At 35.4% G+C, this 57,671-nt stretch carries 51 protein-coding genes and 2 pseudogenes (1 of these 53 running past the window's edge); 28 read left to right on the top strand and 25 right to left on the bottom strand.

Annotated features, from left to right (window positions below):
* Positions 1-362: the start of a glycoside hydrolase family 18 protein gene (locus tag FA727_RS07010; RefSeq protein ID WP_136830194.1), read on the bottom strand. The gene continues 763 nt to the left of window position 1, outside the view; 362 of the gene's 1,125 nt are visible here — the first part of the coding sequence; its start codon is at positions 360-362; the stop codon falls past the left edge of the window.
* A gap of 198 nt (positions 363-560) precedes the next feature.
* Here FA727_RS07010 and FA727_RS24905 point away from each other — a divergent pair, with 198 nt between their 5' ends.
* The 6 genes from FA727_RS24905 to FA727_RS24900 all read left to right on the top strand — a co-directional run bounded on the left by FA727_RS24905 (position 561) and on the right by FA727_RS24900 (position 5,716).
* Positions 561-2,687, top strand: a complete 2,127-nt coding sequence (locus tag FA727_RS24905; protein ID WP_194138524.1) for a glycosyl hydrolase family 18 protein — start codon at positions 561-563, stop codon at positions 2,685-2,687.
* Positions 2,688-2,702: 15 nt separating this feature from the next.
* The gene (locus FA727_RS07000) at positions 2,703-3,158 is read left to right on the top strand and encodes a hypothetical protein (RefSeq protein ID WP_136830192.1); all 456 of its coding nucleotides are present in this window, start codon (positions 2,703-2,705) and stop codon (positions 3,156-3,158) included.
* A gap of 92 nt (positions 3,159-3,250) precedes the next feature.
* Positions 3,251-4,252: a glycosyltransferase gene (locus FA727_RS06995; protein ID WP_136830191.1), complete on the top strand. Its 1,002-nt coding sequence runs from the start codon at positions 3,251-3,253 to the stop codon at positions 4,250-4,252.
* 108 nt (positions 4,253-4,360) lie between these two features.
* Positions 4,361-5,263: a type II toxin-antitoxin system SpoIISA family toxin gene (locus FA727_RS06990; RefSeq protein WP_158318812.1), complete on the top strand. Its 903-nt coding sequence runs from the start codon at positions 4,361-4,363 to the stop codon at positions 5,261-5,263.
* 47 nt (positions 5,264-5,310) lie between these two features.
* Positions 5,311-5,484 carry a hypothetical protein gene (locus FA727_RS24005; RefSeq protein ID WP_158318811.1) on the top strand — a complete coding sequence of 58 codons (174 nt, stop codon included), beginning with the start codon at positions 5,311-5,313 and terminating at the stop codon, positions 5,482-5,484.
* 103 nt (positions 5,485-5,587) lie between these two features.
* A complete protein-coding gene (locus FA727_RS24900) occupies positions 5,588-5,716 on the top strand; it encodes a hypothetical protein (protein WP_281280859.1) in 129 nt (42 codons plus the stop codon).
* A gap of 358 nt (positions 5,717-6,074) precedes the next feature.
* Here the strand turns inward: FA727_RS24900 and mraY are convergent, their stop codons facing one another.
* The gene (gene mraY, locus FA727_RS06985) at positions 6,075-7,031 is read right to left on the bottom strand and encodes a phospho-N-acetylmuramoyl-pentapeptide-transferase (protein WP_136830189.1); all 957 of its coding nucleotides are present in this window, start codon (positions 7,029-7,031) and stop codon (positions 6,075-6,077) included.
* A 647-nt stretch (positions 7,032-7,678) separates the two neighbouring features.
* Here mraY and FA727_RS06980 point away from each other — a divergent pair.
* The 5 genes from FA727_RS06980 to FA727_RS06960 all read left to right on the top strand — a co-directional run bounded on the left by FA727_RS06980 (position 7,679) and on the right by FA727_RS06960 (position 11,233).
* Complete coding sequence (locus FA727_RS06980; protein ID WP_158318810.1) at positions 7,679-7,864, top strand: DnaA N-terminal domain-containing protein; 186 nt, start codon at positions 7,679-7,681, stop codon at positions 7,862-7,864.
* 293 nt (positions 7,865-8,157) lie between these two features.
* Positions 8,158-8,874 (top strand): class I SAM-dependent methyltransferase, encoded by a 717-nt coding sequence (locus FA727_RS06975; RefSeq protein WP_136830187.1) that lies wholly within the window; start codon positions 8,158-8,160, stop codon positions 8,872-8,874.
* Positions 8,875-9,104: 230 nt separating this feature from the next.
* Entirely contained in the window at positions 9,105-9,977 is an 873-nt protein-coding gene (locus FA727_RS06970) for a hypothetical protein (RefSeq protein WP_136830186.1), read from the top strand.
* A gap of 49 nt (positions 9,978-10,026) precedes the next feature.
* On the top strand, positions 10,027-10,494 hold the full coding sequence (locus tag FA727_RS06965; RefSeq protein WP_136830185.1) for a UPF0158 family protein: 468 nt from the start codon (positions 10,027-10,029) through the stop codon (positions 10,492-10,494).
* A gap of 256 nt (positions 10,495-10,750) precedes the next feature.
* Positions 10,751-11,233 carry an NUDIX hydrolase gene (locus FA727_RS06960; RefSeq protein ID WP_136830184.1) on the top strand — a complete coding sequence of 161 codons (483 nt, stop codon included), beginning with the start codon at positions 10,751-10,753 and terminating at the stop codon, positions 11,231-11,233.
* Between the two features lie 203 nt (positions 11,234-11,436).
* Here the strand turns inward: FA727_RS06960 and FA727_RS06955 are convergent, their stop codons facing one another.
* On the bottom strand, positions 11,437-12,561 hold the full coding sequence (locus tag FA727_RS06955) for an NADH:flavin oxidoreductase (protein WP_281280858.1): 1,125 nt from the start codon (positions 12,559-12,561) through the stop codon (positions 11,437-11,439).
* A gap of 259 nt (positions 12,562-12,820) precedes the next feature.
* Here FA727_RS06955 and FA727_RS06950 point away from each other — a divergent pair, with 259 nt between their 5' ends.
* From FA727_RS06950 to FA727_RS06940, 3 genes are all read left to right on the top strand, one after another.
* Complete coding sequence (locus FA727_RS06950) at positions 12,821-13,936, top strand: LAGLIDADG family homing endonuclease (RefSeq protein ID WP_136830182.1); 1,116 nt, start codon at positions 12,821-12,823, stop codon at positions 13,934-13,936.
* 416 nt (positions 13,937-14,352) lie between these two features.
* A complete protein-coding gene (locus FA727_RS06945; protein ID WP_136830181.1) occupies positions 14,353-16,389 on the top strand; it encodes an ATP-dependent nuclease in 2,037 nt (678 codons plus the stop codon).
* A gap of 1 nt (position 16,390) precedes the next feature.
* The gene (locus tag FA727_RS06940) at positions 16,391-18,469 is read left to right on the top strand and encodes a UvrD-helicase domain-containing protein (RefSeq protein ID WP_136830180.1); all 2,079 of its coding nucleotides are present in this window, start codon (positions 16,391-16,393) and stop codon (positions 18,467-18,469) included.
* Positions 18,470-18,602: 133 nt separating this feature from the next.
* Here the strand turns inward: FA727_RS06940 and FA727_RS06935 are convergent, their stop codons facing one another.
* Positions 18,603-18,866 (bottom strand): hypothetical protein, encoded by a 264-nt coding sequence (locus FA727_RS06935; RefSeq protein WP_136830179.1) that lies wholly within the window; start codon positions 18,864-18,866, stop codon positions 18,603-18,605.
* A gap of 467 nt (positions 18,867-19,333) precedes the next feature.
* Between FA727_RS06935 and FA727_RS06930 the strand changes: the two genes are divergently transcribed.
* The 3 genes from FA727_RS06930 to FA727_RS06920 all read left to right on the top strand — a co-directional run bounded on the left by FA727_RS06930 (position 19,334) and on the right by FA727_RS06920 (position 21,155).
* Positions 19,334-19,729 (top strand): hypothetical protein, encoded by a 396-nt coding sequence (locus tag FA727_RS06930; protein ID WP_136830178.1) that lies wholly within the window; start codon positions 19,334-19,336, stop codon positions 19,727-19,729.
* 236 nt (positions 19,730-19,965) lie between these two features.
* Entirely contained in the window at positions 19,966-20,412 is a 447-nt protein-coding gene (locus FA727_RS06925) for a helix-turn-helix domain-containing protein (RefSeq protein WP_136830177.1), read from the top strand.
* Between the two features lie 110 nt (positions 20,413-20,522).
* Positions 20,523-21,155: a TnsB C-terminal domain-containing protein gene (locus FA727_RS06920; RefSeq protein ID WP_136830176.1), complete on the top strand. Its 633-nt coding sequence runs from the start codon at positions 20,523-20,525 to the stop codon at positions 21,153-21,155.
* Positions 21,156-21,510: 355 nt separating this feature from the next.
* On the opposite strand, the pseudogene FA727_RS06915 reads toward FA727_RS06920, so the two are convergent.
* A pseudogene (locus FA727_RS06915) lies at positions 21,511-22,630 on the bottom strand (IS3 family transposase).
* 362 nt (positions 22,631-22,992) lie between these two features.
* On the opposite strand from FA727_RS06915, the gene FA727_RS06910 reads away from it, so the two are divergent.
* From FA727_RS06910 to FA727_RS06885, 6 genes are all read left to right on the top strand, one after another.
* Positions 22,993-24,498: a TIGR02677 family protein gene (locus FA727_RS06910; RefSeq protein WP_158318809.1), complete on the top strand. Its 1,506-nt coding sequence runs from the start codon at positions 22,993-22,995 to the stop codon at positions 24,496-24,498.
* Position 24,499: 1 nt separating this feature from the next.
* Entirely contained in the window at positions 24,500-25,681 is a 1,182-nt protein-coding gene (locus tag FA727_RS06905) for a TIGR02678 family protein (RefSeq protein ID WP_158318808.1), read from the top strand.
* 18 nt (positions 25,682-25,699) lie between these two features.
* Complete coding sequence (locus FA727_RS06900) at positions 25,700-29,863, top strand: TIGR02680 family protein (protein ID WP_136830173.1); 4,164 nt, start codon at positions 25,700-25,702, stop codon at positions 29,861-29,863.
* Positions 29,817-31,169: a TIGR02679 domain-containing protein gene (locus FA727_RS06895; RefSeq protein ID WP_158318807.1), complete on the top strand. Its 1,353-nt coding sequence runs from the start codon at positions 29,817-29,819 to the stop codon at positions 31,167-31,169. Before FA727_RS06900 ends, FA727_RS06895 begins: the two co-directional genes overlap by 47 nt.
* Before the next feature lie 1,132 nt (positions 31,170-32,301).
* Entirely contained in the window at positions 32,302-33,858 is a 1,557-nt protein-coding gene (locus FA727_RS06890) for a S8 family peptidase (protein WP_136830171.1), read from the top strand.
* Between the two features lie 130 nt (positions 33,859-33,988).
* Positions 33,989-34,789: an HAD family hydrolase gene (locus FA727_RS06885; RefSeq protein ID WP_136830170.1), complete on the top strand. Its 801-nt coding sequence runs from the start codon at positions 33,989-33,991 to the stop codon at positions 34,787-34,789.
* Between the two features lie 60 nt (positions 34,790-34,849).
* Here the strand turns inward: FA727_RS06885 and FA727_RS24000 are convergent, their stop codons facing one another.
* On the bottom strand, positions 34,850-35,011 hold the full coding sequence (locus tag FA727_RS24000; protein WP_158318806.1) for a hypothetical protein: 162 nt from the start codon (positions 35,009-35,011) through the stop codon (positions 34,850-34,852).
* Positions 35,012-35,152: 141 nt separating this feature from the next.
* Here FA727_RS24000 and FA727_RS24895 point away from each other — a divergent pair, with 141 nt between their 5' ends.
* The gene (locus FA727_RS24895) at positions 35,153-35,278 is read left to right on the top strand and encodes a hypothetical protein (RefSeq protein ID WP_281280857.1); all 126 of its coding nucleotides are present in this window, start codon (positions 35,153-35,155) and stop codon (positions 35,276-35,278) included.
* A 138-nt stretch (positions 35,279-35,416) separates the two neighbouring features.
* Here FA727_RS24895 and FA727_RS06880 read toward each other — a convergent pair whose 3' ends face one another.
* The 6 genes from FA727_RS06880 to FA727_RS06855 all read right to left on the bottom strand — a co-directional run bounded on the left by FA727_RS06880 (position 35,417) and on the right by FA727_RS06855 (position 43,946).
* Positions 35,417-35,896: a staygreen family protein gene (locus FA727_RS06880; protein WP_136830169.1), complete on the bottom strand. Its 480-nt coding sequence runs from the start codon at positions 35,894-35,896 to the stop codon at positions 35,417-35,419.
* 79 nt (positions 35,897-35,975) lie between these two features.
* Positions 35,976-36,752 carry a YybI family spore inner coat protein gene (locus FA727_RS06875; protein WP_136830168.1) on the bottom strand — a complete coding sequence of 259 codons (777 nt, stop codon included), beginning with the start codon at positions 36,750-36,752 and terminating at the stop codon, positions 35,976-35,978.
* A gap of 101 nt (positions 36,753-36,853) precedes the next feature.
* Entirely contained in the window at positions 36,854-39,295 is a 2,442-nt protein-coding gene (parC, locus tag FA727_RS06870) for a DNA topoisomerase IV subunit A (RefSeq protein WP_136830167.1), read from the bottom strand.
* Complete coding sequence (gene parE / locus FA727_RS06865; protein ID WP_136830166.1) at positions 39,292-41,271, bottom strand: DNA topoisomerase IV subunit B; 1,980 nt, start codon at positions 41,269-41,271, stop codon at positions 39,292-39,294. Before parE ends, parC begins: the two co-directional genes overlap by 4 nt.
* A 454-nt stretch (positions 41,272-41,725) precedes the next feature.
* Positions 41,726-42,139, bottom strand: a complete 414-nt coding sequence (locus FA727_RS06860; protein ID WP_136830165.1) for a CoA-binding protein — start codon at positions 42,137-42,139, stop codon at positions 41,726-41,728.
* A gap of 85 nt (positions 42,140-42,224) precedes the next feature.
* Entirely contained in the window at positions 42,225-43,946 is a 1,722-nt protein-coding gene (locus tag FA727_RS06855) for a glycosyl hydrolase family 18 protein (RefSeq protein ID WP_136830164.1), read from the bottom strand.
* A 277-nt stretch (positions 43,947-44,223) separates the two neighbouring features.
* Between FA727_RS06855 and plsY the strand changes: the two genes are divergently transcribed.
* Both plsY and FA727_RS06845 read left to right on the top strand, forming a co-directional pair.
* Positions 44,224-44,814 carry a glycerol-3-phosphate 1-O-acyltransferase PlsY gene (plsY, locus tag FA727_RS06850; RefSeq protein ID WP_136830163.1) on the top strand — a complete coding sequence of 197 codons (591 nt, stop codon included), beginning with the start codon at positions 44,224-44,226 and terminating at the stop codon, positions 44,812-44,814.
* Between the two features lie 191 nt (positions 44,815-45,005).
* The gene (locus FA727_RS06845; protein WP_136830162.1) at positions 45,006-45,758 is read left to right on the top strand and encodes a two-component system sensor histidine kinase NtrB; all 753 of its coding nucleotides are present in this window, start codon (positions 45,006-45,008) and stop codon (positions 45,756-45,758) included.
* Positions 45,759-45,797: 39 nt separating this feature from the next.
* On the opposite strand, the gene FA727_RS23995 is transcribed toward FA727_RS06845, so the two are convergent.
* The 9 genes from FA727_RS23995 to acnA form a co-directional block, all read right to left on the bottom strand.
* Positions 45,798-45,959 carry a hypothetical protein gene (locus FA727_RS23995; protein ID WP_158318805.1) on the bottom strand — a complete coding sequence of 54 codons (162 nt, stop codon included), beginning with the start codon at positions 45,957-45,959 and terminating at the stop codon, positions 45,798-45,800.
* 137 nt (positions 45,960-46,096) lie between these two features.
* The gene (locus tag FA727_RS06840; RefSeq protein ID WP_136830161.1) at positions 46,097-46,393 is read right to left on the bottom strand and encodes a hypothetical protein; all 297 of its coding nucleotides are present in this window, start codon (positions 46,391-46,393) and stop codon (positions 46,097-46,099) included.
* Positions 46,394-46,416: 23 nt separating this feature from the next.
* Positions 46,417-46,848 carry an acyl-CoA thioesterase gene (locus FA727_RS06835; protein WP_136830160.1) on the bottom strand — a complete coding sequence of 144 codons (432 nt, stop codon included), beginning with the start codon at positions 46,846-46,848 and terminating at the stop codon, positions 46,417-46,419.
* Positions 46,848-49,181, bottom strand: a complete 2,334-nt coding sequence (locus FA727_RS06830) for an AAA family ATPase (RefSeq protein ID WP_136830159.1) — start codon at positions 49,179-49,181, stop codon at positions 46,848-46,850. The genes FA727_RS06835 and FA727_RS06830 overlap by 1 nt, the downstream gene beginning before the upstream one ends.
* A 127-nt stretch (positions 49,182-49,308) precedes the next feature.
* Complete coding sequence (gene tlp, locus FA727_RS06825; RefSeq protein WP_126407474.1) at positions 49,309-49,536, bottom strand: small acid-soluble spore protein Tlp; 228 nt, start codon at positions 49,534-49,536, stop codon at positions 49,309-49,311.
* Between the two features lie 153 nt (positions 49,537-49,689).
* A complete protein-coding gene (locus FA727_RS06820) occupies positions 49,690-49,842 on the bottom strand; it encodes an acid-soluble spore protein N (RefSeq protein ID WP_136830158.1) in 153 nt (50 codons plus the stop codon).
* 71 nt (positions 49,843-49,913) lie between these two features.
* Complete coding sequence (locus FA727_RS06815; protein WP_126407478.1) at positions 49,914-50,045, bottom strand: FbpB family small basic protein; 132 nt, start codon at positions 50,043-50,045, stop codon at positions 49,914-49,916.
* Positions 50,046-50,181: 136 nt separating this feature from the next.
* On the bottom strand, positions 50,182-50,712 hold the full coding sequence (locus FA727_RS06810; protein WP_136830157.1) for a peroxiredoxin family protein: 531 nt from the start codon (positions 50,710-50,712) through the stop codon (positions 50,182-50,184).
* Positions 50,713-50,858: 146 nt separating this feature from the next.
* Positions 50,859-53,567: an aconitate hydratase AcnA gene (acnA, locus tag FA727_RS06805; RefSeq protein WP_136831035.1), complete on the bottom strand. Its 2,709-nt coding sequence runs from the start codon at positions 53,565-53,567 to the stop codon at positions 50,859-50,861.
* Between the two features lie 329 nt (positions 53,568-53,896).
* Here acnA and sspO point away from each other — a divergent pair, with 329 nt between their 5' ends.
* Entirely contained in the window at positions 53,897-54,046 is a 150-nt protein-coding gene (sspO, locus tag FA727_RS06800) for a small acid-soluble spore protein SspO (protein WP_136830156.1), read from the top strand.
* Between the two features lie 202 nt (positions 54,047-54,248).
* On the opposite strand, the gene FA727_RS06795 is transcribed toward sspO, so the two are convergent.
* Complete coding sequence (locus FA727_RS06795) at positions 54,249-55,037, bottom strand: GNAT family N-acetyltransferase (RefSeq protein ID WP_136830155.1); 789 nt, start codon at positions 55,035-55,037, stop codon at positions 54,249-54,251.
* Between the two features lie 175 nt (positions 55,038-55,212).
* The gene (locus FA727_RS06790; protein WP_136830154.1) at positions 55,213-55,473 is read right to left on the bottom strand and encodes a hypothetical protein; all 261 of its coding nucleotides are present in this window, start codon (positions 55,471-55,473) and stop codon (positions 55,213-55,215) included.
* A gap of 114 nt (positions 55,474-55,587) precedes the next feature.
* Here FA727_RS06790 and FA727_RS06785 point away from each other — a divergent pair, with 114 nt between their 5' ends.
* Positions 55,588-55,731 carry a small acid-soluble spore protein P gene (locus FA727_RS06785; protein WP_136830153.1) on the top strand — a complete coding sequence of 48 codons (144 nt, stop codon included), beginning with the start codon at positions 55,588-55,590 and terminating at the stop codon, positions 55,729-55,731.
* Between the two features lie 40 nt (positions 55,732-55,771).
* Here the strand turns inward: FA727_RS06785 and selA are convergent, their stop codons facing one another.
* Complete coding sequence (gene selA, locus FA727_RS06780; RefSeq protein ID WP_136830152.1) at positions 55,772-57,178, bottom strand: L-seryl-tRNA(Sec) selenium transferase; 1,407 nt, start codon at positions 57,176-57,178, stop codon at positions 55,772-55,774.
* A gap of 87 nt (positions 57,179-57,265) precedes the next feature.
* A pseudogene (locus tag FA727_RS06775) lies at positions 57,266-57,448 on the bottom strand (Rdx family protein); the annotation flags it as partial.
* Positions 57,449-57,671 lie beyond the last annotated feature (223 nt).

Genomic DNA, 57,671 nt, shown 5'->3' with positions numbered 1-57,671 from the left:
AGCATTACTTTTGTATTAGCAGCATGAGCTTTTGCAGTAATCGTTCGTAAATTGCTAATAGGTTGATCTCCATTGAATAAAAGCTGACCATCCTTGGTTGGATGAGCGAATGAAAAAATGACATGGGTTAATTGATCATACGGAATTTTATTTGGATCGCGATAATCCTGCACATAACCGATAAGAACTTTTTCTTCGGTGACTTTTGGGACTACTTTTTGTTTTGTTTCTTTATTTGATTGGGGTAGTTTCCCGATTTTTACTTTTTCTGATTCATGGGTAGGAAATATAGTTCCCGCAAAAAAACCTCCGATGAAGGTAATGATGATTACCAAGGAAAGGAGGAGTATTCGTTTTTTCATAGCTATTCCTCCAACATAGTTTTTCGACCTTCAAAATTGTAACAGAGATTTGAGCCGAAAAGAGGAGGTAATATTTGTATTCATAATAACCAAGGCAAATTTACTAAAATACTTTCTTTGGATTATATCCATTTCGTATAAATAACCGTAATGCAGTTAAGCAATAATAAAGCCATGAGGTGATGGATATTGAATTCGATGGATTTCGATCGATTTGAATTATTAGAAATCAATGGAGAAACGAAAATTGTCCTCTATATCGAGCAACCAAGTGGAACGTATGACACAGAATTTGCATCAGAAATAGGCTTTTTTAAAAAAGATGGCAGTCAAAAAATGCGAGAGAACGCTATTTCATTTGTTAAAAAGCATATGCCGAAATTAAGAGTGGCGACAATTGTTGTGGTGGCAGGTGCAACGCTTCTTGCTAGCTTTCCAATGAAACAAGCATCTGCGCATGAAGTAGATTTTAATATGTCATATCTCTATTTTGGCAATACCCAATCTTATATCTCCCAAGTGGATAAAACTCAAGGAAACTTGAGTCTCGTTTCCCCAAGTTACTTTGATATAAATGCTGATGGTTCTCTAAAGGTAACTTCACAATTCGATCCGAATTTTGTTACAGAAATGCATAAGAGAGGAATAAAGGTAGTTCCATTTTTAAGTAACCATTGGGACCGTACAATTGGACGTTCAGCACTTGCCAATCGCGAACAATTAGCGACCCAAATTGCTGAGTTTATTATCAAGAATAATCTGGATGGTGTTCAAGTAGATATTGAAAACGTGACGGAAGTAGATCGGGAAAATTACACCGATTTAGTTCGATTACTTAGAGAAAAAATCCCTGAGGGGAAAGAAGTTTCGGTGGCTGTTGCGGCTAATCCCAACGGATGGACAAAGGGCTGGCATGGTTCTTATGATTATAAAGAATTAGCTAAGTACTCTAATTACCTCATGGTAATGGCTTATGATGAAAGCTATGAAGGCAGTCCTGAAGGTCCAGTCGCAAGCTACGGTTGGGTTGAACGATCTATTCAATATACCCTTAATCAAGGAGTACCAGCAGATAAAGTTGTTCTTGGGGTTCCTTTTTACGGGCGGTATTGGAAGGAAGGTGAGGCTGTCGGTGGTACAGGTATTTCTAATGTACGGGTGGATGAGCTATTAAAGAAATACGGTGGCACAGTAACCTTTGATGAAAAGACGAAGTATGCGAAAGCAACGATTACGATCGATCCTGGGGATCCAACGACTACAATTGCTGGAAAAACCTTAACAGCGGGAACTTACCATATCTGGTATGAAAATGCTAATTCCATACAAGCAAAATTCGAACTTATCCATAAGTACAATATTAAAGGAACTGGAAGCTGGAGTTTGGGCCAAGAAAATGCATCTATTTGGCAATCGTATAAGACATGGATGGCTGATGACCAAATCCAGGTGACTCCAACAAATCCTACCCAACCAAAAGAGCAGGTTGGAACTGTATCACCTACGACTTCAACTTATACAGTAAAGACTGGAGATTCTTTGTGGAAAATTGCTACTGACCACAAGTTGAGTGTAACGCAATTAAAAGAATTAAATAATTTGAATTCAGATATGATCTATGTTGGACAAGAATTAAATGTGGGTGTTTCTACACTTCCAGTTACACAGCAACCGGTTGTGAATAATCCGTCAGCCAGTACGCCTGGTGCCATATCAGCCCCAGCACAGGAAGCTGTTGCGCCGACACCAAAGCAGACAACACCAGTGGTCAAGGCGCCGACACCAGCGCCAGTGATAAAAGCACCAACTCCGGCACCGGCGTCTAAGGCAGTAACGACTGTTAAAAAATATCCAACCCTTAGAGCAGGTACTAAAGGAACTGCTGTTACTGACATGCAAAGTAAACTTAAAACTGCCGGCATTTATAAAGGGAAAATTAATGGCACTTATGATACAACTACTAAAAATGCGGTCATAGCCTTTCAAAAGAAATATAAACTAAAAGCGGATGGAATAGCAGGTCCAGCTACTTTAGGAAAACTTGATTCAGTAATTACGCCTGTTAAGACTACTACCGCTACCGCAAAAACAACTGTAGCAGCGGTAAAGAAATATCCGACTTTAAAAGTAGGTTCGAAAGGAACTGCAGTAACTGATATGCAGAACAAACTGAAGAAAGCGGGAATCTATAAAGGAAAAATTAATGGAACTTACGATACGACAACGAAAAATGCTGTGGTTGCCTTTCAGAAAAAGTACAAATTAGTAGCTGATGGGATAGCAGGTCAAGCAACCTTAAGTAAATTATACACAGTCGTGAAATAAGAAGGAGTGAAGAATATGAGAAAAATGCAATTTATGAGTGTTTTAAGTTTGATTTTTTTATTGATCGGGCATTCTGTATTAGCTGCAGAAACAAAAAAAGTTGAGTTCTTTGGTGTAGGTGCCACTGTCACTGAATTGGCCAATCAGGAGTTTAAGGTAGAGACGAAAGGGGAGAAAGAAGGAGAAGGATTTGTCCATACACCGAGTGCACCTACCTCTACTACTGTAAAGTACAAAGTTACATTAAAAGGGACAGGGAACGTTTATCTAAAAATAGAAGAGACGGATGCAAGAGGGACCTTTTTGAACGAAGTGAAGTCTGAAGAAATTCAATTGACAGATGAGTGGAAAGAGTATGAGCTGGATGCCAAGATAGCCTCTACACAATCGCAATTGGATGTATTTGTCTTAACTAGTACAAAACAAGCAATGGAGTTCCTTTTTAAAAATGCAGAAGTGCTGAATGAATGATTTCTATTTAGACAACATGTATACTTAGAATATACACATTACAAACCTTCCCTGCATACGGAAGGTTTTGTGATTTCTAAGGGGTGAAAGAGATGACGAAGGTTGGATTGGTGATGAGAAAAACCCAGTTTGCTGAAGCACAAGGTCCACGGATTTTCGCTGAACGCCTAAAACAAATTGGAACGGAGTTAGGAATTGAAATTGTTTTTATCTCACCAGAAAGACATGTGAGTGGCTATGACTGGGTTCCAGGGTATGAATTTGAAAAAGCCGATCTAGTGAACTATGATATCGTGTTGGATCAAATCTATTCACAAAATATTGAACATGTCATTTACACCGTTGCTGGTTTTACATATTTAAAAATGTTTTTGAAAAATAGTGTGCTGTTTCCACACAGCTTTCCTGACCCAGCTTTAACTGGTTATGAGATGATGAAGCCTTTTTATCAAATCGTTGATAAAGCAATCGTTCAAACGGAGTTTTTAAGAAAGGAACTAGTTCGGAATTTTGGTGTAGGGGATGTAACCGTCATTCCGATTGGATTTAATGAGGAATTATCTCGTAAATATTATGATCCAAGTCTTGTAGTAGAGAATCGGATTTTGTGGATCGGTCGAGATGAGGTAAATAGACGACCAGACCTGGTTATTGAGTATGCTCGGCAGAATCCCGATAAAGAGGTGTACATGGTATTCGGTGGGGAGCGGTATCGGGAAAGTACGAAAAAGTATGATATTCCGAGCAATGTGAAGCTCCAGTTTGCATTAAGCCAGGATGAGATATTTAGCTTAATGAATTCAGCCAAGGTGTATTGGAATAGCTCGAGCTTTGATACGTTTTCCATGCCGTTAACGGAAGCACTGGCAATGGGGAAAATGATTGTTAAGCCCGAACATCCTTGTTATGGCCACATTAATTCACGACATTCATTCTCTGGGAATGAAAAGAACTGGTTTGAATTAGTGAATATGGCTGCAGCTATCCCAATCAAAGCTTCAAAAGAGAATCGCGATTATGCGTTTGAGGCTTTTTCGAGTACGGTCATGAAGGAAGGGTATCGGAAGTTTTTTGCAGAGTGGTTAAAAGGGTGAAATTGGAGAGGTCCTATGACTTCTCTTTTTTGATGCAATTTACCTATAGATCTAGTTACCGAGAAATAGAGATAATAAAGTATAATGATAGACTGAGGGGGGATGAGGTTGGAAGCAAGCTGGTATATGATCACAATATTTTCCGTACTATTGATAGGAATTGCCTTTAGTATCGGATTGTACATATGGAGTCGAGAGTTTTATTTAAAGCATCGTGTAGCCATCCGGAAAATATATTATGGCGTAGTCGTCGCTACATCGTTTTTCTTATGGGCATTCAACGTATTCCCGGACGTAGGAGCAAAGCTAGAGTATTTGATTGCTCTTGTCATTAGCGTGGTTATCATTGATTTATTTGTTTTTCAGACACCAGATATTACGAAATTCTTCTCAAACGAGTTAAAGCAAGAGAGTTTAGTTGAAAGCATCAATAAAAACCGCGGAACGTTTATTGAATTGAGTGAAAAACTTATTAAAGTAAACGAACTAATGCCGAAAAGCGATCAAAAATGGCACTTGGATGAATTTGAATTCACTCCAGAAAAATATGAAGAATTCGTTCTCTCTTATTTAAGGAATTTCACTTCCTCTTTTCAACTTGATGTCTATTCCTATTTGGTAGAGTCTTCAGCTGACGAAGTAGTCTTTCATAATAATATCGTGTCTGCATATGAGGAGATTCTCAAAGACCATAATTTTGGTCTAAGAGAAGTAGGAATGAGAAAAAATCAGGTTATTAAGACGCTTTTAGAAGGGGAAAATATCGAAATTCTTGAAAAAGATTGTTCTTCTGTGTTATTCCCATACTTCGGTGAGTATTATAACCTGCTCTTCGTTGTTAGTTCGCGGAAGGGTAGTGAAGTAACGGGAGCGGATGCTTCTCTCATGCTAAACATGTTATATACGTTTGATATGTGGTTGTTGTCAAATGAGGATGAATTTTTGTCTGATGATGAATGGGATGGCTATGAGGAGCAAGAAGATAACATAGAAGATAGAAATGAAGAATAGGATATGTTATGATGAGATTAAGAAAAAAGTAGAGGAGAGTGGAAGTAATGCCAGTTCAAACGTCATCAAAAGATGCAGGAAGAAAACAATCAAAGAGCACTTCCCGACACGGTAGTGTGCCTCCTAGAAACCCAAACAAACGACCAACGACTATTAATATGAATCGTTCAATTGGACGAATGAAAGCCAATGACAGGGATGCTATTAGACGAGCGCAATAAGAGAAAGGGAAGGTAATTCGAAATTACCCTCTCTTTTTTTATGTTATTTTTTCAATTGTTCGCATAAGCTATAACAAGATAGTGAAAGGTTGTGTACATAATGATGAAGACGAAGAAAAAAACAGGTCCTCCAAGAAATCCAAATAAACGTCTTTGTGTAGCACGTAATATTACATTCACGGTCCAAAAGGAAAATGATTATTGGCTGCGATTACTATCGAAGCGAGTATAGTATGGGTGAATTTGAACTTTGGCAACTTCTCTAAACTTGAAGAACCAAAAGATTAATTGAATACGGGGTTACTATGTAATGGTGTTCCTACTGAAAACGCTCTTCAAGTCGAAGAGCGTTTTCACATTTAAAATATTCATAATTGGCTTAAATATAGTACCCTTACGAGTGTAACTTTATATGATATTAAAAAGGAGTTCGACGACCAAAGTGGATATTCTCTCTCTTTATTTGCTTGTCGGAGTATTGATAAGTACTTCCATTTATGTGGTGGCAGATCTTCGACGTTGGTATTTTGTTTCAGCATTATGTATTGCCTGGTTACCTCTAATATTCATTGGTATGATTATCACTTTATTTATGGATATAGAAGAAACCGCCAATAAGCTAAACAGATAAAAGCACAAATCCAAGAAATGAATCCAAATACCGTAACAATTGTTGTCTCGGACCACCCATACTTTATGCCAAAGTGAAAATGAATAGGTGTCATTCTGAAAATACGCTTATGAGTCAGTTTAAATGACAGAACTTGTAATATAACCGATAGTTCTTCAGCAAAATAGATAAAGAACAAAATGGGAATTAAAATTTCCACATTCTCAATAACAGCAAGAAATGAAAGCGATCCCCCGATAGCTAATGAACCCGTATCCCCCATAAAAGCTTTGGCAGGATATATATTATAAATGAGAAAGCCGAGTAAACAGCCAATCATAATTAGACAAAAAAGTTGGACCTCTGTTCTATCTGAAATCATAAAAAAGAAAAAGTAGGTAGGGATTGCAACAACTCCTAAAAGTCCGTCTAAACCATCTGTGAAATTTATGGCATTTGCAGAACCTACGACAAATAAGGTGATGACAATGAAATATAACACCGTTGGAAGGTCAAAGGAAATATTTTTATAAATATTAATGCTGGTGTCCACGCCCATTTCGTTGATTGCGTAATAAAGTAAGCCACCAGTAAAAATAAATTGAAAAATAAGTTTGGTCTTACCCGATACACCTAATGGATCTTGACGAGAAGCTTTCCAAAAATCATCTAAAAACCCAACAAAACTAAAAAGAATGTATGTAATAGACAAGAAGTACATGAATGGTGTAGGTGAACAAAGAATGGATATTAAAATTCCTACAAAAAGGATAATTCCAAACATTAACGGAGTTCCTTTTTTTAACTGATGACCGGAAGGAAGTTCTTTTCTTATCGGCTGAAGGAGCTTAAGTTTTCTTAATAGAGCAATTAATAGTGGAGATAAAATTGCCACAACTACAAAAGCAATTAATGCTGGGATGATTTGATCACGCACTTAATATTCTCCTTTTCTCTTTTCTATCTATATTTAATTCTATAAAACCCATTCTATTCCTTTATTCAGTTCAATCCCGTATTTTAATATGTATAAAAATCAGCTTAAATTAATACCAACTTTTTTCTAGCTAATTTTAGGAAAAGGTAGCTATTCTTAAGGAATAAGGCGTTTTTTTGATATATCCTTAATGGATTTTGTTAAGGTATATAAGGATTGCGAATATTTCCTCCAAAACTAACTTGCTATTCTTCAAAAAGGAGAATAGCTTCTGCTTATTGTAAGGGCTCATTAGTTGAAGAGTGATAATTGACTAAATTAAAGGAACTTTTTGAAAAAATAATTTTATTTGGATGAAAAATGGTATAATCTGTTTTAACGGAAAAGGAGGGGTTGTTCAATGAAAATAACAACGAGACTTAATGGGGTTATATTAAAAGGGTGAGCGTTTCATTTCACCGATAAACTACGTGAACCCTATCGATAGATTTTTCAGGTAATCCGAAAGATGCCACCCTTTTTTTCAAGAATCAGATAGTCTTATTTACCACATTATATACTGATTGTCGGGGATTACATTCAAGTAACGAAGATAATTGAAGAAGAGATTAGTAATGTGGATATTTGTAATTTTAGGGGGATTTTCCGTGGAAAATAACAAACTATGGTATGAAATACTAGAAAGTGTGAAGTCAGAGATTAGCCCCAAAGCGTATAATACTTGGTTTAAAAACACAAGCCTAGAAATAAAAGAAAATAACAGCTTAGTCATTTATGCAGCAAATGAATTTGCTTCAGATTGGGTCCGGAAAAATTATTTTACTTTAATTTAAACTACTGTTAAAAAGATACTAGAAATAGAAGTTGAAGTAACTATTACTTCAAAAAATACCGAAGAAGATTAAAACATAATTCTTCCTTACATAACTTTTGAATTAAATTAGCGATGCTTTCTTAACGGGAGTGTCGCTTTTGCTTATCCTGTGAACATGGCCATCGAAAAAATGGAATATATGTGAACCAGATTGGCGGGAGGGTGTAACTAGTCGTAAAGGAAGACTGGCTATCGAATGACTGAGAGGGCGCATAGTTAAGATGTATATAGTAAAGGTGGAGTAGTAATTAGATGATTCCGTTAGTATATGACCAAATTAATCATTGGGGCGTAGATGATGAATTCTTTTTGGCCCTATTAAAAAAAGTAAATGCAAAAAAAATAGCTGATTTGGGCTGTGGAACAGGAAGATTGACATCTCATTTTGCGAAAGCGGGGTATCAGATTACAGCTGTTGACCCGAATGAAGAAGCAATTGAATATGCGAAACATAAAAAGTATCCAGGCGAGGTGACTTGGATTGTTGGTTATAGCTCAAATTTACAAACAAATGCTTTTGATACAGTTATCATGACAGCAAATGTTGCTCAAGTATTTCTTACAGATCAAGGGTGGCAACACGTCATTACAGATGCATATCAAGCATTAAAACCTGGAGGACATCTTATCTTTGATACACGTAACCCACTAGCAAGAGCGTGGGAACAGTGGGAAAAGGATATGACACCAGATGTTGCCATAAATCAGGAGACTGGTGATCCACTTGAAATTTGGACAGAATACGAGGGGTTTGTAGAAGATGTTTTTACGTTCTATGAAACTGTGAAAAATGCACGTACAGATGAAGTACTGATTCATGAAAAAATGCAATTAAAATTTCGAACACGAGAAGAAATCTATAAATCCTTGAAACAAGTAGGATTTTCACAAATTCAAGTATATGGTGATTGGGAGTTTAAGCAAGCAACAGTAGAATCCAAATCTTTTATTTTTCATAGCGTAAAATAAAAATACAGGGTAATTAGTGATTTTTTTATTTCTTGATTACGTAAGATTTCTACAGCAAAAGGTGCGAGTATTTCATAAGCTTCGCTCCTCTTTTTCAACTATCGTTAATCCAAGAAGGGATAACACTCTTTTTATGGAATTATTAAATGAATGGAGCAGAATAGTATTGGAGATGAAATTGAATTTACAGCTTATAGCCGCACATAAATTAACAAATGAGGATCAAAAAGATGGGAAAAATTAATGAAATCATTTATATTTTAATAAATAAAGGTTTGATAATAAATGAGGGTATGGAATTGAAAGGACTAAAAAGTGGTACAACTAATGGTGTTTTATATAATATCCTTTTTAATAATATACCAACTTATGTGATAAAAATAGACAACCCTATGAGTATAGCTGCGACTCAGGAATTTCTTATGGCTTATCATGATGTAAAGTTGTTACCAGATGTTCTTTATACAGACTATGATAAAGAATTTATAGTCTACTCTCATATTTCTGGAGAGACACACTATAATCGAGGTTCGAAAAGAGAATGGATGGCAATTATAATAAAAGAGCTTTTCAATAAATACAAAAAAGTGGATAAAGACACACCTTGGGGTAGACTCAATAGAGTCCAAAGAAATTCTTGGTCAGATTTTAACCAAAGTAGTTTGCAGTCTGCCCAAAAGAATATAGGAGATTCCCTTCCAAGTGAAGACCATAAAAGAGTAGAGATTTTGGTAAATAATTTGAAAAGATATCATAATCAAGAAGAAAAGTATTATTTACACGGAGATACTGGTGTACATAATTTTGTATACATGGAAAACCAATTAAAAGGAGTTATTGACCCATCACCATTAATCGGACCAAAAATTTACGATTTTACTTATGCATTTTGTTCTTCGCCTGATAGTCTAAATTTAAGCACGCTTTTTTCATCTTTTTCATTGTGGAACAGCCAAGCTTCTTTTACAGAGGAACGACTTTTGGATGAAGTTCTTTTTCAGTTGTATACACGTATTGCGGTATGTATTAAAGTTCATCCGATCGACTTAAGTGGTTATATGGGGGCCTGGAATGAATGGAGGAAATATCTACCTTCTAACTAAACTTTTCGACTAGGGATCTAGTAAAAAAATATCAAAAGGTGATCTATTCATGAGTATACAAGTCAAACTAAAAGATATTATTGAGGAAATGGGAATACAGTTTGAAGATTCACGTTCTTTACTAAATATTAAAACGGGTGAAATAGTGATAATCACCTCGGAGGATTTGAGAGCTGCTGAAGACGAACAACCATTTGATCATTTACCGGAATGGGAAGCTGAAAATAGAATGTTGGCAATTGACGTGGTGGAAAACTTTGAAAATTATATAGAACTTCCTACTAAGTATGATGTTAATGAATATGAGATAATGGAAAACTTTTGCTTAACAGTGAGTGATCAAAGAAAGCAAGATTCTTTATCTACGGTAATTAAGGGAAAGGGTGCCTTTAGGAGATTTAAGGACAAAATTATTGATTATGGATTAGAAGACCTATGGTATTCATACCGAGACGAATGTTTTAAACAAATTGCGATTGAATGGTGCCGGGAAAATAAAATAGAGTTTATTGAATAAAACGATTGACTGAAATAAAAGGTAATCATCTTTTCTAATTGGAGTAAAGCCGCAGGATAGAGCAATAACAATAGTAAGGGGAGGATCCTAGCTTTTCTTTGGAAAGTGGAGAATCCAATGTTATTGCTCAAAAATGGGGAGTAAAGGCAACTCTTAAACTATTAGAAAACTTTTTTCTTTTTTAAAAGGAGAATTGTGAAAAGTTACACTTTAACTATGCACCAGGTAGTGAAAGAATTGATGAGGAGGGAAATGTGTGGAAGTTTGGGATATTTATGACGAAAATAGAAATAAAACCGAAAGAACACATGTACGTGGGAATCCGTTAGCAGTTGGTGATTATCATATAGTTGTTCATGTATGGATTGAGAATAAACTGGGTGAAATTCTTCTAACAAAACGGCATCCAGATAAACCCTACCCTAATTTATGGGAATGTCCAGGTGGTTCGATATTAACAGGGGAGAATAGTCTTGATGGGGCGATAAGAGAAATAAGGGAAGAAATCGGGATTAAATTGAATAGGTCAAATGGTAAGTTAATAAAAAGCGAACGTAGGGATATTTTCAATGACTTTTATGATGTATGGCTTTTTAAGCAAGACTTTGAAATAGAAGAGACCTTACTTCAAAAAGATGAAGTGTGTGATATAAAATGGGTAACAAAATCCGAGCTTGATATTATGTACAATTCTAATTTTATAGTCCCGACGCTCAATTATTTTAAGTATATTTTTTAGCATACATATTTCAAACGAGGCATGTATACATTCTTGGTCAACATTCCAAAATGTGAAGAAGTATACTAGGGACACCAGTTAATAGTTTGTCACATAGCTAGTAATCTAATCAAGTTTCATTCTTACAAAAAAATTTTAGCCCTTCAATTAAAGAAGGGCAGATGTTAGTTGCAGGCTGATAAAATGTGCGATTTTGGAAGTAATTAAACCAAGTATTTCTCAGATTCCTTAGTATAATGTACTACTTGATCAAGGTTACCATTTTTGAGTTTTACTGCCCATTCTGGATCAGCTAGTAGCGCGCGGCCAACTGCTACATAATCAAATTCGCCTGCTTTGATTTTTTCATCTATAATTTTGAGATTGTCTACAATGGTTACAGTTTCATTATCCTGATTACTCAGATATGTACGGTTAATTCCCACGGAACCGACCGCAATCGTTGGCTTCTTAGTAATTCGTTTAGTCCAACCAGCTAAGTTCAAGGATGGATCTTCATCTTTAAATTCAGGTTCCCATATTCGTCTTGTAGAGCAATGGAAAATATCTACTCCAGCTTCAACCAGTGGGATGAGCAATTGTTCAAGCTCATTAGAATTCTTAGCTAATTTAGCTTGATAATCGCTTCCTTTCCATTGTGAATAACGAAAGACAATTGGAAAATCAGGCCCGACTGCTTTCCTGCAAGCACGTACAATATCTGCCGCGAATTTTGTTCGTGCTCCTATATCTCCACCGTACTCATCGTTCCGCTTGTTCGTTACTTCCCAAAAGAATTGATCAATTAAGTATCCATGAGCTCCATGTAATTCAATTCCGTCAAATCCGATACGCTTGGCATTTGATGCAGCTTCGGCGTATGTATCAATCATTTCAGTGATTTCTTCTTTCGTTAAAGCCTTTATTTTCTCATTTCTGTGTCCTTTTAAAGTAAAACCAGACGGACTCACAGGTGGTGCGTCAATATGTGGTTCACTGCCTGCTTTTCGTGCTGCACCAACATGCCATAATTGTGGGATGATTTTGCCACCTGCTTGGTGTACTTCATTAACTACATTTGCCCAGCCAGCTAAGGCGTCCTCACCATAAAAGCGAGGAATATCGGGACTCATTACTGCAGCTGGATGGTTGATGGCTGTTCCTTCAGTTATGATAAGCCCAACCCCATTCTCAGCACGTTTACGGTAATATTGTGCAACATTTTCCCCTGGGACACCTTTTGGAGAAAAGATTCTTGTCATGGGGGCCATCACTAACCGGCTTGCTAACATTTCATTTCCAAACGGTACAGATTGTAATAAAGTATGCCCTGCGAACTGTTTATCCAAGGCGTGCACTTCCTTCCATTGATTAGTATTATCTGTTTCCTTTATTCTACAATTCCACTATACAAATATAAACTGATAAGTCCTATACATTTACTTATTAATGAGAAGTGAAGCTGAAAAGTCGAAGGAGAAACTAAAAGGGAAGGGCATCTCATATAGTTTTTTTGCAAATTAGAACATTAGTTCTGTTTTGTGTTATAATATGGATAGAAATACATCAATGAATCCACAAACCTAACGAATAGGGAGGATGAGTTGAATGCCTAGGAATCCAGGAGTAACAGACGAAGAAATCATACGCATGTATAAGAGTGGCATCCCATACAAGGAGATGGAGCCGATTGTGGGTCTTTCATCTAGATCTATACGTAATGTGATGTATAAGCATGGAGTTCAGATGAATCGAGAGCAATCGTCTGGACAGCCTCGGAAGCATAAGGTGAACGAGAATTTTTTCAAGGTATGGAGTAATGAAATGGCCTGGGTATTAGGATTGTTTGTCACGGATGGTACAGTGAATTCAAGCGTTCATAGTATTGTATTTTCGCAAAAAGATGAGAGGATTCTTCGTTTGATTGCAGCTTATATGGAAGCAGATTATGTATTAGCCCCTGATGGACCCACAAGACATACACCTTCGTTGATTATAAATTCCAAAGTGATTAAGAATGATTTAGCAGAAATGGGAATTGGAGCAAGAAAATCTCTAACAGTGCCTTTTCCGAATGTGCCAGAAGAGTTCTTGCCATCATTTATTCGTGGAGTGATTGATGGGGATGGATGGGTTTCAAGAGATGGCTATAACTTGAATATTACTTCTGGGAGCATACAATTCGCGGAAGGTTTATTATCTGTATTTCTAAAATGGGGTCTAAAGTCTAAGATTACTACTTTTAAGGGAACGAAAGATAATCAAATCTATCGCATATGGATTACAGGAAAAACCGAGGTATTAAAGCTATCTGAGATTATTTATCAGGATGCAACCTCTGATGACTATGTTATCAAAAAGCGGGTTTATATGTCACAACATTCGGTTCGACCATATAAGAGCGAAATTCCTTTTTACGAAAAAATTAGCTCTAGAGTGCAATTTAGAACGAATATTAGTAAATATATCCTGGAATCTCTAAGAATAGCTGCAATAGAACATCATACTACGATAAATAATTTGTTTGAAAAGGGCTTGAAAAATCTTTTGGGCACACCAGTTTTAGAAATCAATAAATTATCGAGACCTGTAGATCGAGTTCAATTTAAAACAACCTATGATCGGGAGTTATTAATGAAAGTTAGGGAGTTTGCAAAACAAAATGATTTATACATAAATGATGTGATTGAGATGAGCGTAGATTATATTGATAGCAGCTATTAAGTCAAAAAAAAGGGGTGACGAGCGACACAATAATACTTAAATCAGAAAAGCCTTAGAAATAAGGTTTTTTTCTTTTTATATAAGTATATTTGTGTCATTTTTATTGACACAAATATACTTAAGATATTAATAAATGAAACAAAATTACTGAATATAGCGACACATTTCTTTGGTGCAGCTCGATGGTTTTAAATAGGATTTTTTAAAGGGAAAAGAAGATAATTTTAAGGTTTAACTAAAAGCAAAAGAATTTAACCTAACCCTTGTTTTTACAAAATTTTAAAATAAAGTTGATTAATGGCAGGTAATTTTTAGTATAATTTAGGGAGAGATATAGAATTTTGTCGAAATAAGTTTTGATTAATTAACATGTATTGATGTTCTATGAGTGGTTTATAAAGAAATGGGGGGGCTCTATGTTTTTAAAGAGTTTAAAAATCAGCAACTTTAGAAAGTTTGGAACAGAAAATAATAAAATAGAATTTGTTGATGCAAGTAGCTATCAGGAACAAAAAAAAGGGAGAGAGATAAATATTGCACCTACCACTACCTTAATAGTAGGAAAAAACAATTGTGGAAAAACAACTATTGTTAATGGATTAGAGAAGCTATTAAATAATCAAGAATTTAAAGCAAATGATTTTAATTTTTCTTATTTAAAGAAATTATTAGTCGAATATGAAAGAAATCAATCAATAATTGAAACACCTTTCCTTCAATTTAGAATAGGTATTGGAATTGAAGATAATAGTAACGATTTAATATCCAATATTATTCCTTTCATGATCCTAGAAGATGTGGATAGATCTGAATTAGAAATTTTAATTAAAGTGGAATTGGATGATCAAGAAATATTTAAAAGAGATGTGAAACTCTTAATAGATAAATACTCTGGAATAGAGAGATTTGATAAATTCCTGCAATTAATAAACACTTCTCAGTTTAACACGAATTATTATAATGCAGGAGGGGAGGTAGTAACAAGTAATTTTAGTATTAATAAGCTGATTGAATTACGTGCAATAAAAGCTAATAATATTGAGAATGAAAAGAGCCTTTCGAGGGCATTTAGTAAAATTATTGAATATCGATATAAAGCATTATTTGAAGAAGAAGGTATGAACCTTGATTCTCAAATTAATTTAATAAATGAGGAGTTAACAAGATTAATAAGTAATAAACATACTAAGGATATAAATCAATCTTTAGAGGGAATAGAATCAAGAGAAAAACTTCAGGTCCTTTTAAGAGCAGATCTTACTTTTCAAAAATTGATGAGTAATTTAATCAAATATGAATATGTTGAAAGGGATATTAATATTCCGGAAAATCAGTTTGGATTAGGATATACAAAATTAATGATGATCATAGCTGATTTAATTGACTATATGGAAAAATATCCCGAGGATTCCTTTAATAGTAAAGTTAATTTGATTTCTATTGAAGAGCCAGAAACCTTTATGCATCCCCAGATGCAAGAGTTATTTATTAAAAATATAAATGATACTATTGGTTCACTATTGAAAAGTAAAAATAAAAACGTAAATAGTCAATTGATAATTACGACACATTCTTCACATATATTGAATAGTAAAATACATAGTGGTAATACTTTTAACAATATTAATTACATTACTATAGAAAATAATTTTACTCATATAGTAAATTTGCATGATGATATTATTATACCAAAGAGTCAATCTTATGATAAGCAAAAAAGAGAGAATGATCTCAAGTTTCTAAAAAAACATATAAAATATAAAGTTTCAGAACTGTTTTTTTCCGATGCAATCATTTTCGTTGAAGGAGTAACAGAAGAAACACTACTAAAATATTATATTGATAAAGATGAAGTTCTCAATAAATACTATATCTCTATATTTAATATTGATGGGGCTCATGGGTTGGTATATCATGAGTTAATTAAGTTACTAAAAGTTCCAACACTTCTAATTACCGATTTAGATATTAAAAGATCCGAGACAGAAAAGGAAACATTTAAACAAATTTCTAACCTAACAGATAGAGTAACCACTAATGAAACAATAAAGAAGTACAATTCTAATTATGAAAAGTTAGATAGTTTACCAAATCAGCTTGAAATAGACAATATGTACATTGCTTATCAGACAGAGGTGGAGGGATACTTTGCGACAAGCTTTGAAGAAGCATTAATTCTAACAAATTATAAAAATGTTCTTTTAAATAGTGTTTTAATAAAAGTTAAACCTAAAATATATCGAGAAATCATCATGACTGATAAAAGATTTCAAAAAATAAAGGAAAATTCGTACAAGCTTCAAAAAAAATTAGCAAAAAGCAAAAGTGATTTTGCTAATGAGCTACTATATAAATTGATAATTCAAGAGGAAGTGGTAAATACACCTTCTATGCCAAGATATATTGAGAGTGGAATAATATGGTTAACAAAAAAGTTAGTAAAGGAGAATTAAGATGAGTTTATCAATAATATCTCCGTCAAATAGAGAAAAGGAAATGCAATCATTAATTAGTATTTATAATTCTATAGAGAATAGTGAAAGTATCATATTTAATTCTGGCGCAGGCGCTGGTAAAACATATTCTCTTATTGAGAGTTTAAAGTATGTAATAAGAAATTATGGGAGGAGTTTAAAGAAACATAATCAACAAATTATTTGTATTACATATACTAATGTTGCAACTAAAGAGGTCAAAGAGAGATTAGGTAACTCTGACATAGTATTAGTTTCAACAATTCACGAAAGAATTTGGGGACTTATTAAACAATATCAAAAAGAATTAGTGGAGATTCATAAGGAGAAATTGAAAGAAGAAATTTCAATTTTACAAAAAAATATTATAACTAATAAGGAATTTGAAAAATACCAAGAATTAGATGATGCAAAAAAAGAAAAATTTAAAAGGATAATGTTCGAGAATAAAGAATTATTTTATCAAAATTATAATGTTAGAGCAGCAGATTTAAAAATGGCCTTTCAACCATTTTTAGAAGATTTTCCAGAAATTCTTAAAAACGTTAGTAATTTTAGAAAAATAGTAAATACTATATACAAATTAGAAAGAAATCTGGTTTGTTTAGAAAATATCAATTTAAATAAAAAAGAATATAAATTTGTAGATTACACTTCTAACTATAATAATGATCAACTACATAATATGAAAATTAGTCATGATACCTTATTAGAATATGGTCAAAGAATAATTGAAAAATATGACACTTTAAAACAAATAGTTATTGATAAATACCCTTTTGTTTTTATTGATGAGTATCAGGATACAAATGAAAAAATTGTGTCAATAATGAGTTCCTTAGATAATTACGCAAAGAAAATTGGACATAAACTTTTTATAGGTTACTTTGGTGATACCGCTCAAAATATTTATGATGACGGTGTAGGAAGTAAAATAAACGATATTCACATTGGATTAAAACCGATAAATAAGGAGTTTAATAGAAGATCAACAAAAGAAGTTATTAGTGTTATTAATCAGATTAGAAACGATAACATCAAACAAGTCTCAATTTATAATGATTGTGGAGGGGGAAGCATAAAGTTCTATAAAGGAGCTCAAGAAAATGTTAGGGACTTTATAAATAAGTACGTACATGAATGGAACATTTCTTCAGCAAATAAACTTCATTGTCTAGTCTTAACAAATAAGGTCGTAGCAGAATATAGCGGCTTTAAGAATATATATGAAGCTTTTAAAGAGACTGGTAAATACAAAGGTATTAACTATAATCAACTTAATACAGAATTATTGAATAATGATTTGTCAAAGTTAGGTGAGGTCCCTAAATTATTATTTAGTATTATAAAACTACATAATAATATATTGAATAATAAGACACCTGTGCTTGAGATATTGTCTAAAAAAAGCTTGTCCGATAAATTAAATATAGAAGATTTAAGGAAGTTAATAAATTTATTAAAACAAAATAAGGGTAAAACACTAGGTGAATATATAACCTCAATATCAGCGTACTATACAAGTGTTAACAATGAAATCTATGAAAAAATAATGGATTTGACATTTGGTTATAAGATTACTTCATGTGAAATTTTTAAAAATTTTCTTTTAGAAAAGTTATTTAATGATATTACTGATGAAAATATTGATTATGCAAATGAAATAATACAAAAGTTATTAGATATTGAGATGGATGAGTATGAATTGTGGTATAAGTTTATTATAGATAAACAAGAGCAGAATATAAATTATCATACTTATCACGGTACAAAGGGTCGTGAGTTTGAAAATGTTATAATAATTATGGAGAATGCTTTTGGAAAAACTAGGGATTACTTTAGTTTTTTCTTTAAGAATTTATCCGATCCAAGTTTATTACAAGGAGCAGAAAAAGATTTATTTGAGAAAGTGAAAAATCTGCTGTATGTTTCCTGTTCTAGAGCAATTAAGAATTTAAGAGTATTTTATATAGATGAAATTTCAAATTTTGAAAGTGGAATTGAAAATATATTTGGACAAATATATTCGTACAATTGTGAAGATAGGTCCTCAATTTAACCTTGTATAATTTAACAATATTACTTATCAGTTTTCTTGCATGTTTTATTGGCCGCTCATATCCGATTGTGAGCGGTTTTATAGCATCCAGAAAGTTATTCATTTAATATGTTGAACACTAACTTTTTTAATATTACTTTTTAAAGGTATTTTTGACAAGTAAAGACTCTAAATCTGGTGCATAAGCATAACTATAATAAGGATGAATTGTTGGTTCATTTATTTTATAGTTTGAAGTTAATGATTTAGTTATCATCTCGTTACTTCTAAATACCGTTTTGTATTGGTTAATACTTACCTGGTATACAATTTTATCAATTTTTCCGTTTTTTTTATCAAACTCAATTTGAATAACCTTATATATTTGGCCAAATATTTTTATTTTTGGCTGTTTCATTTTTCTAACTCCCTTCATTTTATAATAAATAAATTAAGACAAAATATATCTCACAAGGCCACGATACAATTTTAGTCTTTAATTTAATTTCATTTTGAAAATTATATAAATATTCCTTAAAGTATTTAAAGCCCCTACGTTTCCACGTTTTAACATTAAAATTACCTTTATATAAAATATTTATGACCTTTCAGAAAAATTACAAATTCCCTTATAGATCATTGTTGAGAAAAAATGGGTGAAATTTCAAATAATCTAAAACACTATTAGGTATTCCAATGGTTAGTTATACTAACCATGTTTTTCTATTTTCTACATAAGTCGAGTAAAAAAAGCATCTTGAATTAATTCGATAAAATGTAACAAAATATTTATAAATATTGCATTATTTTTAATTTATTTATAAATATTCTATTTATTCTGTATATTAAAAAATGTGTGGTAATAATTGATAATGGAGGTGAATTATGTATAAACCAATTATCCTAGGTAAAAATGTACAACGTCGAAGTAATTTATGGAACTGTAATAGTCACAAAATCGGAAGGGACGTTTACTTTTATAGTGAATTGGAATACGAAAATTGGATACTAGTTGAAACTGATCCAGATGTTTTAGAATTTTGTGAGAAACCTAGAAAGGTAAGAGGATTAGTTGAAAATAGAGTATATGAGTCTACATTTGACATGTGGATTAAATGGAGAGATGGACACGAGGAATTTAGAGAGGTTGTCTATGATAAAACATTGAAAACCTCTCAAATAAAACAACGAAAAATAAAAATTCAAAAAAATGGTTTAAGGAAAATAATTTCAGCCACCGTATTTTTACAGAACACGACATTAGAATCCAACCAAAGTTAAAAAACTTAAAAACAATACTCCCCTACATAAAAGAGTTTAACAACCTCAGTGAACTTGACATATTTAAAGTAAAATCCCAAATAATTGAAGAGAAACAGACACTTTGTGAACTATTTAGTAATCTTGATTCAATTGAAAGATTCACATTTTTTAAATCTATATTTTATCTATATTTTATCTATATTTTATCTATATTATATTGGTCATGTTGATTTGAATATAGATGAAATTGAAAAATGAATAGGTATTTATTTTCTGACATCAACATAGATAAAGAGAAACTTGACCGTTCAAAGTGGCCCACAGTTCACGAGGATAGCTTAGAGCCTAAAAAAAGAAATACTTTTTTAAAAAGAAAAGATGTTATTGATATGTATTTAGATGGTGAGAAAACAATAGAAGAGATCTGTGAGACATGTGGAATTAATCATACTGATCTTTATAGACTACTTAAACGGTGTATTTCTGAAGATGAAAATAATAGTGTATACGGCTATAAAGCACTGATTCCGCGATACAGAATTAAACCATATACAAGGCAAGCAAATATAAACGGATTTGATGAGGTTACGGAAAAATTAACAGGTGCCTTTATGAGATTGCTTGATATTTATCCAAATATTAAAACCCAAATTCATAACTTAGTATTTAATAAAAAAAAAGCACGCCCTCTCAACCAGTAAAATGAGGAACGGACATTCATTTTGAATTTATAAAGGTATGTAAAGAGGAGGGGAAAATTCCCGAAAAGGGGGATTATCCATTCAATTCAGACGATTATGGAAAAAGATCCTTGTATAGATACATCAAGGAACTAAAGGTAGCTAATCCTGGTTTAGCAGTGAAAAACTTTGGAGCAGATGCTGAAGTATTATATAACGATTCAGGAGTCAGTAATCAAAATACAATACTTGTAAGGCCATTTGAACGCGTTGAATTTGATGGTCATAAACTTGATATCAAAATTGCCTTCAAGTACACAACTATCGAAGGTGATGAAGTTGTAGATGTAATAAATAGAATATGGCTGTTAATGGTTGTAGATGTAGCTACAAGAGTAATTTTAGGTTTTAACTTAGTCTTAGATAAAGAATATTCAGCTGCGGATGTGATGGTTTGTTTACGAAATGCAATAATGCCTTGGACAGCTAAAAAGGTAACTATTCCAGGATTGAGGATATCAAATGGTGGCGGTTTTGCTTCTGAAAGGATACCTGAAACAGCATATGCTGTTTGGGATGAAATTTCATTTGATAATGCAATGGAAAATGTTGCTAGAAGTGTAGACAATGTAATGAAAAAATTAGTAGGATGTCATGTTAATACAGGTCCTGTTATAGAAAAATTATTTCACACACTAGAAGAGACCGGTTTTCATAGGGTAACAAGTACTACTGGAAGCAATACTTACTATACCTACTATTGACTAAAAATATTCACTATTAAGTCTCAACAAGAAAAGGATAAGCAAAAATCCGTTCAGTTGCTAATCCTTTCTAATTGTTCTTAGCATACTAAACTGTCATTCAGCTGAAATATTTACAGAATAACCTTTCTTTTAAAATAGATAAATGGATCTACGTCAATATCTTGGACACCAATATGTTAAGTCTTTTTTCAGAACGGCATCCATTCATGGAGCGTCCTGTGTTCTGCGAAACCAGTCAAGTGAAAATTCACACTTGACTGGTTTCGCAGAACACAGGAAATACAACCCATGGATGTCGTTTCAAAAAATATATAGTAGGGTTTAAAGCGCAAAGCCAAACGATATCTTCTAATCAAGCTGCTTCTTTACGGCACCAATCCTCTAATTGCTGTGGCGTTAAATAATTGATGGCTCCATGAATTCGTCTTCGGTTATACCATGATTCAATCCATGATTCAATGTAGCTAAAGAGGGCCAGTCGTGCTGTTTCAAAGTCCATATAAGTAGTTTGATAGACTTCTTCTTTTTTTAATATCGCAGGAAAGGAATCGATGCAAGTATTATCATACGGACAGCCTTTGCGACTAAATGATTGTTGGATTTTAGCTTCCTTCAAAGCTTTTTCAAAGGCTTCACTCGTGTATTGGCTGCCTAAATCGGTATGCAAAATCAAGTTTTCGATTGGTTGTTGGACGTCGATGGCGTTCGCTAAAACTTGCAGAACAAGTTCTGTCGACATTGATGTTGAAAATGAATAGCCTACGATTTTCTTCCTGTGCAAATCTAGGACCGAAGCTAAGTAACACCAACCGACTCTTAGAGTATTAATATACGTAATATCCCCAACCCATTTCTAATTAATGGTGGTCGTTTCAAAGTCCTGTTCCAATAAGTTTTCACGTTATTCGACTTGCCCAGTAGAAGAAGTTGGGCGATACTTTTTCATGATTCGCTGAACACGATTCAAGCTAGCCCTAAATCCTTCTTGCGTTAAAATATAATGAATCTTAGGTGCACCATAGCGAACATTACTTTCTGCATGAATGATTTTTATGCGTGCTAAAATAGCTTCGTTTTCGATGACGTACGAAGATTTCACTTTATGGAATGACTGTAATACGTACTTCTTATCACATTTTGCACCTCACACATGACTTGAATAGGATCGTTTTCTTTCTCCTTTTCAGTGTGGTTGATGATGTCTTGCTCTGTTACTTTCTCGCAAATATGGTCATAGCCTTTTTTAATATCTCTACCTCCTGTTGAAGGCGTGGATTTTCCTTTTGAATTTCTGCAATTTCTGTCGGTGTTAAACCACCGCTATTTTCAATAGGTGTAAGTGCTTTGACCCATTTATAAATCGTAACTTCAGATACACCATACTCGCGACTAAGAACACTCACAGATGTACCAGTTCTGTAGAGCTCTACAATGGTCTGTTTAAATTCTTGGTTATAACGCTTCTGTTTCATTCCGGACACGTCCTCTCCAATCTTATGATAGAGACTTAAGTAACTTGTGTCCATACATCCATACTAGCATCATATTTTTTTATGTAAGGCGGTGGTAGTTTGTGATTAAGATTCTAATCCCATATTAATTGCGGAACAAGGAGCGGGTATATTTAAAAATATTCCCAACTATTACTTGATCAGTAAGATTTACAATTTGTTACATCTAATAGTTAATTATCCTTATGTAAACATAAGTAAAATGGTAAAATTTTATATATATTATAATTATTAATTTAGGTGAAAGACCTAATTTAAATTCATAAATAAAACCGATTTATTCTTTTAATTAAAGCTATTATTAGAAAAGAGTGTGAATATTAGTGAACATAGAACAAAGGTTAATTAAGCCACTAACTCTAGCTAAATATTTGTCTGAGGGTAATTATCAACATTACATTGCCATCATTAATTATTTATATGAACAGCGTGTGGTTTACTATGCACCTCCTGCATTGCCGACTGCAATCCTAGAGAATATCCTGAAAAATGATTCAATTGGTTTATTTGAGAATTATAATCTCGCAAAACTAGAAGATGATTTAAAGAGGTTAGAGGAATGGGGTAATGTCCTTGCGCATCCTGATACCGGGCATGCAACTAGGATTGAGGATTTTAATAAGAGGAAATTAAGGTATGAATGCACCGAGGAAACCATAGAGCTTGAACGTATGTTAGAGAGAATGAACAGTCAAATAAGTAAAGTGAATGGCTCAATGGATCCTGAACTTGTGAACTCTTTGGCTGCTTTGTTGCTGGAACTAGAAAGATTTAAGGTAAAAGATATATTTACGATAGAAGATGGGGTACGGATAGGCCAATTGTGGGACCAAATCCTAGAAGGTTTCGAAAAGCTAAGAAGAGACTCTTCGGATTATCTAGGAGTTATAAATAGCAAAAATATTGATGAAGCAATGCAAAACAAAGAGGTTTCGGTATTCAGAAGAAGATTTACGGATTACCTTACTGATTTCATTATGTCTATTCAAAGAAATATATATGGTATCGAAGTTTCAATCAGAGAGATTAACCGCTCTCTACTAGAGAAAGTTATTGCTAGGTTGATTCAGATTCAAAAAGACAAACCCACTTTGGATGAGCCACTCTCTGACGAAGAATATAGAGAGATATTCTTTAATCAATGGAATGGTTTAAGAAAATGGTTTGTATATGATGAATTTAATGAAAGATACGTTGATTATCTACTTAAACAGACAAGTGATACTATCAGTAGGTTTACTAAGTATTTAGAGCAAATTAGTGAGCGTAATAGATTAGTGAAAAATAGAAAAAAAGACTTTGAACACATTGCTAGGTTGTTTAAGGAAGAGAATGATTTCGAATTATGTAAAAAGAGTTTTGGAGCTATGACAAATGTAGAAAAGCCTCTATATTTTAACTCCGATAAAAAGCGTGAAGTAAATCCAGAAGAGCCTTTGTATGAACATATACCCGAAATGATAGGGTTAAAAACGGCTAGAGATGTGGTAACCCAAAGGGTGAAGAAGCAAGTTTCTGTAAAGATGTCACAAGAAGATTTAGAAGAGCTGAAAAAGATAGAGGACACAAAACGCTATGAAGAAAGTATGGTATTAGAACTCATAAGTAGGGGGAAGGTTACCTTATCCGAGTTAAGAAATGTGGAGCCGTTTATGCGTTCGAATATATTACAGTGGATTCAATATTGTAATGGAAGAAAAGAAATGAAAGGTAAGACCGAACAAGGTGTTAACTACCGAATATCGAAAAAAAGTGCTAGTTCAATAAAAATGCATTGCGTAGATGGGACATTAGAAATGCCTGATTATGTATTTGAGTTTGAGGTGTAATATGAGTTTATATTTGGAAGAAGAGTTAGAGTACGATAAAAAATTCAAAGTAAAGCCTGTAGTGAAAGAGTGTATAGATGAATTATTAAACAGGTTTTGGGTTTTGAGAGACGTTGATGAGACTTTATTCTACAAAATTAAAGACAATGAAGTGGAAATAAAAAAATATTTTAGAGAAAACTTCTTGTTTCGATTAATTACTAATAATGATGTTATCAAGCTTGAGAAAGTACCTGTAGTGGCTAGGTCCTGGATGGGTGAAAAAGTAGTGAATGGTACCAGTGTATTTAAAAGGCAAATGGATTTTTGCTTCTTTTTCTACTTATTAGCTTACCTTGAAAGCAAGAACATCGACCAACAGTTTACGTTACAGTACATTGTTGAATATCTACAAGTGCAAGAGGACGGTGCCTTAGAATGGAAGGGCGGGTCAGGATACACGAATCGATTGTCCTTGGTGAGAGTGTTAAAATATGCAGTTAAGATGAAACTAATAATAGTTGATGACCAAGAAATTGATGATTATTCAGGAAATGATGACCATGACGTTCTTCTTAGAAGAACACCGTATTGTTCTTTTTTCATGCGTTATTTTAGAGAGGATGTAACCTCTTGGAACTCCTTAAAAGATTTCATGAATTACCTTGAACAAGAGAATTTCGAAATGGTTGATAGAAAACATCGCTATTATCGTCGTTTATTCCTTGAGCCGATTGTGTATCACAATGAACTAGGATTTGATGAACTGGAGTATGTTAAAAATTATTATCCAGCTATCGAAAATCATTTTTATAGATATAGTGATTTGTCATATGAAAGATACAAAACTGTATCCATGCTTACAAATGATGTTTCGGCAGGCGGTCAAAATCTATTTCCTTCTGAAAATATGACATGTAAACTAATTCTTCAGTTTGCTAGTTATTTATATGATTCGAGATTTGCCTATCCATTAAACAAATCCAATCAAATTGAACTTTCTTTCACTGAGATAACTAATTTGGTTTCGGATATTAAGCAAAGGAATAGGCTTAACTGGACGAAAGTAGCTAAGAAACAAAGTGTAGATGATCTTAGAGAAGAAATCATTGCTGAAATGAAAAAATGGGCTCTTTTTGATGTGGTTGAAGATGAAGTCTATGTAATAAAAGAAGGGTTATTTAGAATTATAGGAGATTACTAATCAAAGGGGATATAGACAATGAGTTTAATGGTGGACAATAAAGTTGATCGATGGTTTATGTATCGTGCTGTGCTTTACAACTTCTGGTATTACCCGAATCAGGAGTTAATATTCAAAGATGGTTGTGCGGTATTGAGAGGGCATAACGGTAGTGGTAAATCAGTAACTACTCAAAGCTTAATTACTGTTTTATTGGATGGGGATACAAGACCTCATAAGCTAGATCCTTTTGGAGGAAAAGAGCGAAAAATTACAGATACTGTGTTGGGCGAAGAACAGTTATTAAATCTTAAGCATAGGACGGGATACATAGCTTTAGAATTTAAAAAGCGTTCTGGTATTACTAAGACTATTGGTATGGGGATTGAAGCTAATAGGGAGAAGAAGAAGTCTACAATTTGGTATTTTGTAGTAGATGGGAAAAGAATTGGCGAAGAAGCTCATAACCTAAGGCTTTATTCAAAAGAGTTGGTTGAAGGGCATGAGCAAACGATAGCGCTTACTGAGAAAGAGTTAAGAGACGAAATCGAGAATCGTTTAAAGTGTGGAAAAGTCTACAATCATCGAGATGAATACGCTAAGGCGGTAAACAAGCATTTATTCGGTTTTGATGATGAAAGTTATAGTGGTCTAATTGACTTGTTGCATCAAGCTAGAAGTCCAAAGTTGAGTGACCAGAACAAACCCGAGGGTGCAGCTGTAGTTCTGAATGAATCTTTGCCTCAATTAACAGAGGAAGAGTTGCGTCCCCTTATGTCTTCGATTGAATCGATTGACCGTATCGAAAAGGATTTGGTTGGATATAAAAGAGATTTAAAGAGAATAAGTGCTTTAAATGATGTATATCAATCATATAATGAAATCGTGTTTGCTGAGAAGGCTGATGCTTTCTTGAAGGCTTCAAAGCAACTTGAGAGTACCAAAAGAGAAGTAAGGGATTTAGAAAATCAACTACAAAAAAATAAAGAAAAATTAGCTCAAGTAAGAATTGATATTAGAAAAACTAGGGATGAAATCCAAGTTCGTATAGAGGAAAAAGCAAATCTAGGTGTAGAAGAGATTGAGTCCTTGAGAAGTAGAAAGGAAGAGCAAGAAAATAATCTTCTTGACCTTGAAAATAGATTAGTAAATCTTACTGCTAAGAAGGAAGAAGCTATTCGATTGTTTAATAAGTATCAGCGAATAGTAGGAGAACAAGAGTTTAAGTTAACGAAGGTTCAATTAGAACATGATGATAACTTGGAGGATATACGATCACTTGCTGAATTGATGGAATTCGAAAAACACCTTCCTTTTTTTGAACATTACGATAGCAATCAGAATAATAGTGATTATTCGTTTGTTTCTTGGAGACAATCGGTTGAGGAATACAAAAGTCTAGTTGAAAAAACTAAAATTCAATTGGAAGAAGTTGAAAGGTTAAATGGTGAAAAAGGCATCTATGAAAATTCTCTTGGCACCATAAGAATGCTAATTGATGAATGTCAAAAGAAAATTGATGACACTCAAGAACAATACGAGAATAGATTGACTCAATTACGCGAAAATATTGTTTCTTGGAAGTTGGCATCCTTAAACCTCCAGGTTTCCAATGACTTAGAGGATAAATTGTTAATGAATCTAGAAGATGTATACGAAGAAGTATCAAAAGAAGAATATCTTAACCCTCTTATCGAGCATTACGAGGGAATATGCAATGAAATTAAAAGAGAATTGATGCTTGTTGACCATAAAATAAGTATGGAAAAAGATGCAGTATTAAAGTTGGATCAAGAACTTAAGAAACTTATTGAAACACCAGAAATAGAGCCTGACTTTGTAATTAATAAGAGAGATAGTTGGGCTGTACTGAGTGGAAAAGGAATTGAATACATACCATTCTATGAGGCGTTCGAATTTAAGAGTGGTGTAGGTACTGAACAACAAGTAATGATACAAAATGCGTTGTATGAATCGGGAATCTTGTCATCGGTAATAGTTGCTAAAGAAGAAGTTGAAGTGGCTTCCGAAATCACAACGGTACTTACTTACGGTTCAGAAAAACAGCATAATCTTTCGGAAGTATTAATTAGTGCTGATCCGAGATTAGAAGTGTTGCTGCGAGGAATTTCTTTTGAGTTTCACGAAGATGGGTTTGTGTTAGATAATGGTAGTTTTAAAAATAGCTTTGTTATGGGGTTGTCTTCTTTATACGATGAAAATGTGTTTATTGGTAAATCTGCAAGAGAAGTGTACCGCCAAAAAAAGATACAGGCTATTCAACAAGAAATCGATAAATGTAATCATTTTGGTTCTTTGGTATTAAATAAAGAAACACTAGATAAGCAACTTCAAGATACTGCAATTGATTTCCATGCATTTCCTCTTATTAATGATTTAGAGGGTTATTTGAAGGATATTCGTCAGCAACAAGAGAAAATTAGCTTAGTATTATTTCCTCAAAGAGATGAGTTGTCGAATAAAATTGCTGCCTTGGAAGAAAGTATGAAACAATTAAAGGCGATGATTCAAAAAGCAGTTAATTATTCAAATTTAAAGTTAGATTTAGAAACATATAAAAATGAATTATCCAACATCAATGAATACTTTTCTGCTCTGGTTAAATTGGAGTCAAACTATAAAGAAATTCATTATTTCAAAGAAAGTATTTCATCTTATGTAGGTCAAGTGGCTCTGCAAGAACGAGTTAGAGATGAAAGTCATTCTGATATGGTAGATGTAGAGTTGGCTATGGAAAAGGTCATTAACAGAATAAAGATTTTAGTTGAGCAACTAGAAAACTTAGGTGACAAAGAGATATTAAATAGAGTTCAAGAGTTGTCTATATTGATTAATAAAACTCTTCCTGAAAAGATAGAAAATCTAACTAAGAGTGAGGTTCTATTAGATAAAGATATTAAAGATGAAGAGAAGAGAGTACAAAGTAAAAGGGATAATCAAATTCCTTTAGAAGAAATGTTAAGCGTTGCGTGGGAAAAAGCGTTTAAAGAACAGTTATTGCTAGGTATTTATCCTATCGATGAAACACTTAATACTATAGAAGAGAAAGCGCAATTCGTATTAAGTAAGTCTGGGCATCGCTTAGATAAAGGAAGAGCAAATATTGGAGAAGCTAAGAGAAAATTATCTAGGAGATTCATGGATGAACTTACTGAACTCCCTATTTATGAGTTAGAGTTGGAAAACAGAGCGTCTGAGTACGTTCCTGTATGGGTAAGTGAAAATCCTGCTATTATCGAGAGGTTAAACTATGTGAAAGAGCAAATGACGCGAGATGTTGTTACATTAGAAGTTGATGAAGTGAGAGTGTCTCCTGGTGTTGCTGTAGAAAGGTTAACGAAGAGAATAGCTGATTTAGAAGAAGAGGCTCATGAAAAGGATAGAAGATTATATCAAGATATCCTAATCAACTCTTTAGGGGCTGAAATTAGAAAGAAGATACAATATGTAGAGCGTTGGGAAAAAGAGATGAACAACTATATGGAACATGAAAACATCATTAAATTCAGAATTAGATGGGTTCCTAAAAAAGCTGATCCTAACAAAGAGGATGAAATGGATACGCGCGCCCTGGTCGATGCTCTAAAGAAAGATAGTCGATGGGTAGATATTGACAAGATTGCGAAGCATTTTAGAACGAAGATTGAGTATGCAAAAGATAGATTTGCAAAAGATGGAGAAATGACACTCCAGGAGATAATGAAAAAAGTGTTGGATTACCGTAGTTGGTTTGAATTCCAAATTTACTTCACTAAAAAAGGTGACAAAGAGAAACCATTGAACAGAAATACCTATGGTGAGTTAAGTGGTGGTCAAAGAGTTCTTGCGATGGTAACACCTGTCTTGGCAGCTCTTTACGCTAAGTATTCTGAAGGTAGAGAGGATGCTCCGAGAATTTTCACTCTTGATGAAGCCTTTGCAAGAGTGGATGATGAAAATATAAAAATCATGTTTGATTATATCTATAAACTTGGTTTTAACTACATCTTAAACTCTCAATCTTTATGGGGAACATTCGAAACAGTTCCGTCATTAAATATATATGAACTCTCTAGGCCGGATAATCGTCCATTTGTTGCGATACAATCGTATTACTGGAACGGTCATAAACGAGAAAGAATAGGGGATGAATGGTTTGCTCAAGAAAGAGAATCAGCAGCAACACTCGAACCAGTTGAATAATTTTATCAATACTTTAAGAGAGGAAACGGGCTTTGAACGCCTGTTTTCCTCTTTTAGAGAGAAATACAAGAGTTATGGTCGATTAGAAAACAATATAACTGCTGAACTTAACAAGCCTACACAGTTAGAGAAAGATGCAATTGGTGGCTTATTAGGAGAGGATTTAAATAAGAAAAAAGTTATCAAAGTGACTGCGATTAAATTCCTTAAGGCGTGGAAGGGGACGGTATATGAATCTTTAATATATTCAATGTCTTTATTTGAGCTTGTAGAGTTATATTTTGGAGACTCCTTGATTACAAAAAAGGAAGAAATATTAAATTTTCTTGATGAAAGAAAAATGTTCTTTAATTCTTATAAGACTGAAGATCATCCTGAGGATTTGAGAAGAATTATTTGTTGGGCAGAAGAGGAAGAGAATAAGAATAATCGATTATACCAACAGTATAAGCAAAATAAGGAGTTGCTGAGTAATAACTTGCAAACAGTTTCAAAGTTATTGAGAATGTTCCCTCTGGAAACGCCTGTATATTTACCAATGTTTGCAGCAGCTGTAACAAGAAATCCTCATGCGTTTGATAAAGATGAAGAAAAAGGGAAGTTTCTCATATATATATTACAATTGTTAACTCAATTGAATACTGATGTTGCGATGAAGCCGTCCTTAAATGCTGAAGAGGTAGCAGAATTGCTGTTTAATTATCATATTCTAGTGGATGATCTTGCGAATGATGTTACTGTTTTTAATGTGTCAGGTAGAAATAAAGATGGACAATTAAATGATTTGTTACAAGCAACTGTTTCGCAAAAATCCTCTCTTAATCTACCGTTAAGAGAGGTGATAAAGTTAAGTGAAGTAGTAGCTGCTAACAACATTATATATATGGTTGAAAACTCAAATTTAGCTTCATATTTAATAAGTGAAGTAATAAATAAAAAACTTAATACCTCAATTGTTTGTGGGAATGGTATGTTAACTTTAGCAACTATTAAGTTCTTAGAAGTCTTTGTTAGTAATGGAGGAACTATTTGTTATGCAGGCGATTTTGATCCAGAAGGATTAGGTATTGCACAGAGATTAATAAATCGATTTGGTGAAAAGGTGAATTTATGGGGTTATACCGTTCAAAATTATCTGTCTGCATTGTCTGAAGAAGAAATTAGTGATAGTAGAATACAACAGTTAAACAGTATGATTAAGCACAATACTCTTATGGAGATAGCGTATGAAATGAAACGTTATAAATTAGCTGGTTACCAAGAAAATATCTTAACAAAACTCTTGGAAAATATTAAGGAAAAATAAAAAGCTAATTATATCCCGTTGTAGTTTATAAAAAAATAATACATCAAATCTGAGAGGTATTATTTTTTTGAAAATCCTTTATTACGTAAAATATAAATTTGACGTAATTGTTACATAATTTTTTTGAAGATAACCAATTAAAAAAGAAGATAAATTCTCCCTTATAAATATTCTTTGTTTTTTCTGATAGTTCCCTTTTAATAAAATATTCTTCTATATACCAAGGGAATAATGGTTGATAGGGGTTATTTTGATTCTCTAGCAAATTAACACATCCAATCTTTATAAAAAATCACTTTAAAACTATTTTATAAAGATTTAGTGATCAAATTAAGGCAAAAGATTTTCCAATTTTAATTTAGGTCTAATTATTAATGGTTATTCTGTATGTTATGTATACATTTTTGTTTTTATAATCCCGTTACTTATGTATCATTTTTGCTTCAATCAATTGATAGGGAGTAGGAATATTTATAAGAAAGTCACTTATGTATACACTTTTGGTTCCCTAATGTATACACTTTTGCTTCAACGGACATCCGTCAACAAGGGGAGAGTTAATTTAAGCTCCTCTTATAAAATTCATTTTTCTTAGTTTACATAATATACATTATGAGTAATTGAATAAAAAGAGACAATCCACGTCTCAATACCAAAGTATACTTAAGATAGTGAGACAAAACTAAAAATTTTAAGGATTTCCATCAAACCTTCATAACTTACAATTCCTTTAGTTATTACTCAGTAAAATGAATTCTAGTTTTCACATAAACCTTTTTCGTTTTACTTATTTTCATTTTCTAAAATTGCACTTATTAGATATTCGGCAAAGAATTCCGGTTTACTTAACGTTTCGTATCTTTGTTAATACCAGAGCATCGACTTTATTATTTCTGTGCAGCTCTTAATCTTAAAGCTCGTTGTTATTCAGTAAAGAATTCCAGTTTACTTTAGTTTAATAATTTCAAAGCAAATATACTGGTTATAGATCTAATACAAAGAACATTTTATATAGCAAATTTTAACGTGCCTCCTCCCTTCTATTTTCCCAATACATACCTCTATTAAATTCTGCAATTACTCTCTATATTTATCTATATATCTCGTTAATACTCTTCTTGGAGGCAGATAAATGAAGAAATTATTATCCTTCCTAATTTTAACTTCGCTTTTAATTTCTATGAGCCCACCGGTTCATGCTGATATAAATAAAGAATACGTGATCATTGTATTTAAAGATGAAATTGACCAGAAAGCCGTTGAAAACGTTAATGGTGAAATTGAAGAAGAATTTAACAGCCTACCAGTTGTAACTGGAGAAATTCCCGAGGCTGCCATTGAAATTCTTGAACGTGACAAAGATGTATTAGCTGTCGAAGTTGATCAGCGCGTTTCGATTAAAGGACAGAATCCTGATTGGGGAATTAATCAAATAGAAGCTCCAGCTGCGTGGAATTCACAACTCACCGGTAAAGGTGTGACAATTGCAGTATTAGACACTGGTATAGCCACACATGAGGACCTTGTAGTTTCTGGTGGTATCTCATTTACTTCCTATACAAATTCCTATACTGATGATAACGGCCACGGTACTCATGTCGCTGGGATTATTGGTGCTGAAAAAAATGAAATCGGTACGGTCGGTGTAGCGCCAGATGCAGATATTTATGCGGTAAAAGTTTTAGATAAAACAGGTTCTGGCTACCTTTCCGATATCATCAAGGGAATCGATTGGGCGATCAGCAATAAGATGGATATTATTAATTTAAGCCTAACTGCCACTATGGATTCTTTCGCATTACATCAAGCTGTTGATAATGCCTATAATCAAGGATTATTAGTCGTAGCAGCTGCAGGTAACCACGGAAACACAGATGGAACTGGAGATACCGTTGAATATCCGGCACGTTATGAGTCTGTGATTGCAGTCTCTGCTACTGATTACTTAAATCAGCGCGGTAGATTTTCGGCTACAGGTAATTCAGTTGAAGTATCTGCACCAGGTGTGAAAGTTATGAGCACTTACTTGAACAACAGTTATGTAAGTATGTCTGGAACTTCAATGGCTACACCATATGTTGCTGGAACACTAGCACTATTGAAACAAGCGAATCCGACCTATACAAATATTCAGCTGCGTACAAATTTAATTGCATCCACCCAAGATTTAGGTGTCGCTGGAAAGGATTCATATTTCGGTTATGGGCTTGTAAAAGCTCCTGTAATCGTCAATTCTGCACAACAAGAAAAAGTTGTCGATGTTCCGGCAAAAACAGAAGTAAAAACGCAAATTGATAATACGCAGCAGCTAGTTAAACAACCAGCGCCACAACCCATTAAAATAGTTCCAAAAAAGCAAGAGGTAAAGCCGCCAATTAAGAAAAATATGGTCTCAACTATCTCTACTAATGCTTCAAGCTATAAAGTTGGGAAAACGGTCGAGGTATCCGTAAAAGTTGTAGACAAAGGAACAAAGAAAGCTCTTGCAAACAGCACCGTTAAATTAACGATTACCCCACCTAAAGGGAAAGCAAAAGTTGTAACAGTAAAAACGAACTCCAAAGGACAAGCATCTTACAAGATGGCAACCAATAAATACACAACAAAAGGCTATTATAAATTGTCTACTGCAACATCTAGCTCAAACTACAATACTGCGTATTCTTCTAAAACAATACGCATCAAATAGTGTGTGGTTTCTGGCTGATTCGTTATTTTCTAAGCGAATCAGCCATTTATTTTTATAAAGGAGCATAGTTTATCATTTTCACTATCTTTGGTATAGTTAGCAGTAGCTAATACAGAAAGGAATTAACATAATGAAATGCTTCTCGATTGATTTAGACGGTACACTATTAAACTCAAACAGTGAAATCCCTGAGGAAAACTTCAAGGTTCTTGAGGAATTAAAAGCTCAAGGACACAGCATCATAATCAATACAGGCAGAGCGCTTGAAGATGTTATTCAATTTGACGCGATTAAGCAACTTGATACACCTATTATTACGATTAACGGTACAGTCTTGTATTCCAAAAATAAAGATGTATTATTTGAAGCTTCGATCCCAGTATCGCTGTATAAAGAGCTATTTCCGATTTTGCAAAAACTTGGTTTATGGGTAATGGTTTATACCAACCAAGGTGGATTTCCTTGTAGAAATCCATTGCTACGTGGTAAAAGTGATGATGAAATTGAACAAATTTTTGCTGGATATGACTACGATCAAATTTTTGCAAAAGAAGATCTGAAAATTTATAAAGTTATGGCGGTCTCTCGTCACGACCAATTAGAAAAAATTCAACAGGTGAAAGAAGCAATTGAAGGTAAATTAGAAATATCAATGGCTTCCTCTCACCCAAATAATGTGGAATTTACTTCTATTGAAGCAAATAAAGGTACCGCCCTTCTTCGCTATCAGAAATTAACGGACACAAAGTTCGATGAGATTTATGCTTTTGGTGATGGTGGAAATGATGTGGAACAGTTTAAGGTAGCTACGACTGCTGTTGCTATGAGCAATGCTCCAGCTGACGTTCAAAAAGAAGCTGATATTATTACGAAAAGCAATGATGAAAATGGATTTGCTCATGCCGTTCGCCATTTAATTGGCCTTTCATAAGATACACAAAAAGCTAGGGACGTTAAATATCCCTAGCTTTTTTAATTTTAAAAAGAGATTTCATTCTTCGTTTGGTCCGTTGTCTTGCCCTTTAATGACAAGCGCAATGTTATTGTTATTGATTAGTGGTTCTTCATCTAGTGTATTAGTTTCGTTTTCGTCATTAAGTATTTGATTAATCTTTAGATTTGCGTATTCGGCTTCTGTTTTCTTATCTTTCATTGTGTAACCTCCTAGTATGAGTATCGCCTACCTCATTACATTTCCCGAAAATTCGCCAATTCATTTATAAATTCAAATTGCGTAAAGGCATAATCCTCTTTTCTTGGTACAAAATATCATTGTTCATAAGGAGGTGTTAACATGCCTAATCTAAACGATAATAAGTTCAGGAAAATTCAATCAGAAAGTCAAAAACAAGGAAAAACACAAGAGGAATATGCTGCTGAACTTGAAATGAACAAGTTAAAGAGCCAAAAAAGGAAATAACACTAATCTAAGAAGGCAGATATAAACTCTTCTGCCTTTTTAAAATCACTTTCTTATAAATTAGTTAACATAATCATATTATGGTTAATACATTCTCCACCCTTCAACTGCAAACAAAAAACACAGGATTTTCCTGTGTTAAGAAACCGATTCTTGTAAAGCTGCCGTTAAGTATTGTCGTGGTGTTCCATAATACAACAATTGATGATATAACGGGTATCTTGACTCAAATTGGATATAGATTGGTGAATCAAGCAACCAAGGGTAATACTGATAAAGCCCTCTATCTCCATAGACAATTGAGGTTAAGGCTAAACTCAACTCTTTTTGAAAGATCATAAAGCGGATTTTGGCATATTGCTCGTCATATTCCCCACCGCATACATGTACTTTTCCACTTAGAATATACTGACCCATACGTGGTATCCATTCTGCTAGAACTTCACCCCGAAAATTTGCATTAATGGCACTTTCATCGTAGCAATAGCCAATCGTTAGAAATAATTCCCCTGTCTCATCAGAATGAGTCATTGTATATTTTCTTTCATCAACGGGCTTATAAGGGGTGGCTGGCGGTAAGAATTTCACACTGAGGTTAGAAGGAATGAACTTGCTCATAGAAGGTGTCCCCCTAAATGATGAAGTATTTACTACCGTATTGTATGTTAAAAATTAGCAAAGGGTGACATGTGCCTATTCATTCTTTTCCTTTTTCATCAGAAGTTTCAAAAACCTTCGTCCGGAGTAACTCCCATTTTCCGTTTTGATATATCCAGGTTGATTCGATTTTACCTATTAGATCAGCATTATATGCCCCGCTAATTTGCTGCGTCCCTCTTAAACCTACCTTCTTCCCCCTTACTTTTACAGGTTCTAACTTACTGTAAGCATGAATCATCAGTTCAGTTGGTTCGTTCATTTTTCCTTGAAAATAAAGCCCAGAATTCTCATATTCCTCTGCGCGATTTTTTAAATTGAATTTATGAGTTTTATTATTGTCTTCAATTGTAATCTTTGCCTTATATCCGTTTAAAAATTGACTTTGGATAACTAGTGGGTCTGGTACAGTTAAATCTGTAATCTGAAAGTCCTTAGCCGTATATAAATAATAATTGGATACTCCGCCACTACCATGTGTAGGTATGGCCACATATATGTCTTTTACACCATCTTGATTCAAGTCACGGAATGTCAATTTTGGCTTAAATCCATCCTCTAAAGCTATTTTCTGTTTTTGACCATTTGGGTCTGACAGATGAATGGTGACGTTTTTATAAAGAGATTCATTCTCTTCTAATATGCTACCTTTAACAACGATATTTTCAGCTACACCGTCCCCTGATACATCAACATCTGATTCTGCAATAATCTCCGATTTTTCTTTGGCTTCTTCCTCTACTGCGTACACTACTGTAATCGCAGTCATGGACATAAAAAAGAATGCGGAAACGAGAAAAAACAATTCCTTTTTCATGCTTAGGTCCTCCCTCTTTCACGATTACGCTTATTATGTCCAGTTTTTGGTAAAAGATGCAAAAAAATCCCCTGCTGTTTTTAGCAGGGAATTCTTATTATTTATTCGACATTGTCCTTTACAGTCGATTCCACTTTCCAAAGTAAAATAACTTTTCCACTATCTGTTTCATCCATAATGAATGAACCATTTGTATAGCGATCGTTAAATCTTAACTCGGAAGCTTTGATACTTTCAATTTGTCCTTTTTCAGACTGGACAAAGATTTCATCTTCATCCCTTGCAAGTGTTGCACCTGCTACTCGGTGTGGATTCGATTTAAGCTCTCTCAGCATCACGACACCGCGTTTTGCTCGACTTGTTAACTCGAATTCTGCAAGCTTCATTCTCTTGATTGAGCCACGCTGTGTGACGATAACGATACTTTCATCCTTTGAATCCTGAATCACGCTTCCACTAGTAACGTAGTCGCCATCCTTCAGGTTCATTCCCTTAACACCAGCAGCACGAGCACCCACGATGCTAACTTCTTCTTCAAGGAAACGTAATCCATAACCTAAATGACTCGTTAAGAAGATCTCTTTCTTTCCATCTGTTTCATGGACATCAATAACTTCGTCTGAGCCCTTTAAATTTATTCCTACAAGCGGTTTCGAGTATCTTTGCGCTTTGTAATGCTTTAATTCGGTTTTCTTAACCATGCCCTGTTTTGTGACAAATAGAAGGAATGAGTCTTTTTCAAAATCTTTAACAGGAAGTGCTTTGATAATCGTCTCATCACGGTCGATTGGCACGATATTCGCGATATGCTGACCAAGGTCTTTCCAACGAATATCTGGAAGCTCATGAACTGGGCAGTATAAATAATTACCCTTATTCGTGAATAACAAGACCACTTCTGTCGTATTTACCTCTAATTGAGCAAGCAAGCGGTCTGAGTCCTTCATCCCGAAATCCTGTCCATTAGAGGCAGCATAGGAACGAGTGCTTGTACGTTTCACATAACCTTCCTTAGTAACGGAAACGATAACATCCTCACTTGCAATTAAAACTTCTAAATTGATTTTGATTTCTTCAATTTCAGCTTCAATTTGGGTACGTCTCGCATCAGCAAAACGTTTTCTGACATCCTTAAGCTCTTTCTTAATGACGGATAAAAGCTTATTTTCACTTGCTAAAATGGCTGTATATTCTTCAACTTTTTTCGCAAGCTCTTCAGCTTCTTCTTGTAACGCAGTAATATCGGTATTTGTTAAACGGTATAACTGCAAGGAAACAATCGCTTCAGCTTGAGCTTCAGAAAATTGGAATTTTGCAATTAAATTATCCTTCGCGTTACGCTTATCTTTTGATGCGCGGATTGTTGCAATGACTTGATCTAAAATCGAAAGTGCCTTCATGAGACCTTCAACAATATGCTGGCGGTCTTTTGCTTTTTGAAGGTCAAATTGTGTTCTTCTAGTGACTACTTCTTTTTGATGCTCAATATAAGCATCTAACAGTCCAATTAAGCCCATTAGTTCTGGACGTCTGTTGTGAATTGCGACCATATTGAAGCTGTAAGTCACTTGAAGATCGCTATTTTTATAAAGGTACATGAGCACGCCGCTTGCATCGGCTTCTTTTTTCAAATCGATAACAACGCGAAGCCCAGTACGATCGGTTTCATCACGAACTTCTGAAATGCCCTCGACTTTGCGGTCTAGACGAAACTCATCAATTCTTTTTACGAGATTGGCTTTATTCACTTCGTAAGGAATTTCGGTAATAACAATTTGCTGTTTACCACCTCGAGTGTTTTCAATCTCAGCTTTTCCTCGAATGATGAATTTTCCTTTACCTGTTTCGTATGCTTTCTTGATTCCATCTACACCTTGGATAATCGCGCCAGTTGGGAAATCAGGTCCCTTAATGACCGTCATAAGATCATCGACAGTTGTAGATGGATTGTCCATTCGCATGATAACCCCATCGATAATCTCAGCAAGGTTATGTGGTGGAATATCAGTTGCATACCCAGCAGAAATTCCTGTTGAACCATTTACCAATAGGTTCGGATACATCGCTGGTAAAACAGTTGGCTCATTCGCTGTATCATCAAAGTTAGGTACTAAGTCAACCGTTCTTTTATCGATGTCTCGTAGCAATTCTGATGCAATAGAGGATAATCGTGCCTCTGTATAACGCATCGCTGCAGGCGGATCCCCGTCAATACTCCCGTTATTCCCATGCATTTCAACGAGAACATTGCGGACCTTCCAATCCTGACTCATCCTTACCATTGCTTCATACACAGAGCTATCACCATGTGGATGGTAGTTACCAATAACGTTTCCGACTGTTTTTGCTGACTTACGGAAACCTTTTTCTTGGGTATTGCCTTCCACATGCATCGCATACAGGATTCTGCGCTGTACCGGTTTTAATCCATCACGAGCATCCGGTAAAGCACGATCCTGAATAATATATTTACTATAACGACCAAATCGATCCCCAATTACATCTTCTAACGGGAGGTCACGGATGTTTTCTACTGAACTCATGCTTCAGTAACCTCCTCTTCAACGATAATATTTTCATTTTCCAAAATACTTCCATCTTCTTCAAGACCGAACGCGACATTAGATTCTATCCACTTTCGACGAGGCTCAACCTTATCACCCATTAACGTCGTTACGCGTCTCTCAGCTCTAGCAGCATCATCAATTCGTACACGAATTAAAGTACGAGTCTCTGGGTTCATTGTAGTATCCCAAAGCTGATCCGCATTCATTTCCCCTAATCCTTTGTAACGTTGAATAATGTAGCCTTTGCCGATCTTCTTAACCGCATCAGAAAGTTGATCGTCGCTCCAAGCATATTCGATGACTTCCTTTTTTCCAGTTCCCTTACTTACTTTATAAAGCGGTGGAAGAGCGATATACACTTTTCCAGCTTCAATCAGCGGCTTCATATAGCGATAGAAGAAGGTTAAAAGTAAGACTTGAATATGTGCTCCGTCTGTATCGGCATCGGTCATGATGACGACTTTATCATAATTACAATCCTCTACATTGAAATCAGCACCAACTCCAGCTCCAATTGTGTAGATAATCGTATTGATTTCTTCGTTTTTGAAAATATCTTCTAGCTTTGCCTTTTCAGTATTAATAACCTTACCACGTAAAGGAAGTACGGCCTGGAACTTACGGTCACGTCCTTGCTTCGCTGACCCACCGGCTGAATCACCCTCAACGAGGTATATTTCATTACGCTGTGGGTTGCGTGATTGGGCAGGTGTTAGCTTTCCAGATAAAACCGCTTCTGATTTCTTTCTTTTCTTCCCGCTTCGTGCTTCTTCACGAGCTTTACGTGCCGCTTCACGAGCTTGGAAAGCTTTAATTGCCTTTTTAATTAAAAGAGAACTAATATCTGGGTTCTCTTCAAAAAAGTATGATAAATGCTCAGAAACAACAGAATCAACTGCAGAACGCGCTTCACTTGTTCCGAGTTTTCCTTTTGTTTGTCCTTCGAATTGGAGTAATTCTTCAGGAACACGTACGGAAATGATGGCGGCAAACCCTTCACGTATATCAGAACCGTCTAAGTTCTTATCCTTTTCTTTTAAAAGGTTAATCTTACGAGCGTATTCATTAAACGCACGGGTCATCGCGGTTTTCGCACCAGCTTCGTGCGTTCCCCCGTCTTTTGTACGGACGTTGTTAACGAATGATAAAACGTTCTCAGAGTAGCCGTCATTGAATTGGAACGCGAAATCAACTTCAATTCCACTAGATGAACCTTCAAAGCTGATAACAGGATGAAGCACATCTTTTTCTTCATTCAGATATTGAACGAAGGCTTCAATTCCATTTTCATAATGGAATTCTTCACGGAAGTCGTTGCGCTCATCAATGATTTCGATTCTCATTCCTTTTAATAGAAAGGCAGATTCTCTTAAACGTTCACACAATGTTTCATAGTTATACGTTGTTGTTGAGAAAATCGTTCTATCTGGTTTGAAATGAATGGTTGTACCAGTTTGGTTCGTTTTTCCGACTTTTTCTAGTGTAGTAACTGGTACTCCACCGTTTTCAAATCGTTGTTCATAAACGAAACCATCGCGCTTAATCTTTACAACAAGCCATTCGGATAGTGCGTTAACAACGGATGCACCAACTCCGTGCAAACCACCACTTGTTTTATAGCCGCCCTGGCCGAATTTTCCTCCAGCATGAAGGACTGTTAAGATCACCTCAGGAGTGGGCTTACCAAGCTTATGCATACCTGTAGGCATCCCGCGTCCTTTGTCTTGAACTGAGATTGAATTGTCTTTGTGTATTTTGACAATGATGTGATCGCCGTGTCCAGCCAAAGCCTCATCCACGGAGTTATCTACGATTTCATATACTAAATGATGAAGACCACGTGAGTCTGTACTGCCAATGTACATTCCGGGACGCTTACGTACAGCTTCGAGACCCTCTAGTACTTGTATGGCATCATCGTTATATTCAAAGGTTTGTTGATTACTTGCCACTTATATACCCCTTTCATCTACTGCAAACCACGGGAATGAATCGTTCCCAGGATCAATACATTTCTAGCCTACGTTATTTCTGTCTGTTTGGATAATATTTTTCGAATCCACTCTTTTATTCTGCAAAAGATTCGAAAACCCTTTATGTATTAGGTATTTTCACTATTAGAACGAGTGTTCCTTAAGATCATCTTATCATACTTAAAGGTTTTTTGATTTAAAAATTTATTGAAATCTATGAGGGTGAGCATGCTCGATGGTGAAATATACTAGTTTTTTCCTAATTTCGATTACTGCTAAACCCTTACAAAAATACATGTCTATGCCTTATTTTATATAAATATAATGATTTAGCAAATAGTTAATTGAAAAATAGCTTTCAAAGGCATTGATTCACCAAGGCTTTTTTCTAAATGAAAACTGCCGAGATGACCCGGCAGTTAGTTGGTAATTACTATTTTGTTAAGGCGTGTTCCACTTTGATACAACGGTCCATAACGACTGTATATCCTTTATCTTTTAGAAATTCATAAGCCTCTTCGTTGATGATTCCTTGCTGTGCCCAGAAAATTTCAGCATCAATATCAGCAAATTCTTTAGCCACATCCATAAGGTGTTCTGGACGACGGAAGACATTGACAACATCAATATGTCCTTCAATTTCCTTTAAGCTTTTTACCGCTTTTACGCCTAGTACTTCGTCCACTGTCGGATTAACGGGGATGATTTCATAGCCTGCATCCTGCATCGCTTTTGAAACCATGTAAGATGTTTTATCAGGATTCCCGCTTAAGCCAACAACCGCAATACGTTTTACTCTTTTCAAAATTTTTCCTAGCTCTTCACGACTTGGAATTTCGATCGACATTAATAGGTCCCCTCTCAATTCATAGCATAAAAATAGTGTTGAAATTATTGTACGTTTTTAATATAGAAATTTCTAGAAATACGTTTTATTTTGAGTCTTGTGTTACGGCTTTTTCCATGTTCAATGCAAGCCACGCTGTTTCATCAGCAAAATATCGTGACCAGCTTGCAACACCTGCTAATTCATATTTCATGGCTAATTCCGCTCTTTTCTTTAACGACAATTCATCTTCAAGCCAAATCTTATAAGTTGTTTGCTCTTCTTTGACATATAACTCTGCGTAATTCTGTCCACTGGCTTCATCGTAGGCAGGTATAAGTTTATTCGTATCCAACCATTCTTTTACCTCATCCATGGCTAATGCTGTAGAAGAAACTTCACCAGAATCTTTAACTGCCCATAGACGTGTATAGAGTGGGACACCAAGAATTAGCTTTTCGTTTGGTACAAGTTCTAGTATGTCTTGAAGATTATTTTCTACCCATGGAAGACTCGCGACGCTTCCTGCTACTGGTGAAGAACCCCAATGTTCGTCATAAGCCATTACCGCCAAATAATCGACGATAGTAGCTAATTTCTCTCTTTCATAGAATGCAGACCAATTCCCGCTCGCCATAAATGTAATATCCATGGAAACGATAAGTCCCGCTTCGTGAAAATAAGGAGTTGCTTCCCGTACAAATTGTGTCACTAATGGACCATGTTCAGGATTGACGTTTTCGATGTCTAAATTGATTCCGTCTAAATGATAAATTTGACTATAATGTAAAAGCTCACGAATCATTTTTTGACGAGTTTCAAAATCCTTGAATGCCTTATATGTTAAATCAGGATCAAAGGCATTCGAGAACAGTCCCCACACTTGAAAACCATTACTCTTCGCCCAATTGACGTAATCAAGTGAGCCGAGATTTTTGATTTCGCCATCTTCATTGGCAAGTTCAAACCAAGTAGGTGATACGACATTCACTCCTGGCATTTGTGGAATGCTATCCGTTTTAGGGTTTTTCGTATAAACAGCTTCCCATGTTAGTTGGATCGGTCCATCAATCTTCGGTAAAGCTGCTACCTTTTGCTCCCTTGCAACCGTAATTTGTTCCGTCTTCCCTTTATTAACAAGCCTTTTATGCACATATCCTGCTGTTCCGTCTTTTTTTCGCACGAAATAAAATTCGTCCTTTTCACCTTCTACATAGATCTCTTCGTTCCCTTTTGTTTCAGCCGTGTATGGAGTACGAAGGGTAGCATCATTTCGTAGACGTAGCTTTTCTTTATGTACATCCTCAACTGTAATCGTTCCATGTTCGAGTTCTTCTCCATCCTTCTGAATCCAGACACCTGATGAATCTGGCAGGATAGAATACTGAATCGGATATAGGTCAATCACCGGTTCAAGTGCCAGATAAAGTTCACCTTCTTCATCTCTTATCGGTGAAAAATGCAACTGAACAGGCTTTTCATTCACGTAATAAGTTAACGATTCAGATGGCATTTGTATGACCTTGTCTGATGTTGTAATAATGATTGAATTTGATTTTTCATCAAACGTAATGCTCTCATCAATATTCTCCTGCATAAAGGTTAAGGGTACATAAACACTGTCCCCATCGATAATCGCATTTCCTTGCTGTTTTCCTTCAAACAGAATCGGATTCTGCCCTGAAAAATAATCAAGCTTCTCTTTTGTAGCAAATGGATATAAAAGTAATAGAATACTAGATACAATCAAAATGACGGATAGACATAGTCCTCCAATGATCCACCGAGTAGGTATTGCAGTCTTTTTGTGATATTCAATTCGAGCCATTTCTCCAAATCCTCCCTGTCTTCCATCCTAACGAATTCACCTACGCTTGAAAAGGAAAACTTCAATATCCCTAATATTTCTAACGACTTTCCTCGACAAAAAGTTTCATAGTTTAAAGAATTGAATTTATGTAAAAAATAGAATGGTTCACGAAATATGATGGTGATCTCTCATAATTCCGTGTTAAAATAGTACAATGTTATAGTAGGTCCTAATTTTAAAAAAGCGTTTTCGCTATTCTTATGGACTTACAGCTTTTTAGCGAAGGAGAAAGATTATGATCAGTATTGGAATTATCATTTTAGCTTATTTATTGGGGTCTATCCCTTCTGGCCTTATTGCTGGAAAAGCACGTGGGATTGATATAAGGCAGCATGGAAGTGGAAATTTAGGAGCGACAAATACTTTTCGCGTATTAGGTGTGAAAGCGGGAATTATTGTAACGCTTGTCGATATTTTAAAGGGAACACTAGCAACTTTACTTCCCTTTCTTTTACATCAAACGGATGAGACGCATGCATTAGTAGCGGGGTTAGCGGCAGTTGTTGGTCATATGTTCCCGATTTTTGCTTCTTTTAAAGGAGGAAAAGCAGTAGCAACTTCAGGTGGTGTGTTACTAGGCTATGTGCCACTTATGTTCCTTGTCATCGTTGTTGTCTTCTTGATTTCATTGTATATCACAAAATATGTGTCGTTCTCTTCTATTATTGCAGCGTTAACAGCCTTTCTTTATGCGATTGTATTTGGCGGAGGCGACATCCCGCTTATTATCGTTGCCACATTATTAGCGGGCTTTGTCATTTATCGTCATCGTGCCAATATCGTTCGTATTAAAAATAAAACAGAACCTAAAATTAAATGGCTATAGCCGTATCCGAAGACTGTCTAAAAAACGGTCTTTTTTATTTCGTGAATGTTCTATAAAAAGAACTTCGTATTCTTTATTGATAACAAGTGGTTTGTTCTGTATAATGAACACAAGAGAAAAAATATACATATTTTGATGTTTTTCGCCATAGATATATACAAAATGTATATTGTGATAAGGATGGATGAAAAATGGAGTATAAACAATCAGATATCGAGCTTTCGAGTTTCGAAAAGTTGAAAAAGGAATTTGACGAAATGTCACTGCAAACGTCGTATTTAGCAAATGTCGGCCAGTTGGCTGCAGGTATTGCCCATGAGATTAGAAACCCGTTAACAACGATAAAAGGCTTTATTCAATTGATGAAGCCCTATTTAGTAGAAATAGAAAAAGAAGAGTATGCCAAGATTGCTCTTGAGGAAATTGAGCGTGCTAATACGATATTATATGAATTTTTGAATGCAGCGAAACCACATGTCAACGCAGCGAAACAAGTAGAAGTGAACCGTTTAGTAAAAGAAATTGCGATTTTATTTGAAGGTGAAGCCCACCTAAAAAATATTTCCATCTGTACTAAATTAGCACCAGAGAACCCTTCTCTTTTTCTCGAAGAGCATCAATTAAAACAGGTCTTAGTCAATCTTGTTAAAAATGCGTTCGAGGCAGTTCCTGCGACTGGAGGAGAAATTGGATTAAACACAGAAGTACGAAATGAATTGGTATTGATTCGCATTGAGGATAATGGTTGTGGCATGAGTGATGAAACTGTTCGACGAATCTTTACGCCATTTTATACGACAAAAGCAACAGGAACGGGGCTAGGACTCTCTGTATGCAATGACATCATTCATCAGCTTGGTGGGGAAATTGAAATCAAAAGTCAGCCTGGTGTCGGTACGGACCTTCTTATTTACTTGCCAAAACAATCAGTGCTATCAAATTAAAAGGAAAAGCGGATTCCTGCAAAGAGAATCCGCTTTTCTTTATAACTTTATGAGTTGAAGCTTGTTTCTCCCTAATGGGTCTTTCACATAATCAAGCTTCGTATGGTCAAAGTACACCTTATCTTTTTCATGAATGAGAATATTCAAGTTCTCAAATGAAAAGATTTCATCTTTTTCTAACGGTTGCTCCTCCAGAGACAACTTAATTTGTGGACCGCCTCAGCCAATCCCCATTGTAACTCTTACATATAATTCATCGTTTTCTTTTTCTAAAACGGAACGTAAGAAGTTATATACACTTTCTGTTATTTTGAACATCTTCCACCTCGTATAGCGATCTATTTAAAAACTAAATGGGATCGCTTATTTTCTTCTTTTAGTATTCTTTTCTCGTGCTCACCTATTAAATCAAAATGGGAATAGCCATCCTTGCGAATGTGAATCCATTCTTTCTTCAAGCCGTACTGACGCCCCCAATCGGCCAATCGCTGCAGGTCTTTACAGCCTACCTTTGTCACGGTATTACAGCCTGGAAAGCGGTCGTCTAACCAATAGTGGGTTAAAAAGGCGATCTCCCCAAGATCAATGGCATTCTTCCATGCTTTTACTTCTTCGCGTTTAATCCCAAAAGCCATAGTAGCTATCCCTTCTTTCACTATTAGCTTTCTGTAGGCTGTTTCTTCGCTTTTTCATATGCCTCATGCCAATCTGGATATTTTCTCTTAATGGAAAGTGGTCTAAAACTATCTTTTTTCACACAAACATGCTTGGATTCACCAGTAACACAGACATCTCCATCTGCATTCAAGATATGATACCGATAAGTAATTTTAATTCCGTCGTATTCTTCAATCCATGTTTGTACAGTTGCGGTTTCCCCGTAACGAAACGGTTTTTTATACGACACTTGAACGTCTAAAACAGGAGAAATAATTCCGTCCTTTTCTACTTCAGCATAATTAAAACCCATGTCTTTTATCAGGTTTGTACGGCCAACCTCCATCCAAACCAAATAATTAGCATGATAGACGACACCCATCTGATCGGTTTCTGCATAGCGAACGTCGATTTCCTTCGTTGATACTAACATTATGCATCCCCTTCTCTCATCTTAGTTAGTGATTTCTCTATATCGCTTTCGGTAATTTCAGTTACCTTGTCCATTGCGACATTGAGATTGTCCTCCTCAAGTAATCGCATGGCTTGCGCCTGTATCGCTTCATCCATTAGATTAGTCGCAAATCTTCCGTTTCCATTGATACTCATTTTGCCAAGTTCTTCTTTTAGGTAGGTTTTCGCTTTTTTTGATAACTTGTACTGAAAATGAGCCCCGTAATGCTCCATAATTTTAATAAGTTCTGTTGTTGAATAATCATGGAAATGAAAGAACTTTTTAAAGCGAGATTTCAAGCCAGGATTGCTTTCTAGGAGTTGTTCCATTTCATTCGGATATCCAGCGAGGATAATGACAAGATTTTCTTTATGCTTGGTCATTTCATCGACTATAGTATCAATGACCTCTTTTCCGAAATCTCCAGAAGTGTGACTAAGAAGAGAATATGCTTCATCGATAAAAAGGACACCTCCAAGCGCCTCCCTAATCACTTTTTTTGTTTTAATGGCCGTTTGTCCGACATAGCCTGCGACAAAATCGGCGCGGCTTGTCACGATTAAATGCCCTCTTTTCAGAATACCGCATTCTTTTAACGCATCAGCATAGATTTTTGCCACGGTTGTTTTCCCGGTTCCTGGATTCCCCATAAAGACGGAATGTAGTTGCAGTGGAAGAACAGGAAGGTTATTTTCTCTTCTGATTTGTTGCATTTTCACAAATGAGATGAGTCTTCTTACTTCATCCTTCACTTCATTTAAACCGATCAATTCATCGAGCTTTTCACTAGAGCTAACGTCCGTCGTATCTTCTTCGACTTCAAAATCATCCTTTTCAAGAAGACTATAGTCGAGAATATTTTCGTTTCCTGGTAGCTTTGACCCTTTTTTGAAAATCGCATCAAGTACTAAGTTTCGAACGTTTCGCGCGTTCCCGAACGTATCATCGACTCGTTCTTTTTCGAGACATTTTCGTAGCTGGATTTTCGCTTCTGCTGTTAATACATAATCATTGTCGTGAGCAAATTGTTCTGCGATTAAAATAAGTTCATCGTCTGTGTAATCCTCTAAATGAATAAGATTGGATCTTGGGAATCGACTACGTAGTCCAGGATTCACATCTAGAAACTGTCTCATTTCATCTGGATAGCCAGCGAGTACGACAGCAAATTTTCCGCCAAACTCTTTTCCTGTCATGAGCGAGACAAGTGTATCGATGGCTGTTTGGCCATAATCGTTCCCTGTTTGTCCTTCCCTCTTCAGACTGTAAGCCTCGTCAATAAAGAGAATGCCACCTACCGCTTTCTCCACAACCTTGCGAACATTCTCCTCAGTTTGCCCCACATACGCACCGACAAGCTGGGAGCGGTCCGTTTCAATAACGTCCTTACGTGGCAATACACCAAGTTCATGATAGATTTTAGCGAGCAATCGTACTAACGTCGTTTTTCCGGTTCCAGGGTTTCCGGTAAAAACCATATTAAGACTGATCTCGTCCTTCGTTTGAAAGCCATAATTTTTGCGTGTTTTTTGGTATTTTAGGAACTGGTATAGAGCGTTTACCCGTTGCTTCACTGTTGCTAGTCCAATCATTGCATCGAGTTCTTTTAAAGGGCTCTCTTCATTTTCTATAGTTTCCTCATCTTGAAATACGTCTGTCCACTCTCCCTTAATTCGGTCAATATTAACAAGATGGGCTCTCATATCGTAGAAATAGGTTGTATTATAAAATGCGCCAGAAATAGATTGCTCGAATTCTTCAGCAGCTACTTTTACGCCTACTACCCCTTCTATCGCTTGTTCTAGCATTCCGATGAGAAGCTTATACTTTTCAGTAAGCATTTCTTCTTCAAGGTCTTTGATATTTTTCAAAGCCTGTTCTAAGTCTTCTAAATGATTCTCACAATCGTCTAAAAAGACGTAACATAATTCAATAATCGTCTCAGCGGTTTTCTTTTTTAGTTGTCGATTATCTGTTTCGCGTATTGTTGGAAAGGCTAGAGCGTTTAGAACGTCTTCCTTTGTCTTCCAATGAAACTGGGCTAAATACTTTTTGGCATATTCATTATTTGGATTAAGCTCTTTTGCCCGCTCCATCCAAGCACTTGACAGAGAATCCTCGCTCCCTGCCTTCTTTGTTCTAGAAAGCGCTGCGATCGATAAGAGCGTAGAAAGAACCACTTTATCCGTTTCCATTTTTATTTGTTGTAATAATCTATTTTCATCTGATACATAGCCAGTTTGTTGAATTTCATTTTCCCATGCTGTAATCATGTTCTTTATATTTTCTTGCTGGGCTTCACGTTGGTTCATGTTTTATCACTTCTCTCCTAATTTCACATACCATCTTATCATATTTTATTTTCTGTTAAAAAGATGTTCGACTCAGAGAGTATGTGCAAAAAAAATAGACCCGATTGTGCAATCGGGTCGTTGACTATTATTCATCGTGTTGAGCGCTGTACTCATCTTTAATTTCTTCACGCATGCCAGCGATGCTTTCACGTCGTCTTTCATTTTTCGCTTCGATGTCGGCTCTGTCCTTCTCATTTGAAAATTCCGCTGTTGCTTCTGCTTCTTCCATGTTTTCAATTGTATTGTGAACCATTTCTTGAAGCTTTTCGACGTTATCACTTCGGTCATCTGGCTTTGGCTGATTATTCGCCATCTTACTTCCCTCCGATTTAAGTTGAATTGATACAGAGATAGTTTGCATCTTTCTAAAGAAATTATGAGGGAAAGTATCCAGCCGCAATCTAGTTTCCGATAATCAAATTATGTAAATAAAGTGGGCCCGCCTCCTACGACGAGCCCACTTTGATTATTCTCCTTTTGTCTGAATCACTTGGGCATGCTTACCGGAAGTATCCTGCATCGTCTTTCCTTTATTGCCTCCGAAGCCTCTATCTTGAGTACCGATATGGTTCGGATTAAAGTGATTACTGCTTCTTTTGTGCGATACACTTTTGCTCATGATGATCCCCTCCTACTCATTAGGATCGATCATTTTCAAAAAAACATGACTGGCAAATTTATATAAAATTTTTATCTCGCTTGACCTAAGCGTTTTTTCTCTAGGCGCTCTTCAATTTTTTCAAGAGCTTCTTGATCCTGTAGAAGCTGACGCTTGTTTTCTAAAACGAGTTCTGAAAAAGAACGTTTTCTTGGCTTTCGCATGCTCACTCACCATCCTTAACACTATAGTAACAGTCATTATCTCCAGTAACTGTTTTAATTATTACAACTTTTTGAAAATTTATAGTTCATTAATGCCCGAAAAAGCAAAAATTAAAACCTTAGCAAGGTGCCAAGGTTAAAGTTCGTCTGTATATTTCTTCATTTGTTCGACGGTCAACGGTCCTAAATATTTGTTTATGATAATGCCTTTTTCATCAATAAAGAACGTTGTTGGAATCGTTAAAATTTTGTAGGCGCCCATAACTTCCTCATTTTTATCTAAAAGTATGGGAAAGTTTACTTTAAGCTTCTCTGCAAATTCTTTAACGTTACTATTCGGATCAAGATTCACCGCTAAAATTTGCACAGAATCTCCTTTCTCAGTATAGAACTTTTGGATGGCTGGCATTTCCTCTTTACATGGTGGGCACCAGGTTGCCCAAAAGTTTAGCATAACTTTTTTGCCTTTGAACTGTGAAAGCTTAACAGTTTTTCCCTCTAGATTGACTAATTCAAAGTCTGGTGCTGTCACTCCAATAGCTAGACCAGGAATTTTTTCAGGAGGGATTTGATTTGGATCAATTGTTTTTTCGTTTGTCATTGCATTTACAACAGCAACAGCTAATAGGATGAATAGAAATACAAAAGGAATGATTTTTCTAATCATGAAAGTTCTCCTTCAAGTAAGTTAGTACTTATTAAGTTGTACATTGTAACAATAAATATAACAACAACTTCCCATGAATGTTCACAAAATATTCCTAATGTAAAAAAGACACCTGCAATAAAATGCAGATGTCTTTTGGATAATTATTAGTTAGCTAGTTTTTCACGTAGAACCATTGGAAGAATTCCGCCGTGACGGTAGTAATCAATTTCTATTTCAGAGTCGAAACGAACAACTACTTCAAACTCCTTCTTCGTGCCGTTTTCGTCAGTTGCTGTAACTTTTACAAGCTGACGTGGTTTTACATATTCATCGATTTCAACGTCGATGGTTTCTTTGCCAGTTAAACCAAGAACATCAGCGTTTTCGCCTTCCTTGAATTGAAGTGGTAAAACACCCATTAATGCAAGGTTTGAGCGGTGAATACGCTCGAAGCTTTCAGCTATAACTGTCTTAATGCCAAGAAGGTTTGTACCTTTTGCAGCCCAGTCACGTGAAGAGCCCATTCCGTAATCTTTACCAGCAAATACTACTAAGCCAGTTCCTTCTTCTTTGTACTTCATGCAAGCATCATAGATAGAAGTCACTTCTCCAGTTGGCCAGTGAGTTGTGTAGCCACCCTCTGTTCCTGGTGCGATTTGGTTACGAATACGAATATTTGCAAATGTACCGCGCATCATAACCTCATGGTTACCACGACGAGAACCATATGAGTTAAAGTCACGGATTTCTACACCATTTTCACGAAGGTATTTACCAGCAGGTGTATCCTTACCGATAGACCCAGCAGGTGAAATATGGTCAGTTGTAACAGAGTCACCAAACTTACCAACTACACGAAGGCCGGCTAATGGCTTCACTTCTTCTGGATCTGGCTTTAAGCCTTCAAAGAATGGCGGGTTTTGAATATAAGTTGATGTTTCATCAAATGTATATAATGCATCGTTGCTTGTCTTGATTTCGTTCCAACGCTCGTTATCGCTAAATACATTTTCATATTCAGCTTTAAAGAGCTCAGGAGTTACCGTTCTTTGAACAACTTCATTCACTTCAGCTGTTGATGGCCAAATATCCTTGAAGAATACATCGTTGCCATCTTTGTCTTTTCCGATAGCTTCGTTTTGAAGATCGATATCCACTGTTCCAGCAAGTGAGTAAGCAACTACTAATGGTGGTGAAGCTAGGTAGTTTGCTTTTACAAGCGGATGGATACGTCCTTCAAAGTTACGGTTCCCTGAAAGAACAGATGTTACTAATAAGTCATTTTCAGCAACAGACTTTTCGATTTCAGGAAGTAGTGGACCGGAGTTCCCGATACATGTTGTACATCCGTAACCTACTAAGTTGTAGCCGATTTTTTCAAGGTAAGGAAGTAATCCAGAATCACGTAGGTATCCTGTAACAACCTTAGAACCTGGAGCTAAAGAAGTCTTAACGAATTTCGGAACTTCCATGCCAAGCTCTACTGCTTTTTTCGCAACTAATCCAGCAGCTACTAAAACGTATGGGTTCGATGTATTTGTACAGCTAGTGATTGCCGCAATAGCAATAGCACCAGTTTTCATCGTAGTTGTTTCGCCGTTTGAGAAGTTCACAACTGCTTCTTTTTCGATTTCAGAAGCTTCTAAGCCGAAGCCTTGGTTACCTTGTGGTGCTGTCAAAGCTTTGTTAAATTCATGCTTCATTTGAGAAAGTGGAATTAAGTCCTGTGGACGCTTTGGACCAGAAAGGTTCGCTTCAATATCTGCTAAGTCAATTTCAATTACATCTGTATAAACTGGCTCTAAAGATGGATCAAAGAATAATCCGTTTTCTTTACAGTACGTTTCAACGATTTGTACTTGTTCTTCTGAACGTGCAGTTAATCGCATGTAATCTAAAGCTTCATTATCAACTGGGAAGAATCCACAAGTTGCACCGTATTCAGGAGCCATGTTCGCAATTGTTGCACGGTCTGCTAATGGAAGTGTAACTACTCCAGGACCAAAGAACTCAACAAATTTGTTAACTACACCGTGTTTACGAAGAACTTGCGTTACTTTTAATGCAAGGTCAGTTGCAGTAGCTCCGTTTGGAAGCTCACCTGTTAACTTAACCCCAACAACTTCAGGTACTGGGAAGTACGATGGTTGGCCAAGCATTCCAGCTTCTGCTTCAATACCACCTACGCCCCAACCAAGAACACCGATACCATTAATCATCGTTGTATGTGAGTCTGTACCTACAAGTGAATCTGGGAATGTTTCAAATTCACCATTTTCTCCTGCGACAGCATGGACAACATTTGCTAGGAATTCAAGGTTAACTTGGTGAACGATACCTGTTGCTGGTGGAACAGCACGATAGTTATCAAATGCTTTTTGTGCCCAGCTTAAGAACTGATAACGTTCAGCATTACGTTCAAATTCAAGATCCATGTTAGCTTTCAATGCATTTCCATTTCCATATTGGTCAACTTGTACAGAGTGGTCGATTACTAAATCAACTGGTTTTTCTGGGTTGATTTTATCTGGGTCTCCACCCATGTCAGCCATTGCTTTACGTAGTGATGCAAGGTCAACGACTGCAGGCACCCCTGTAAAGTCTTGTAGAATTACACGTGATGGCTTAAATGGCACATCTACGTCTCTTACTTCATCTGTTCCCCATTTTGCTAAGTTTTCAACATGCTCTTTTGTGATTACACGGCCATCATATTGGCGAAGCACTGATTCTAGTAAAACCTTAATAGAATATGGTAGTTTTGAAACATTTCCAATTCCTGCTTCTTCAAGAGCGGCTAAATTGTAATAGTTGTAGCGCTTGCCATTTAACTCAAATGATTTACGAGCGCTAAAAACATCAGTTTTTGACAAAACATCGTTTTTTGACATATGAATTTCCCCCTTTACCTCATATACCGGTTGAAAAGTTTGAATATTTCTCCCATCCACACTTTTCTTACAATCCTATATTAATACAGTCAACAATATAAGTAAATAACAAGAAAGTTATTGTTTTTGATAAGTTTTACTTATTTAATTAATTATTCTCACATTTGTTATAGTAAGAACACTCGATTTCGCAGGGAGGAAATCTTTTGCGTTTATCATTTGTTTTATGAAAAAGCTATATTAAAAAAGTGATTAGTGTGAAGGATGAGTTCTTTATAGATGGATACAGTAATAGTTGGAGGTGATGGAAATTGTCGAAACGTAAAGCCAATCATGTTATTGAAGGAATGAATGCGGCGAGTGCCCAAGGAAAGGGTGCTGGTTTTAATGAAGAGCTGGCAAACGAACCCCTAACTGCAGCCCAAAAGCAAAATAATAAAAAGAGGAAGAAAAATCAATAAATGAAAAAAAGACTCGAAAATGAGTAACGGGTTCGGTTAAGACGTGCAAAAACACAAATTCACATAACAAATCATATATGTTTTAACAAAAAATACAGTCGATTTGGTATAACTAGTTTAGGTTTGAAATGAAAAATGAGCTTGGAAAAGTTATTCCAAGCTCGGTTATCCTTTATTGCTTCGCTAATTCTTTAAACAAAATTTAATATCCCTGAATTTCTTTTATGCTTCTTCCCCCTATAAAGGCGTGTCCCATTTTTAGTTTTGCAACGGTTTTAAATCCATATTTTTGATAGACTTTTTCTATCTTTTCGTTAATAGGAAACACCCAAAGGTTTTCAAGTTCCTTCATAGCTACTTCTGCTTGAATATGATGAATCAATTCACCGATTAATCCTCGTCCCCTGTATTCCTCAATAGTCGCAACACATTCCATACGTGCCTGATTATCATTGATAAAAATACAAGCTGTTGCACAGGCAATTCCATCGTACCGAAGTAAATAATGTATGAAACTAGGATGATTAAATTCTACTTCTAAAGCCTTTTCCCTAACTGCTGCGCCTCCAAATTCTGTAATACTGCATTCAATATTTAATGCTTCGGAATAATTCTCTTTTGTAACCAATTCAATAGAAATTTCCTTGCGTTTTTCTTTTTCCAAAACCTTTTGTTCCCACAATTGAACAGGACTGATTAATTCTTCGAATCCGAAATGATTCAATTTTAGTTGGTTAACCAATTCTTGTTGATCATCTAAGTTATAAATATAAAATCTAGGTATGATATTTCTAGCACTATAAAAATTTTTTACTTCATCAATTATTAAATTTGGATTATCAAAAGTATCACTAATATGAGCGTGATTTGCGTCATAATAATCCGGTTGACTTTCATTGTAAAAAATTGAGCCCCAGGACGTTTCTATTCGTTTTGTAAAGGTTTCAAGGTATGCTAAATCAAGTGAAAAAACGTCTATTATATTTGTCATATATTTCTCCTCTATTTCTATATTTATTAAATTCTAACATAAATACCCAATTTTTTTAAAAAGTCTCCTCTAATTCAATTAGTTATAAATGATTAAAGGGAGTCCAATCCATATGCGAATTGAACTCCCTTTTGTATTACTTTGTTCATTTGTGTTCTCAACAACAGATATGATTTTACTCCGTTTCGTTAACCTGACTTACGATTGAACTCAAATCATGTTGAAATTGCTCTAGTTGGGCTTTTTGCGTGTCTGAAGCCACTTCTAATGCATTTTCGATTTGTTGGTACGCTTCGTTTACTTCATTTTTCAAGTGTTTCAATTGATGTCCGTAACTTGCACTATCCCTTACTATTTCATGATATAAATCCTTTGCTTCATTGACTCCTTGTTGAGCGGCTTGAAATGCTTGCTGCTTGTTCTTGTTGTATGGCATAGTTGTCATTCTCCTTTATAGATATTTGTCGTTAAATTGCGCATTTCTACACGAAAATATTCAGTATAAATACAGATTTTGAACTGCATTCTATTTAGTAGGAGGGATTAATTTATGAATAAAAACGATGGCAAAGATATGCGCAAAAACGCACCTAAAGGCCATAATCCTGGTCAGCCAGAACCATTAAGCGGCTCTAAGAAGGTGAAAAACCGTAACCATACTCGAGCAAAAAATAATCAACATCATGATTTATAATGAAAAAAAGCTGTTGTTTCAATGAACAACAGCTTCCCTCTTATAATGAGCTTAATGCTTGAAGAACAATTTGTTCTTCCTCTTCAGTCATACACCGTAAATCGATAATGACTTCTTCTTTTTGGATTCTAGTAATGATTGCTGGTGTAAATTCCGTTCTTAGTTTACGTGTCACCTGTTCGGCAGACATTGACTGGTGCCTTAGGACGGCAACGTACGTTGGGAGCTCCACATCAGGCATTGTACCTCCTCCCACTTGGCTTACACTTTCTTCGCTATGAACTTCAAACTTGGTTCTTAATGCTAATAACGACTTTTTAAAAGACTCGGTTCTTTCTTTTAACGTTTCTTTACTCGTTAACAGATCGCGTACAACAGGAATGTTTTTGATGCTCTCTTCCCCTTTTAGATAATCAATTAACGTTCCTTCTAGCGCAGCTATTGTCAATTTGTCTACTCGAAGTACACGAGCGAGCTGATTCTTTTTTAAACGATCAATGAGTTCTTTTTTTCCGGCGATGATGCCAGCTTGAGGTCCACCAAGAAGCTTATCACCACTAAAGGATACGATATCGACTCCTTTGGCCAGGACTTCACTAACGACAGGCTCTTCTCCGATGCCATGTTTCTGGTAATTATAAAGAGCCCCGCTTCCTAAATCTTCATAAAATAAAACATTTTCATGAGCAGCTCCAAGCTGGGCTAACTCTTCTGTACCTACTGATTTTGTAAAACCGATCACCTTAAAATTACTCGTATGTACTTTCATCAGCATTGCTGTGTTTTCATTTATGGCTCGTTCGTAATCCTGTAGATGTGTTTTATTTGTTGTGCCAACTTCTACAAGGTTAGCCCCGCTTTCCTCCATAATAGAAGAAATGCGGAATGAGCCACCAATTTCGACAAGCTCCCCACGAGATACAATGACTTCTTTGTTATGTGCTAGTTCTCGTAATATCAAATAAACAGCAGCTGCGTTATTATTCACGACCATTGCAGCCTCAGCACCTGTAATTTCCTTTATTAATTTTTCGGCATGAGCGTGACGGGAGCCTCTCTCTCCTTCTTCAAGCTTATATTCAAGGTTGGAATAGGATTTTGCTGTCTCAACGACATGCTCAATGGCTCTGTCGCTCATTCGTGCTCTACCTAAATTTGTATGTAAAATCGTTCCGGTTCCATTGATGACTTGCTTTAATGTGTACTGGAATTGATTTTTAAGCTTCTCGTTGAGTTCTATAAACAAGAACTGAATGAAATCTTGATTTCCTGGCTTAGGGCCAGTCCATTTTTCCTGTAATAATAAGTTGCGGTATTGTTCAAGTATTTCTTTTACTAGTTTTGTTAAATGCTGTTCTGTAATTTCAAATTCCTTAATTAGTTCATGAAATCTATGTTCTTTTTGTATTTCATGAACAGCCGGTAAGTAGCGTACTAATTGCTTCATATTCAGAACCCTCCATCAAATGCTATCCCCAGCCCCATTATACCAAATAAAAAGAACCTCTATCCATCGGACGAGGTTCTTTCGTATTTAAGCTTCCATTTTAGCAATTATATCGTCGCTCTTTGGAAATAATCCTGTATCGAGCTTGGAATAGATTTTCTCACCGTTTACCGTTACTTCAAAAGCTCCGCCTGAGCTTGGAATAAGGTTCATATTGCTAATTTCGGAACGAAAATGAGTAAATAATTCTTCCGCGAGACCCGCGGCTTTCGGTGCAAAGTTTCATTGCATGCAGAATTCAATAGTAACTTCATAACGATTCATGTAATGCTCCTCCTCGTAATCCGCAAAAAAATTCACAAAAAGTTCATAGATGTGATTACCGCTATTGTATGATAAATGGTCAGCGTGTGACAATTTTTTTGATTTTGAACAAAAATAGGTCGAATGAATTATAAATATATGTCTTTTATACCATGACTTATGTACCAAT

It is taken from the genome of Robertmurraya kyonggiensis, from assembly GCF_005116465.1.
Lineage (GTDB): Bacteria > Bacillota > Bacilli > Bacillales > Cytobacillaceae > Robertmurraya > Robertmurraya kyonggiensis.
Note: the sequence above shows the minus strand (reverse complement) of the source record. Positions and strands in the feature narration are given on the sequence as shown.

Coding starts and splice junctions, on each gene's coding strand:
- FA727_RS24905 (WP_194138524.1), top strand. CDS start 561: ATGGATTTCGATCGATTTGAATTATTAGAAATCAATGGAGAAACGAAA.
- FA727_RS07000 (WP_136830192.1), top strand. CDS start 2,703: ATGAGAAAAATGCAATTTATGAGTGTTTTAAGTTTGATTTTTTTATTG.
- FA727_RS06995 (WP_136830191.1), top strand. CDS start 3,251: ATGACGAAGGTTGGATTGGTGATGAGAAAAACCCAGTTTGCTGAAGCA.
- FA727_RS24005 (WP_158318811.1), top strand. CDS start 5,311: ATGCCAGTTCAAACGTCATCAAAAGATGCAGGAAGAAAACAATCAAAG.
- FA727_RS24900 (WP_281280859.1), top strand. CDS start 5,588: ATGAAGACGAAGAAAAAAACAGGTCCTCCAAGAAATCCAAATAAACGT.
- FA727_RS06975 (WP_136830187.1), top strand. CDS start 8,158: ATGATTCCGTTAGTATATGACCAAATTAATCATTGGGGCGTAGATGAT.
- FA727_RS06970 (WP_136830186.1), top strand. CDS start 9,105: ATGGGAAAAATTAATGAAATCATTTATATTTTAATAAATAAAGGTTTG.
- FA727_RS06965 (WP_136830185.1), top strand. CDS start 10,027: ATGAGTATACAAGTCAAACTAAAAGATATTATTGAGGAAATGGGAATA.
- FA727_RS06950 (WP_136830182.1), top strand. CDS start 12,821: ATGCCTAGGAATCCAGGAGTAACAGACGAAGAAATCATACGCATGTAT.
- FA727_RS06945 (WP_136830181.1), top strand. CDS start 14,353: ATGTTTTTAAAGAGTTTAAAAATCAGCAACTTTAGAAAGTTTGGAACA.
- FA727_RS06940 (WP_136830180.1), top strand. CDS start 16,391: ATGAGTTTATCAATAATATCTCCGTCAAATAGAGAAAAGGAAATGCAA.
- FA727_RS06935 (WP_136830179.1), bottom strand. CDS start 18,866: ATGAAACAGCCAAAAATAAAAATATTTGGCCAAATATATAAGGTTATT.
- FA727_RS06930 (WP_136830178.1), top strand. CDS start 19,334: ATGTATAAACCAATTATCCTAGGTAAAAATGTACAACGTCGAAGTAAT.
- FA727_RS06925 (WP_136830177.1), top strand. CDS start 19,966: ATGAATAGGTATTTATTTTCTGACATCAACATAGATAAAGAGAAACTT.
- FA727_RS06905 (WP_158318808.1), top strand. CDS start 24,500: ATGAGTTTATATTTGGAAGAAGAGTTAGAGTACGATAAAAAATTCAAA.
- FA727_RS06900 (WP_136830173.1), top strand. CDS start 25,700: ATGAGTTTAATGGTGGACAATAAAGTTGATCGATGGTTTATGTATCGT.
- FA727_RS06890 (WP_136830171.1), top strand. CDS start 32,302: ATGAAGAAATTATTATCCTTCCTAATTTTAACTTCGCTTTTAATTTCT.
- FA727_RS06885 (WP_136830170.1), top strand. CDS start 33,989: ATGAAATGCTTCTCGATTGATTTAGACGGTACACTATTAAACTCAAAC.
- FA727_RS24000 (WP_158318806.1), bottom strand. CDS start 35,011: ATGAAAGATAAGAAAACAGAAGCCGAATACGCAAATCTAAAGATTAAT.
- FA727_RS24895 (WP_281280857.1), top strand. CDS start 35,153: ATGCCTAATCTAAACGATAATAAGTTCAGGAAAATTCAATCAGAAAGT.
- FA727_RS06880 (WP_136830169.1), bottom strand. CDS start 35,896: ATGAGCAAGTTCATTCCTTCTAACCTCAGTGTGAAATTCTTACCGCCA.
- FA727_RS06875 (WP_136830168.1), bottom strand. CDS start 36,752: ATGAAAAAGGAATTGTTTTTTCTCGTTTCCGCATTCTTTTTTATGTCC.
- parC (WP_136830167.1), bottom strand. CDS start 39,295: ATGAGTTCAGTAGAAAACATCCGTGACCTCCCGTTAGAAGATGTAATT.
- FA727_RS06860 (WP_136830165.1), bottom strand. CDS start 42,139: ATGTCGATCGAAATTCCAAGTCGTGAAGAGCTAGGAAAAATTTTGAAA.
- FA727_RS06855 (WP_136830164.1), bottom strand. CDS start 43,946: ATGGCTCGAATTGAATATCACAAAAAGACTGCAATACCTACTCGGTGG.
- plsY (WP_136830163.1), top strand. CDS start 44,224: ATGATCAGTATTGGAATTATCATTTTAGCTTATTTATTGGGGTCTATC.
- FA727_RS06845 (WP_136830162.1), top strand. CDS start 45,006: ATGGAGTATAAACAATCAGATATCGAGCTTTCGAGTTTCGAAAAGTTG.
- FA727_RS06840 (WP_136830161.1), bottom strand. CDS start 46,393: ATGGCTTTTGGGATTAAACGCGAAGAAGTAAAAGCATGGAAGAATGCC.
- FA727_RS06835 (WP_136830160.1), bottom strand. CDS start 46,848: ATGTTAGTATCAACGAAGGAAATCGACGTTCGCTATGCAGAAACCGAT.
- FA727_RS06830 (WP_136830159.1), bottom strand. CDS start 49,181: ATGAACCAACGTGAAGCCCAGCAAGAAAATATAAAGAACATGATTACA.
- tlp (WP_126407474.1), bottom strand. CDS start 49,536: ATGGCGAATAATCAGCCAAAGCCAGATGACCGAAGTGATAACGTCGAA.
- FA727_RS06820 (WP_136830158.1), bottom strand. CDS start 49,842: ATGAGCAAAAGTGTATCGCACAAAAGAAGCAGTAATCACTTTAATCCG.
- FA727_RS06815 (WP_126407478.1), bottom strand. CDS start 50,045: ATGCGAAAGCCAAGAAAACGTTCTTTTTCAGAACTCGTTTTAGAAAAC.
- FA727_RS06810 (WP_136830157.1), bottom strand. CDS start 50,712: ATGATTAGAAAAATCATTCCTTTTGTATTTCTATTCATCCTATTAGCT.
- FA727_RS06795 (WP_136830155.1), bottom strand. CDS start 55,037: ATGACAAATATAATAGACGTTTTTTCACTTGATTTAGCATACCTTGAA.
- FA727_RS06790 (WP_136830154.1), bottom strand. CDS start 55,473: ATGCCATACAACAAGAACAAGCAGCAAGCATTTCAAGCCGCTCAACAA.
- FA727_RS06785 (WP_136830153.1), top strand. CDS start 55,588: ATGAATAAAAACGATGGCAAAGATATGCGCAAAAACGCACCTAAAGGC.
- selA (WP_136830152.1), bottom strand. CDS start 57,178: ATGAAGCAATTAGTACGCTACTTACCGGCTGTTCATGAAATACAAAAA.